The following is a 42,660-nucleotide window of genomic DNA, read 5'->3' on the forward strand; positions in this document are numbered from 1 at the left end:
ACTCGTACCAGACCGTTCAGATTGTTGAGGAAGGGGCGAAATTTCTCGGGATTGCGGCCTGGTTGTCGTTTTGGTGCCATTACGTCAGTGCGGCATCCAAGCCAGCCCGTCTTGATCCCTGATTGGAGCAACCGATGATCACCTGGCCCGCCTGGTTGCGTCTTGGCCTGGTGCTGCCGCTGCTTGGGGTCAATGCCTTTGTCCTCAAGCGGGTTCTGGTGCAATTCGCTCCATTCCCAGGGCTGTTTCTCACCGCGGCTCTGATCGCGTTCCTGTTGGACTTGCCTTGCCGTTGGTTGGCCCGACGCGGCCTGTCACGCTCCGTCGCGATGACGGCGGTGGTGCTGCTCACCCTGGGCCTGTTGGTGCTGGCGGCGGTCACGCTGGTGCCGTTGCTGATCGAACAGCTCAGCCAGTTGATCAGCGCGTCTCCGGCGCTGCTGACCGCGGCGGAGCAGTGGATCAATCAGAGCCAAGCCTGGGCGGTCAGCCATGGGCTTCCTGCGGATTTCGGCGATCCCAGCAGCGATCTGGTGTCGCAGATCAGTCGCGTTGCCACCCAGCTCAGTCGTCGTCTGCTCAGCATCCTTGGGGCCACCGTCGGCACCACGATCAACGTGGTGATCGTGCTGGTGTTAGCGGTGTTCCTGCTGCTGGGCGCTGATTCGATCACCGCCGGTCTGGCCCAGTGGTTGCCGGAGCGCTGGCGGGATCTGGTCACCTCCACCCTGGAAGGCACCTTCCGCGGTTACTTCGCCGGTCAGGTGGTGCTGGCCTTGATCTTGAGTGGTGGACAACTGCTGGTCTTCAGTGCCCTGCAGATTCCGTACGGCGTGCTGTTCGCGGTGCTGATTGGTTTCACCACCCTGATTCCCTACGCCAGCGCGCTCACCATCGTGTTTGTCAGCGCGATCTTGGCGGTGCAGGACCTGGGGACCGCTGTGGAACTCCTGATTGCGGCGATCCTGGTGGGACAGGTGGTGGATCAGGTGATTCAGCCCCGTTTGATGGGCAGCATCGTTGGATTGCAACCGGCTTGGTTGTTGATCGCTTTGCCCATCGGCTCCCGTTTGGGACACATCTTCGGTGTGGGCGATCTGCTCGGACTGTTGTTGGCGGTGCCGGTGGCCAGCTGCATCAAGACGCTGGCCGACGCGGCACGCTCTGATCTCAAGCCGTCGGAATCACACCCTGCTCTTCCAGTGCCTTGAGCACCACCTGCACCGATTCGCTCAGCTCTTGGCTGCCCGTGTCGATCTTCAGCTCCGGTGACTCCGGTGCTTCATAGGGGCTGGAGATACCGGTGAACTCCTTGATGGCTCCGGAGCGGGCTTTCGCATACAGCCCCTTGGGATCGCGGGACTCACAAACATCGAGGTCGGCGGCGCAGAAGATCTCGAGGAAGTCGCCTGTCTCGACGAGCTCACGGGCCTTGTCGCGATCGGCGCGGAAGGGGGAGACGAAGGCGGTGAGCACGATCACACCGGCATCGAGGAACAACTTCGCCACTTCGCCGATGCGGCGGATGTTCTCTTCACGATCGGCATCGGAGAAGCCAAGGTCCTTACAGAGGCCATGGCGCACGTTGTCGCCGTCGAGCACGTAGGTGGCCAGACCGCGCTCAAACAGAGCGGCATTCACGGCGTTGGCCAGGGTGCTTTTGCCAGAACCCGACAATCCGGTGAACCAGAGGATGGCGCTGCGGTGACCACGCTTCTCGGCGCGCGCGGCCCGGTCCACCGAGGCCTCGTGCCAGACGATATTGGTGGCCTTGGGAGTCGCAGCGGTCATCACCACAGGGGGGGCTTGGGCCCGCCATTGTCCCTCAGCCGCCGGCACGTTTCGGCCGATACCCCTCTTTGGCCAGAAGCTCCAGGGTCAGATCCACCTGATCACCCTGCAGTTCAATCAGTCCGTCTTTGGCGGTGCCACCGCTGCCGATCCGGGTTTTCAGCTTCTTCAGCAGGGTCTTGAGACCAGCGCCATCGATCTCGAGGCCACGGATCACGGTCACGGTTTTGCCGCCTTTGCCTCCGCGCGTTGGTTGCACGCGCACCATCTGCTGCGCCTTCGGTGTCGGTTCCGCCGCTGGCCCGCTCGGCCGCTGCAGACTGTCAGCGCTGCTGAATTCCTGCCAGCCGCCCTTGGGCATCCGCCCCGTTGCAAGTCGATTCATTCTCAATGACCAACGCCGCCGCGTCCCCCCGTTGGGCTGATTCCAGCCGCGGCCTGGGCCGTCTGATCGAAACGCTGATCGGCATCAGCCTGTTCCGGCGACCTCTGTTTTTTCAGGCGCGGCAATTGATCATCCGCACGGCAGAACGCAATGGCATCCCCTGGCGTCAACGCCGGGAGGAGTTGCGGCAGGCGGCTGAACCACTTTTGGCCAGCACCACCACCGCTGGCCTGCATCCCCCGGATTACTACCTCGCTCGCTTTCACGCCTATGAGCAAGGCAACCTCTGCTGGCAGGCCGCGGCTGAGGCGGAGCAGGCCACCGATGCCATGGCCCTGAGGGTCTGGCCCGACCAGCAGCTCACCCCCGCTGAAGCCCAGCGAAAATTGCGGGATGCCATCCATGCCGCTGTGGAGCCCCTGCTCGGCGGGGCGTTGCATCGGGTGCTGGACCTCGGCTGTTCGGTGGGTGTCAGCACCCAGGCGCTGGCCCGCTGGTTGAACGGCCGTGCCGCCCAACGCGGTGAGCCCAGCCCTGAACTGATCGGTCTGGATCTTTCCCCCGACATGCTCGCGGTCGCCCGGGTGCGGGACAGCGACGGGCTGGTGTCCGACTGGCGCCATGCCGCCGCGGAAGCCACCGGGCTCGATGCAGGATCCATCGATCTGATCAGTCTTCAGTTCGTCTGCCATGAACTGCCTCAGCAGGCCACCCATGCGGTGCTCGAGGAAGCGGCACGGTTGCTGCGGCCCGGCGGTGTGCTGGTGATGGTGGACCAGGATCCGGCCTCATCCGTGTTGCAGCGTTTGCCGGCCCCGGTGGCCACCCTGCTCAAGAGCACAGAGCCCTATATCGAGCAATATTTCAGCCTCGATATGCCTGCGGCGTTGACTCAGGCGGGTTTTCGAGAATTGAGCATCAGCGCCTGCGATCCACGGCATCGTGTGATCGCCTGCTTACGCTGAGCCGACGCTCCACCGTGGATCCGTGACCAGCACCCTGCCCAACGCCAGTACTCCGGATCCAGCCAGCCTGCAGCCGGCGGTCCGCCCCGGCGCCCATGGTCGCTTCGGTCGCTTCGGTGGTCAGTACGTCCCCGAAACCTTGATGCCGGCTCTTGCGGAGCTGGAACAGGCTGCGGCGGCCGCTTGGAAAGACTCCGCGTTCACCGCTGAACTCAACCGATTACTCAAGAACTACGTCGGTCGTGCGACGCCCCTCTACGAAGCCGAACGGCTCACGGCCCACTACCGCCGTGCCGATGGTGGCCCGCGCATCTGGCTGAAGCGAGAAGACCTCAACCACACCGGTGCGCACAAGATCAACAACGCCCTTGGCCAGGCTTTGCTGGCCCTGCGGATGGGGAAGAAGCGGATCATTGCTGAAACCGGTGCCGGTCAGCACGGCGTGGCGACGGCCACCGTCTGTGCTCGCTTTGGCCTCGACTGCGTGATTTACATGGGCGCGGAGGACATGCGTCGCCAGGCCCTCAATGTGTTCCGGATGCGTCTGCTGGGGGCCACGGTGCAACCGGTCACCGCCGGCACCGCAACCCTCAAGGACGCCACCAGCGAAGCGATCCGGGACTGGGTCACCAACGTGGAATCCACCCACTACATCCTGGGCTCGGTCGCCGGTCCGCATCCCTATCCGATGTTGGTGCGCGATTTCCATGCCGTGATCGGCGAGGAGGCCAAGCAGCAGTGCCAGGAGGCCTTCGGGCGTCTGCCGGACGTGTTGATGGCCTGTGTCGGTGGCGGATCCAACGCAATGGGCCTGTTCCATCCTTTCGTTCAGGACACCTCGGTGCGTCTGATTGGGGTGGAGGCCGCAGGCGATGGTGTTGAAACCGGCCGCCATGCCGCCACCATCACCGAGGGCCGCGCCGGTGTGTTGCATGGTGCGATGAGCTTGCTGCTGCAAGACGGTGATGGTCAGGTGCAGGAAGCGCATTCGATCAGTGCAGGTCTGGACTATCCCGGTGTGGGCCCCGAGCACAGCTACCTGCGGGAGATCGGCCGTGCTGAATATGCCGCCGTCACCGATGAGCAGGCCCTTGATGCCCTGCGTCTGGTCAGTGAGCTCGAAGGGATCATTCCAGCCCTCGAGACCTCCCACGCCTTCGCCTGGTTGGAGCAGCTTTGCCCAACCCTGCCCGAGGGCACGGAGATCGTGATCAATTGCTCCGGTCGTGGTGACAAGGACGTCAACACCGTGGCCGACAAGCTCGGCGACAAGCTCTGAGTTCAGCGCCGTTCAGCTGAGGACCAGTTCCAGGTGGCGGGCCACGCGTTGGACCGCTGCCTTGGCTGTGGCATAGGCCATGCGCATGGGTCCGAGCAGGGCCACCTGACCCACTCCATCGGAGCCACAGCGATAGGGGGCCTGGACCACCGCGCAGTTCTGGAGAGCGCGATGGGGATGTTCTTCGCCGATCCAGACACCGGATTGGCTGATGGTGCGGACCACAGCCCCAGGTTGTTCGTCAATCAATTCCACCAGTGGACGCACGTCGCTGCTGCTTTGAAATTCCGGCTCTGCGATCAGGCGGGAGAGGCCATGCACCACCACCGGTTGCTCCTCGGTTTGTTCATTCAGCTCGAGGGCATGGCGCAATACCCCCCCGGTGTTTTGCAGTTGTGGCGGCAGGCTGTCCCAGTTGATGGCGCCCCCTGCGAGCTGTCGGTCGGTCCAGCGTTCGATGGCGTTGAGTTCTGGTTCGGCACCGAACGGCAGCCGCAGATTGAGATGGCTGGCCCGGCCGCTGTCCTCCACCAGCATCACCAGAAGACGATCACCGCTCCCCACCAGGCGAATCGCTTCGAGCCGTGCGGGGTGTTGTTGGGCCGGTCGGCTGATCAGGGCCATCAAGCCAGTGAAATCCGTCAGCCGTCGCGCCAACTGCGCCAGCAGGTCGTCCAGGGCGGCCCAGCGCAGCGTCAGGCCCGTCAGTTCCCGTTCCAGAAGCTGAACGGAGTGTCCCGGTTCTGGCAACAGGCAGTCGACGTAATGGCGATAGCCCAGCTGACTGGGGACCCGACCGGCGGACGTGTGCGGTTGCATCAGCAGGCCCCGCTGCTCGAGGGCGCCCATGGCGGACCGCACGGTGGCCGAACTGACCGGGATGCCAAACCGTTGCACCAGCGTCCGACTGCCGACTGGCTCAATCGTGTCGACGTAGTGGTGCACCGTGGCCTGGAGCACCTGTCGCTGTCGTGCGGACAGGGGCTTCATCAATAGCGGGGAATCGAGGGATCCACCTGCACACTCCAGGCGTCAAGACCACCGTCAAGGTTCCATACCTCCAGCCCCCAGGACTGTTCCAGCAGCCACAGCCCAAAGTGGTGACTCCGCACACCGGCGTGGCACAGCACAACCACCGCCTGCTCGGCATGGAGTGTGTCAGGGAGCATCGCCAGCCACTCATTGGACCGGCTGAGCGGTAGATGCAGCACGTCATGGGGGAGACGGGCGAGGGCGAGCTCCTGGTCTTCCCGCACATCCACCAGCAGGGGCTGAGGCCGGTCGCTCGCCAGCCAGGCTTGCAGCTCCGGCGCCGTGATCTGTTGTGGATGCGTCCTCGTCATGGCGCCATTCTGCGGTGATGGATAAAGATGAGGCCATCTGACTTTGCTGGCCCATGAAGGCCCGCCCTTTCCTAACGGCGCTGGCCGGCGTTCTGTTGTCCCTGGTTCTGTTGACCAGCGGCTTGCTTTGGGCGATGAACCAACGCAGTCCGTTGCGCTTGGCCGATCAACCGCTGGAGCTGCCCCGAGCCGCCCGTTTTGTGCCCCGTGATGCGGCGTTGTCCCTGCACTGGTTGCTGGACCCCTCCCGTTTGCCGGCTTATGTGCAAGCGGTGGCACCGGCGTCGAATCGCCGCCTGGCCAGAGATGAGGCCCAGCATTGGCGGGATGGTGTGTTCGCTCTGGCGGGCCTGGATTTTCAAACCGAACTGGCCAGTTGGCTGGGGCCACAAATCAGCCTGACCCTCCTGAACACCACCGATCAACCGGGCTGGGTTCTGGCCTTGACCAGCCGGGATGCCGACGGCGCCCGTCGGTTTGTGCAGCGCTTCTGGCAGACCCGCAGTCTCGCTGGTGCTGATCTTCAGATCAGCAGCTACCGCGGGATGGGACTGATCAGTGCCCGGGGGGTCCTGGCCGGACGGCAGTCCCAGTCGATGGCGACCGCCCTGATTGATGACGATCTGCTCCTGCTGGCCTCCGGTCGCGGTGTGCTGGAGCAGGCCTTGGATGTGTCGCAGATTGCCGATCAGCATCAACTTGGCGACGTCGGCTTGCAGGATCAGCTCGCCTTGCTCGGTGAGGGGATGGCCGTCCTGACCGCCTCCCCCCAGGCCATGCATCAGTGGTTGCAATGGCCCGGTGAGCTCACTGAGGATCCTGCGCTCGATGGCTTGATGGTCGCCCTGCGACCCGAGGGTGCCTCGTTGGTCATGGATGGGGCCCTGCGCTACCGCGATCGCTTGGAGGTTGCCTCCTGGCCGCGGCTGGATGACCTCAGTGCCACCGCCGGCGGATCGCCGAGCTGGCTGGCGCAATTGCAGAACCCCCAACGTCTGCTGGACCCCACAGAGCGCCATCCGCTGGCCCGTTGGCTCGGACCGCTGTTGCGGGCGCAGTTGGCGGAGGCCGAGACGCCCGAGTTGTTGGCCGTAGGAGATGCCGGTCCCCTGCTGTGGGAGCAGCAGTCGCGGGGGTGGTTGCTGGCCAGCCGCAGGACGCAACCCACCATTGAGAGCGTGACATCTGCGTTAGAGGCGCAGGGGTTGTCCAGGTCTGAACTGGCCGTCGATGGAGAGGCCTGGCAGGTTTGGACCCGCCTCGTGCGTCAGCGGGGCCGTTCGGAAGGCCTGGAGGCGCAGTTGGCGCTGGCCAGGGTCGAGGGTGCAGATCGCAACTGGTGGGGGGAAACCCTCGCCGCCCTGGGTCAACGCAACGACACGCGTGCTCTGAAGCCCCTCCTGGCCAGCTGGCAGGACCTCATGGTCCAGGCGGACCCGGCCCAGGGTTTGCTGCTGTCCGCGGATCCGGCCCGCACCCTGCTGAGCCAGTGGCGCCCCTGGCAGTTGCTGCAGGTTTTGGTCGGCAACCCCCTGCAGGGCCATGTCGATGGCATGGCCCTGGCGGTCGATCGGGATCGCGTGGATGATCAGCAGACCCTGTTGCCGTTCCATGGCCGACTCGACCTCAGTTGAGTTGGTTCTGGTGCGCCATGGCATCGCCGTGGAGCGGATCTCAGGACGGGACCACCCCGATCGAGCCCTGACCGATCGGGGGCGAGCCCGGACCCGTGCTGTGCTGGAGGCATTGGTCCAACGGGGGGTCTGCATGGACCATCTGATCAGCAGTCCCTACCGCCGCGCCTTGGAGACGGCGCAGATGGCCCGGGAGGTTGGTTTTGCCCCCACCCTGGCCATCGATGGACGGCTGCGGCCCAACAGTGCATCGCTCCCGGACCTCATGGAGGAGCTCGCTGGCCGTGTGGCGCTGGTCGGGCATGAACCGGATCTCAGCGCGATGGCATGCCGATTGCTCGGCATGGCTCCAGGGCAATTGGTTCTGAAAAAAGCCGGAGTGCTCCATCTGCATCGCAGCGATGGCCAGTGGAGGCTGCGGGCCCTGCTTCGGCCGGGGCTTCTCTTGGACACCTCGGCTTAGGTTGCAGGAGAGTGATGTTGGAACGGGGCGTTGGCACAGCAGCAGACGGGTGACCTGCGTCATGCGAAGACGGGGATCGAGCTGAGGCCAGGACTTGACGGTGTCCCGGCGACGCAGTCCGCCATCTGTGACATCGATGGCGACAAGGGTCTGTTGACCTATCGCGGTTATCCCATGCAGGAGCTCGCGGTTAACAGCAGTTTTCTGGAGACCGCCTACCTCCTGATTTGGGGCGAGTTGCCCACCCGGGACCAGCTCACTGCCTTTGAACATGAGGTGCAGATGCACCGCCGCGTCAGCTTCCGGGTGCGGGACATGATGAAGTGCTTCCCGGCCAGTGGTCATCCGATGGATGCCCTGCAATCCAGTGCGGCGGCCCTGGGACTGTTTTATTCGCGACGTGCGATCGACGACCCGAATTACATCTATCAAGCGGTGGTTCGCCTGATCGCCAAGATCCCGACGATGGTGGCGGCGTTTCAGCTGATTCGCAAAGGACAGGATCCGATTCAGCCCCGCGACGATCTGGCCTATTCGGCCAATTTCCTCTACATGCTCACCGAGCGGGAACCGGATCCGTTGGCGGCACGGATCTTTGACCGCTGTCTGATGCTCCATGCCGAGCACAGTCTCAACGCCAGCACCTTCAGTGCCCGCGTCACCGCGAGCACCCTCACCGATCCCTACGCGGTTGTGGCTTCGGCGGTGGGCACCCTGGCAGGGCCTCTACACGGCGGTGCGAACGAGGATGTGCTGGCGATGCTCGAGGAGATTGGCTCGCCCGATCAGGCCGGTGCCTATCTGGATCAGGCGATTGCCGCCAAGCGGAAGGTGATGGGCTTTGGGCACCGTGAATATCGCGTCAAAGATCCACGGGCGGTGATCCTGCAGTCCTTTGTCGAGGAGATGTTTGATCAGTTCGGCCACGACAACCTCTATGACGTGGCCCGCGCCCTCGAGCGGGAAGCGGAAGCACGTCTCGGTCCCAAGGGGATCTACCCCAATGTGGATTTCTATTCCGGGCTCGTGTACCGCAAGCTGGGGATCCCACGGGATCTGTTCACCCCTGTGTTCGCCATCGCCAGGGTTGCGGGCTGGTTGGCGCACTGGCGTGAACAGCTCGGAGCGAACCGGATTTTCCGCCCGTCTCAGATTTATTCGGGCTCTCAACCACGCGTCTGGATGCCCATCGATGGTCGGGTTTCGGCTCCGGCGGCCTAAGTTGCACTGACTTCCGTCGACACCATGGTGAGTCCGGGACTGGACCTGGAATTAAGTTTCAGCCAGGCGCTGCAGGGGTTGGGCCTCTCCGCTGAGGCCGCACGGTTGCTTTGGCTCCCGCTGCCGATGCTGCTGGTGCTGGTGGCTGCGGTGGTTGGCGTTCTGGTCTCTGTCTGGCTTGAGCGCAAAATCTCCGCTGCGGTTCAACAGCGCGTTGGTCCGGAATATGCCGGTGCCCTCGGCATTCTTCAGCCCCTGGCTGACGGCCTCAAACTGCTGGTCAAGGAAGACATCATCCCTGCGCGCGCCGACGGTCTGCTGTTCACGCTCGGTCCCGTCCTGGTGGTGGTTCCGGTGATCGCCTCCTGGCTGATCATTCCCTTCGGCCAAAACCTGCTGATCAGCAATGTCGGCGTGGGCATCTTCCTTTGGATTGCCCTGAGCAGTGTTCAGCCCATCGGTCTGCTGATGGCGGGCTATTCCTCCAACAACAAGTACTCGTTGCTGGGTGGTCTCCGGGCCGCGGCCCAGTCGATCAGCTACGAGATTCCGCTCGCCTTGGCGGTTTTGGCCATCGTGATGATGAGCAATTCCCTGAGCACGGTTGACATCGTGAGTCAACAGAACGGTGCGGGGATTTTGAGTTGGAATATTTGGCGTCAGCCGGTGGGTTTCCTGATTTTCTGGATCTGTGCCCTGGCCGAGTGTGAACGCCTTCCCTTCGACCTCCCGGAAGCGGAGGAAGAACTCGTCGCTGGCTACCAAACCGAGTACGCGGGCATGAAGTTCGCGCTCTTCTACCTGGCCGGTTACATCAACCTGGTGCTGTCAGCCCTGTTGGTGTCAGTGCTCTACCTCGGTGGTTGGGGCTTCCCGATCCCTGTGGAGTGGCTGGCTGGCTGGTTGGGCCAGTCCGTTGATGCTCCACTGGTGCAGGTCATCACCGGCTCCGTTGGCATCGTGATGACGGTCTTGAAGGCTTATCTGCTCGTCTTCGTTGCGATCTTGCTGCGCTGGACCACCCCACGGGTCCGGATCGACCAGCTGCTCGATTTGGGTTGGAAATTTCTGCTTCCGCTGGCCCTGGTCAACCTGCTGATCACCGCCGCCCTCAAGCTGGCGTTCCCCGTCGCCTTCGGCGGCTGAGTTCTCGCGTTCCGCTTCCGCCCCGGCATCATGGGGTGGAGGCCTGATTCCCTCCTCTTCCAGGTTCCAGTCCATGTTCGGTTTCCTCAAACAGGTTGGTGACTACACGCGGGATGCCGTGGATGCGGCCCGCAACCTGGCCCAGGGTTTCGCTGTCACCTTTGACCACATGCAGCGCCGTCCCGTCACGGTGCAGTACCCCTACGAGAAACTGATCCCCTCGGAGCGTTACCGGGGACGGATTCACTACGAGTTCGATAAGTGCATCGCCTGTGAGGTTTGTGTTCGGGTGTGTCCGATCAACCTTCCAGTCGTCGACTGGGTGATGAACAAGGCAACCAAGAAAAAGGAGTTGCGCAACTACTCCATTGACTTCGGCGTCTGCATCTTCTGCGGGAACTGTGTCGAGTACTGCCCGACCAATTGCCTCTCGATGACCGAGGAGTACGAACTGGCGGCCTTTGATCGCCACAGCCTCAACTACGACAACGTTGCCCTGGGACGTTTGCCAACGAGTGTGACCACCGATCCGTCGGTGCAGCCCCTGCGTGAGCTGGCTTATCTTCCGGCCGGTGAGATCGACCCCCACGGCGTTTCCGCCGACAGACCCCGTGCGGGCAAGCTCCCCTCTGAGGTTCTGCAAACCCTCGCTCCGGTCAAGGATGAGGGACAATCCTCCGGTGACACCAAGGAGGGCAAGGCGTGACTATTGCGACAACCACTGAGCTGATCTGCTTCCTGGTGCTGTCCGCAGTCGTGGTGGCTGGAGCCCTGGGTGTTGTTCTTCTGAGCAACATCGTGTACTCCGCCTTTCTGCTGGGCGGCGTGTTTATGGCGGTGGCCGGCCTCTACCTCCTGCTCAACGCCAGCTTTGTGGCGGCGGCTCAGGTTCTGGTGTACGTCGGTGCGATCAATGTGCTGATCCTGTTCGCGATCATGCTCGTGAACAAGCGGGAAGATCTCAAGGCGATCGCCGGATTGGGCGTGCGTCGTGCGGTGTCTGCAGCCGTTTGTCTTGGCCTGTTCAGCCTGCTGGTGCGGGTTGTTGTCACCACACCCTGGGCTCTGCCCGGTCCTCCAGCCGTCGGAGAAGAAGCGACAGCTCGGATTGGTGAGCATCTGTTCACCGATTACCTGCTTCCCTTTGAAGTGGCCTCTGTTCTGCTGCTGATGGCCATGATCGGAGCCATTGTTCTGGCCCGTCGCGATGTGCTGGCCACCGATGTCGTCACCGGAGAGGTGGCCGATCAAGGCCTGATCGAAAAATCTCGAACACCACTGCTCCTCGAGCGTCGCTCGTCTTAATTCCGATCTGAACGATGAACGAGATCCTTGCCACACTTCCTTCGCTACAGGCTTACCTGCTCTTGGCAGCCATGCTGTTCTCGATCGGGGTTTGGGGCCTGATCAACAGCCGGAACGCCGTTCGGGTGCTGATGAGCATCGAGTTGATGCTCAATGGTGTGAATATCAATCTGATGGCGTTCTCCTCCTACGTGGATGGAGACCTGATCCGTGGTCAGGTGTTCGCCGTGTTTGTGATCACGGTCGCGGCGGCGGAAGCTGCCGTTGGTCTTGCGATTCTCCTGTCGCTTTACCGCAACCGCGTTACGGTCGACATGGAACAGTTCAATTTGCTCCGCTGGTAACAGCGACGCGCCCACAGCGATGCGTCTCGATCTGGTCTGGGTGATCTATCGGGCCGACAGTCAGCCTGCTCAACGGGAGGCGCGTCAATGTGCCAAAGAGCTCAAGGCCCTGGGGTCCACCGTTGTCACGGCCATGTCCGGGGCTCGGATCAATCCGTTCCCCGGTTTGTTGGCTGTGGCTGAGAGCCTGCCCGATCTGGCTGTTGTGCTCGGCGGCGATGGCACTGTTCTTGGTGCCGCCCGTCACCTGGCGGTGCATGACATCCCGATCCTGAGCATCAATGTGGGCGGCCACCTTGGCTTTCTCACCCACGACCGTCGGGTGCTGAAGGGGGATGAGATCTGGGAACGCCTCAGCCTTGATCAATACGCGATTGAGCGTCGGATGATGCTCGAGGCCATCGTCGATCGGCGGACGGCTGAGGAGCGTGCCGACTCCGGCCCCTTCCTCTCGGCCCTCGACCTCGAAGACGACGATCTGCACCACTGGGCCCTCAACGATTTCTACCTTCGGGCCTATCGCGACGAGGTGTCTCCCACCTGCACCCTGGAGCTGGAGATCGATGGTGAGGTGGTGGATCAGGTGCGCGGTGACGGCTTGATCCTGGCGACGCCGACGGGCTCCACCGGCTACGCGATGGCCGCCGGTGGTCCCATCCTTCATCCCGGCATCGATGCGATGGTGATCACACCGATCTGTCCGATGAGCCTCTCCAGCCGCACCGTTGTGGTGCCGCCCCGTTCCAGGTTGGTGATCTGGCCCTTGGGAGACGCTGGCCATCAGGTGAAGCTTTGGAAGGATGGCGCCGGAGGCACGGTGCTGGAGCCCGGCGAATGCTGCGTTGTTCAGCAGGCCCGCCACCATGCCCTGATGCTGCAGCTCAATCAGAGCCCTTCGTACTACCGCACGTTGTCCCAGAAGTTGCATTGGGCCGGCAGTCTCACGGCGGCCCAACCGTCGGTGAACTGAAGATGGCACTGGAGATCGAACGTCGCTTTCTGGTCACTGGTGCCGGCTGGCAAGCCCTCGCTGGTCCACCGCAACCCCTGCGTCAGGGCTACCTGGCGGCCAGTGCCGATGGGGTCACCGTGCGAATGCGGATTCGAGCTGCTGATCAGGCCTGGCTCACCCTGAAGGCAGCAGCCGACCGCCAGGGCCTGGTCCGCCATGAGTTTGAGTACGGCATTCCTGTGGAGGATGCGGAGGCGCTGTGGGCTTTGGCACCCCATCGCTTGGAGAAGACCCGTTTCAGCGTCGATTGGCCTGGGGGGGACTGGGTGGTGGATTGCTTCGCCGGTCGCAATGCCCCCTTGGTTTTGGCGGAGGTGGAGCTGGAGACAGCCCATTCAGAACTGGTGTTGCCGCCGTGGTGCGGCCGTGAGCTCACCGGTGAATCGCGTTGGTCCAACGCTCGGCTGGCGGCGGAACCAGTCCAGTCCTGGCCCGAGCCGGAAAGACTAGCCATCTCTTCAGATTTCCTTTAGGTTTGATGGGTTGCTTCCGGCGCCCGTGGTTGGCCTCTACGACTCCGAAGGAATTCTGAGATGTGTCGGGTCGACGAGTGAAGCCTGCGTGGATTACGCCGACCTCTTTGGTCTTCCCATGGACCTGTGTTCGCTTGAAGCCTTACCGGAGCCGATCGCGTCGTCGTTGCGGGTTAAGGGTCGTCGTGTTCTGGAAGGGCGCAGCAGTTGAAGCCATCCCGGCAGATCTTGCCGTTGTCCATGGCCCAATTCAGCAGTGCAACACGGTTCTTGGACCCTGTTTTGGTGAACACATTGCTGACGTGGTTGTCCACGGTCCGCTTGCTGATCGTCAGACGGTCTGCAATTTCCTGATTGGTCAGCCCTTCGGCGACCAACTCAATGATTTCGACCTCTCGGCCGGAGAGCGCCATGTTGAGGGAGTCAGATGATGCAGCCGATGCCATGCCTCAACCCCTCGTTGGTCGAAGTGTAGGTCCTTTCACTGATCTCGATCCTGCATAGTGGGCAGCTGAGACGGATCGGAATTTGACGTCTGCGCTCCAGCGCGCTGTTGAAAGTGGGGCTCAGGCACTCACGGCTGAGGTGATGCCTCCAAGGGGAGCCAATCCTTCCCACGCCTTGGCGATGGCCGAGTGCTTGCGTGGGCGTGTTCATGCCGTGAACGTCACCGATGGCAGCCGTGCCGTGATGCGCATGAGCAGCTTGGTGGTGTGCCGTCTGCTTCTGGATGCAGGGCTGGAGCCTGTCTGGCAGCTGGCTTGCCGGGATCGCAATCGCATTGCCCTTCAGTCTGATCTGCTCGGTGCCCATGCCCTCGGCATCCGCAATCTGCTTTGCCTGACGGGGGACCCTGTCCGTGCCGGGGATCAAGCGGATGCGAGGCCGGTCAATGAGTTCGAATCCGTCAAGTTGTTGCGTCAGGTCAGTGCCTTTAACCGCGGTGACGACCCTGTGAAGGGGATGTTGCCCGATGGCCCGACCGATCTGTTTCAAGGCTGCGCCGCTGATCCCCATTCCCGCAGCTGGAGTGGCTTGCAACGGCGCCTGAATCGAAAGCGTGAGGCCGGGGCCCGTTTCGTTCAAACCCAGATGGTGATGGACCCGCTTGCGCTCGAGCGGTTTCAGACCGAATTGGCGGCTCCGCTGGAGTTGCCGGTTCTGGCGGGCGTCTTTTTGCTCAAGTCAGCCAAAAATGCTCTATTTATCAACCGGATGGTTCCGGGGGCATGCATCCCCGAGGGGTTGATCCAGCGTCTTGCTGAAGCGGACGACCCCGCCGCGGAAGGCATCGCCATCGCCGCAGAACAGGTGAAGCGTTACCTCGGCATTGTCCAGGGAGTGCATCTGATGGCGATCAAGGCTGAAGAACGCATTCCTCAGATCCTTGAGCGTGCCGGTGTCAGCTTGCTGCCTGGGTGAGGTCGGTTCCCAGCAATTCGGCCATGGCTTTTTGCTGCGGAGATGGTTCCACCAGGTCCTGACGGCGGGCGTCGGTGATCAACCAGTCGAGCGCGGCTTCCTGGAGGTCGAAATGGTTGCCATCTTTGCCGACGCAATAGCAACCGAACACCAGCTTCTCCACCAGCTGAACACCGGCGCCGATGCGTGAGTAGTCAAAAATGATCGAGTTATCGATCACGGCGCCTTCGCAGATGTGGCAGCTGGGGCCAATCATGGTTGGGCCAACGATCGTGGCCCCGTCTTCGATCTTGGTCATGCCGCCCACATAGACGGGGCCGGTCACATTGATCTTGTCCCAGTTGGCCGCGACATTCAGGCCGGTGTAGATGCCTGGACGCACCTCTTTGCCGGGGATGCCGACCTGACGAACATCACCCTTGAGCACACTGCGGATGGCCTGCCAATAATCGGGGACTTTGCCGATGTCGACCCATTCGAATTCCATCGGGATCGCGTAAAACGGTGCCCCGATTTCGGCCAGTTTGGGGAACAGATCCGAACCGATGTCAAAGGAGACGCCAGAGGGAATGTGCTCGAAGATTTCCGGCTCGAAGATGTAAATACCGGTATTGATCGTGTCGCTCAGTGCTTCTTCGACGCTTGGCTTTTCCTGGAAGGCGGAAATGCGGTCTTCGTCGTCGGTCACCACGACCCCGTAGCTGCTCACCTGGTCCTTGGGGACCCGTTTGGTGATCAGGCTGGCCAGTGCCCCTTTGGCTTTGTGCTGACGAACCGCATCCGATAGATCCAGATCGATCAGGGCGTCGCCGCAGAGCACGACGAAGGTGTCATCGAAGAAGCCTTGGAAATCCTGAATCTTCTTCAGGCCACCGGCGGATCCAAGTGCTGATCCAATCAGCTCACCGTCTTCAATCCGTCCTTCAAAGCTGTAAGCGATTTCCACGCCGAAGCGCTGGCCATCACGAAAGTAATTTTCGATTTCTTCAGCAAGGTGGGAGACGTTCACCATGACTTCGGTGAAGCCGTGCTCCTTCAGCAATTCCAGCAGAAACTCCATCACTGGTTTCTGCAGGATGGGAATCATCGGCTTCGGGATCACGTGGGTGATCGGCTGAACCCTCGTCCCCTTACCAGCCGCCAGAATCATCGCCTTCATCGGCGTTTCGGGCATCACAGGATGGTGCAGGTTAAACCCGGCTTCAGGCCGCCAGAGCTGGTCGAGCCGGCGTTGGATCTGGCACGTTCAGATCCCCCAGTGATCCCTGCACAACGGTGACGCTCTGAACCAGGCGCTTCAGGCGCAGCGGGGCATGCAGCCAACCGTTTTGCTCCAGTTCCACGCGCCCTTGGGACGAGAGAAACAGCAAAGCCCAGAACACGCCGACGCGATCGGTGTCGAGGTCGGCTGCGGCGACCTCCACCCAGCGGGCCACCAGTTGCTCGAAATCAACCCAATCCAGAGCGTCGTCCCATCCATTGAGAAAGACACCCAGGGCTGCGGTGGTTTCCGGCAACTTTTCCCGGTGGGCCAAGCCGGCAACTTGGGCAATCGCCTCCTGATGGCTGAAGCGTTTGCGGCGTTGCCGTCGCTTGGCGGCGAGTTCATCGGATTCGAGCTGCTCGGCGATGGTCTCCAGCTGCTCAATGAGCTCCCCGAGACTGACGGGGCGGCGCAGCGGGGGTGGCGCCACAGGGCGCCGTTGCAGATGACGTTCTGGCCGTCGCGGCAGATCGATCACGGGGGCGAGCCAGTCGGCTCCATCCAGCTCCCCTTCAAAGGCTTCCTCCAGCTCGGGAGGAGGAGGAAGCATGCTGGCTTCGAGCATTTCTGCTTTCAGGCCCACCAGCACGGAGGCGGCCAGAAATGCCTCACTGCTGTCAGCGAGGTCGCGCTCATAGGTGCCTCCACTGCCAGCAAGCGCCGCTGCCACCTTCCCGGGGACTTCAATGCGTTGGCGCAGTTGATCGAGGAAGCCATCGATCACGGCAATCACATCCACATCCCATGGATCGAGATCACCCCGTTCGGCAGCGTCCTGAAGCAGACGGATGGCGAGGCGAGCGCCGGATTCGGCACCCTGACGGTGTTCCACCCAGCCGTCCCCATGCGTCACTAGGGGCAACCTATCGATCAGAACGCAGGCGCGCCAGGGGGACCCGCTCGATTGACCGCCTCGGATGTCGGGGTCAGCTGTCGTCTTCGGACTCGCTGCTCTCGTGGGTCACGGTCGTGGCTGGCAGGAGGCCAAGTTGGGTTTCCACGGTGGAGCGGTAGCGGTTGAGATCGGTTTCCAGCTCCTGGATTCGAACCTGCTGCGCTTCGAATTCGCCGGCCTGTTTGATCTGCTCGACGGTGTTCAGCATTCCGCTCCAGCTGGCGAAGAGCCAAGCGGCGGTGGCACCAATACCAGCGACCAGCAGCAAGAGTGCCGCCAGGGGCAGGGTGTACTGCAACCCGGGAAAGACGTGAACTGTTGTCGGAGTGGTGTTCACCAAGGTGAAGAACACCATCAGCAACCCGAAGCTGAAGATCAGGGTGAAGTTGACCTGGCGCATGGTGTCTGGAGGCGACGACACGGTGCCTCAGAACTTACGCAAACCGCTCCGCTCTGACGACAGCTTCGATACGTGATTTATGACGCGTTGAGGGTTGGGGCCTGCAGAAGTGCCGGCACCGGGGCCTGACCTCGGATCAGCGGCGCCGTCGGCTGGCTGATGCGCTCCATCGCACCGAGGTTTCGACTGACCAGAGCTTCAATCGAGCTGCTGTAGCTGTCGGTCATCAGCCTGGGATAAAGGCCGATGCCGATGATTGGCACAAGCAGGCAACCAATGATGTACACCTCTCGGGGCTCGGCATCCACCAGATTCGTGTGATCCACCAGTTCGGCCTTCTCCTTGCCGAAAAAGATTTCACGCAGCATCGAAAGCAGATAAATCGGCGTCAGGATCACACCGACGGCTGCCAGGCCGCAGATCACCACACGGAACGGGAGGGTATAGGCCTCGTCGGTGGCGAAGCCGGCGAACACCATCAGCTCACTGACAAAACCACTCATGCCCGGCAGCGCCAGTGAGGCGAGGGCGCAGACGGTCCAGAGCGCAAACATGATTCGCATCTTCTGGCCCACACCACCCATTTCGTCGAGTTGCAGGGTGTGGGTGCGGTCGTAGGTGGCGCCGACCAGGAAGAACAGGCTTGCACCGATCAGGCCATGGCTAATCATTTGCAGCATCGCCCCGCTGGTGCCAAGGGAGCTGAAGCTGCCAATGCCGATCAGGACGAAGCCCATGTGGCTGATCGAGCTGTAGGCGATTTTGCGTTTGAGGTTGCGCTGGGCGAATGAGGTGAGCGCGGCATAGATGATGTTCACCACCCCCAGCACGATCAGCAGAGGCGCGAACTGAGCATGGGCTGCTGGCAGGAGCTCACAGTTGAAGCGCAGCAGGGCGTAGCCACCCATCTTGAGCAGGATCCCGGCCAGAAGCATGTGCACCGGGGCCGTGGCTTCGCCGTGGGCGTCCGGCAGCCAGGTGTGCAGCGGCACAATCGGCAGCTTGACCCCGAAGGCGATCAGGAGGCCGGCATAACAGAGCAACTGGAAGCCGGTGCCAAATTCCTTGGCGGCGAGGGTGGTGTATTCGAAATTGGGTGTCCCACCTCCGAAGAAGCCCATGGCGAGGGCGGCTAGGAGAATGAAGAGGGAGCTACCTGCCGTGTAGAGGATGAATTTGGTGGCGGCGTACTGACGTTTCTTGCCACCCCAGATCGCCAGCAGCAGATAGACCGGCAATAGCTCAAGTTCCCAGGCGAGGAAGAACAGGAGCATGTCCTGCACCGCGAATACGGCGATCTGGCCACCGTCCATGGCCAACAGCAGGAAATAGAACAACCGTGGCTTGAAGCTGACCGGCCAGGCGGCCAGGCAGGCCAGGCTGGTGATGAAGCTGGTCAGCAGGATCAGCGGCATCGACAGGCCGTCGGCTCCCACGGCCCAGGTGAGCCCTAGGTCGGGCAGCCAGCTGACGCGTTCAGACAGCTGCAGACCGCTGATGGATGGGTCGTATCCGTATAGATAGGCCCCGACGGTGATCAAGAACGTGGTCAGAGTGACCACCAGCGCGTACCAACGCACTTGCTTGCCTTCCCCTTGATCCGGGATGAATGGCACCAGAAGGGCGCCGACGATCGGCACCAAAATCGAAAGACTCAGCCACGGCACCGTTGCCGGGATGGGGTCGCTCAGTCCTGCGACGGCAAAATCGATCACGAACACGCCAGAACTGCTCTGGCTTGATCGTAGAAATCAGAAGCCTGATGTCATCACCTCGATAGGCGATGACACACATGACGTGAAGCGTGGATCAGTTGATCGGTCCTCCGATCACACCGAAGAGTGCCACCAGGGCAATCACCCCCGCGAAGACGATCAGGGCATAGAACTGGGCTCGTCCGGTTTCCAGATACTTCAGCCCTTCGCCACTGCCCAGGGTCAGCAGTCCGGTGAGGTTCACCACGCCATCGACAACTTTGGCGTCGACTTCCAGAACTTCCCGAGCCAGTTTGCGGCTGCCGCGAACGAACAATTTTTCATTCAGCACATCCAGATACCACTTGTTGGCCAGGAAGGCGTTGACGGCTGGGAGTTTGGCGGCCACGGCCTCACCAAGGTTGATGCGACGCAGGGCGTAGGCGAGCACCGCCAAGGTGATCCCTGCGGTGGAAATCGCGACCGATGCCCCGGCCAGAGGCAGGAATTCGCCCCAGCTGAAATGCTCGGCCATTTCGGCGGCTTCCTCTGGATTCAACAATCCCGCAAAGCGGCTGTTCCAGGGTGTGCCCAGCAGGCCCACCAGCACCGAAGGAACCGCCAGCACCGCCAGGGGGGCGGCCATCGGCCAGGCGGATTCGTGCACGCTTCCCCCATGGGCATGGTGCTCGGCGGGGTCCTTGCCGGCGGCCGTCAGCAGCTCGGCTTGCATCGCCGAGTCGTTACCTCGGAACTCCCCTTCAAAGGTGAGGAAATAGAGGCGGAACATGTAGAACGCCGTCATGCCGGCGGTCAGGAAACCAACGGCCCAGAGCAGTGGGTAGCTGTTAAAGGCCTGGCCAAGAATTTCATCTTTGCTCCAAAAGCCTGCCAACGGGGGGATGCCGCTGATCGCGATGCAACCGATGAAAAAGGTGATCGCTGTGACGGGCATTTTCTTGCGTAAGCCACCCATCAAGCGCATGTCCTGTGCCAGCACAGGCTCATGGCCAACCACCTCTTCCATGGCGTGGATCACTGATCCGGAGCCCAGGAAGAGCATGGCCTTGAAGAAGGCATGGGTCACCAGGTGAAAGATGCCAGCGACCGGCGCCCCGCAGCCCATGGCCAGCATCATGTAGCCCAGTTGGGACACGGTGCTGTACGCCAGACCCTTCTTGAGGTCCATCTGGGTGAGGGCGATTGAGGCTCCGAGGAAGCAGGTGATCGTGCCGACCACGGCAATCACGGTTTGAACCACCGGGAATTGGCTGTAGAGCGGGTCGAGGCGTGCAACGAGGAAGACACCCGCGGCCACCATCGTGGCGGCATGAATCAGCGCCGAAATCGGGGTTGGTCCCTCCATGGCGTCCGGCAGCCAGACGTGGAGAGGGAACTGGGCTGATTTAGCCATCGGTCCCATGAACACCAGCAGACAGAGCAGCAGCGCAGCCCAGGGGGCGACGCTGCCGCTGGCCAGGCCCTGTTGCAGCCCATCGGCAATGCCCTGGAAATCGAAGCTGCCGGTGGCCCAGAACAGGCCAAGGATGCCGAGGAGCAGGCCGAAGTCACCGACCCGGTTGACCACAAAAGCCTTCTGGGCGGCATGGGCCGCACCATCGCGGTCGTACCAGAACCCCACGAGCAGGTAGGAGCACATCCCCACCAGTTCCCAGAACACGTAGATCTCGAGCAGGTTCGGGCTGATGATCAGCCCGAGCATGGAACTACTGAACAGGGCCAGATAGGTGAAAAAACGCACATAGCCCTTGTCGTGGGCCATGTAGCCGTGGGAATACACCATCACCAGCAGGGCAACGGTGGTCACCAGCGACAGCATCACGGCACCAAGAGGGTCCACCACGTAGCCCATCGGCAGGGTGAAACTGCCCGCGCTGGCCCAGACGAAGAGATGCTCAACGGGCGGGGCACCGCCGAGTTGCTCGGCCAGGATGGTGTAGCTGAGAACGGCTGCGGCGCCGACACAGCTGATGAGCAACAGGGCGACCGGCTTGCGTAGTCGATTGATCGTGCGGTTGAAGCTGATCAGACCAAGGCCGGTGATCAAGGCCCCAATCAGGGGTAAGACCGGAATCAACCAGGCGAGTTCTGCGGCCGAGGGCATCCGCTTGCAACAGATTGGAACTGAGTTTAGGCAGCTCAGCCCAGCAGGTTTTCGAGTGCGGAGTTGCGCATCAAACTCGCCGCTGTTCCGATGAAGCGGTGTGCCCACCAGAACACCCCGACCGCAATGGCGATTCCGAGTTGGGCCGGTCGCAGAAACTCAGACCAGACCAAGGTCTGACGACCGTCGAACACGGCACGGAAGGGAATCACCGAGGTGCTGTCTCGCAGTTCGTTAAAGGCTTCACCGAAACGGGCCTGCAGACGCTGATCCCCATGCCAAACGGCAAAGAGGTGATGGCCGATCAGGCCGATGCAGGTCACGACCATGAAACTGCTGCCGATCCAGAGGGCGTGGGTTAGGCACCACAGGATCTGCCCCACGGCCTGGGGATGACGACTGATGCGAATGATTCCTGTGGCATACAACCGCACCTGAGGCTTCAGCACCGCAGGAATCTCGAGAAGGTTGTAGGTGGCTGGATATAGAAATAGAAAACTGATGGCTGTCCCGATCCAGATCAGGGGAATCACGCCAGGAACTCCCTGGACATTCCAAAGCCGCACCCCGTCGTAGCGATGGGCGAGGAACCAGCCGATCACGATGACCGCCGAGGGAATGCTGGCGGTGGCGAAGATCAATCGCCATGCCCGAGCACCGATGACGGCTTCGGCTCGGCTGCGCAAGGCGGCTCCACCGCTGTGAATCAGTGCGAAGAGCACCAACAGGATGAACATCACCACACTGCTGTGATGCAGCTCAAAGAAATCTGCGGTCGGCATCGTGGAAGCCTCGGGCGGGCGTGATTCTGGCGGGCCGCTGAAGCGGTTCTAGATTTTCCTCACTTCAGTGAGGGGCCTCTCGTTGGCCGAACTGCCGTTCACCCTCGATCAGCTGCGCATCTTGCGCGCCATCGTGAGCGAGGGAAGCTTCAAGAAAGCGGCGGATAGCCTCTACGTGACCCAGCCGGCGGTGAGCCTGCAAATTCAGAACCTCGAGAAACAGCTGGAGGTGTCGCTGTTTGATCGAGGTGGTCGAAAAGCGCAATTAACCGAAGCGGGTCATCTGCTGCTCAGTTACTGCGATCGGATCCTGAGCCAATGCCATGAGGCTTGCCGTGCGCTGGATGATCTCCACAACCTCAAGGGCGGCTCGTTGATCGTGGGTGCCAGCCAGACCACGGGGACTTACCTGATGCCCCGGATGATCGGGCTGTTTCGTCAAAAGTATCCGGATGTGGCGGTGCAGCTTCAGGTGCACAGCACGCGTCGAACCGGCTGGAGCGTGGCCAACGGCCAGGTGGATCTGGCGATCATCGGCGGCGAGTTGCCACCGGAACTCAATGAACTGCTTCAAGTGGTTCCATACGCCAACGATGAACTCGCCCTCGTGCTGCCGACCAAGCACCCGTTGGCGCGTCTGGTTGAGCTGACGAAGGAAGACCTTTACCGCCTGGGCTTCGTGTGCCTGGATGCTCAGTCGACGACGCGAAAGATGGTCGACCAACTCCTGGCCCGCTCTGGATTGGATGTTCAGCGCTTGCGGATCGAAATGGAGCTGAACTCCCTTGAGGCGATTAAAAATGCAGTGCAGGCTGGATTGGGCGCCGCCTTCGTTCCCGTCGTGTCGATTGAGCGTGAGCTTGCTGCGGGCACGATCCACCGCCCCCAGGTGGCCGATCTTCAGGTGCGCCGTCAGCTCAAGCTGATCACCCACCCAGCTCGGTATTGCTCCCGTGCCTCGGCTGCGTTCCGGGAGGACGTCCTCCCGGTGTTCGCCAGTGCTGATAGTCCGATTCGCCGTTCAGCTCCCGCACAGGTGGAACGTGATGCGGAGGCCATCACGGCTCAGAACTGATCCGCTTCGGTGTTGCCGATGGCTTCTTCGGCCGCCACGCCCTTGGTCAGGAAGCGGTTCTGGCTGATGTCGGTCTGATAAACACAGCGCACGACGGGCTTGTCGCGCACCGAGCCGATGTAGGCAAAGGTGTTCATCCGTTGCTTGCACTCCCGCTCTTGTTCGGCGGTGATGGCGCCTTCTTTGCGCAGCACGGACCAATTCTCACGTCGGATCACACAGCCCGGTTGCAGCGTGGGCTGGGTCACAAAGCTGCTGGATGGTTTCAGCGTGGTGTACATCTCAATGTCCATCACAAAGGCGCTGGCTCCCCACTGCTGGCAGAACTCCGGATCGGGAACTGCCATATCAAGCTGCTGCGAGCTGGCGATGTTGCCTTGATCCCCTTGGGTGGTGCTGGTGACGGCACTGCCGATGCCGATGCCCACCACCAGAACACCGGCGAGGACGGCGATGGTCAGGGTGCTGACGTTGAAGCCGCCACCGCCTCCGGGGGGTTGACCAGGCGGTTCATAACGACCGCCTTGTCCATAGTTGCGGCGCTCATATCCACCACGATCGCGATCCCGTCGCGACGACCGGTCGGGTTGGTCGTAGCGGTCAGCGCGGTCGTAGCGAGAACGGGTCACAGCAATTCGGGTGTTCTGGGTAAGCCCATGGAGAAGTTCTGAACCCTCCCATCGGGGTTGTAACTCAGTTCACCCGCCTGAAGAAGCTGGCGGATGTATCCCTCGAGATCGGTGCCGATTCTGCGCAGGGTGTAATCGCTGAGTTCGCCGCCACTGGCCCCATCCACCAGCTGTTTGAAGCGGGCTTGGACTTTGGCAACCGAGGCATCAGACCAGATGAACTCGTTGTCAGGATCGAGATCCATGGTGAGCTCATCGTCGGAAATCACCAGATCGTCGTTCTCGACGCGGGCGGTGAACAGGCGCACATGGCGGGTGGTGCACTTCAGCAGGGTCTCAGCCATGACGCACGGGGGACGTGCGGTGATTTTAGGAAGCCGTTGGCGCGGATCACGGCCGATCAGGAACCGTGCCTTTTAAGGTTGGTTTCATTGTTGAGCCAGCCGCATGCGCGTTGCTATCGCCGGAGCCGGTCTTGCGGGTCTGTCCTGTGCCAAATATCTGGCGGATGCAGGCCATACCCCGATCGTGGTCGAAGCCCGTGATGTGCTGGGTGGCAAGGTCGCAGCCTGGAAAGACGAGGACGGCGACTGGTACGAGACCGGACTTCATATCTTCTTCGGGGCTTACCCGAACATGCTTCAGCTGTTCAAGGAGCTGAACATCGAGGACCGGCTGCAGTGGAAAAGCCACTCGATGATCTTTAACCAGCCGGAAGAGCCCGGCACCTACAGCCGCTTTGACTTCCCTGACCTGCCTGCTCCTGTCAATGGTGTCGCGGCCATCCTCGGCAACAACGACATGCTCACCTGGCCGGAGAAGATTGCCTTCGGTCTCGGTTTGGTCCCCGCCATGCTCCGCGGGCAGGGCTATGTCGAAGAGTGCGACAAATATTCATGGACCGAGTGGCTCCAGATCCACAACATTCCTGAGCGGGTCAACGACGAAGTGTTCATTGCGATGAGCAAGGCGCTGAACTTCATCGATCCCGATGAGATCTCGGCAACGGTGGTGCTCACGTCTCTGAACCGCTTCCTTCAGGAGAAGAACGGCTCGCAGATGGCTTTCCTCGATGGGGCGCCACCGGAGCGTCTCTGTCAGCCTGTGGTGGAGCACATTGAGTCCCTCGGCGGTGAGGTGCATCTCGACTGTCCGCTGCGTGAAATCAAGCTCAATCCCGATGGTTCCGTGGCCGCCTTCCACATCGGTGGTGTGAAGGGCAAGGACAGTTTTGATCTCACGGCCGATGCCTATGTCAGCGCCTTACCGGTGGATCCATTCAAATTGCTGCTCCCGGAGCCCTGGAGGCAGATGGAGGTGTTCAGCAAGCTCGATGGCCTGCGCGGTGTTCCTGTGATCAACATCCACCTTTGGTTCGATCGCAAGCTCACCGACATCGATCACCTGTTGTTCAGCCGTTCTCCCCTGCTCAGCGTCTATGCCGACATGAGCATCACCTGCAAGGAATACGAAGACCCCGATAAATCCATGCTGGAGCTTGTCTTTGCACCAGCGAAGGACTGGATTGGTCGTCCAGACGAGGAGATCATTGAGGCCACCATGGGTGAGTTGAACAAACTCTTTCCGATGCATTTCGGTGGCGACAATCCCGCCACTCTGCTCAAGTCCAAGGTCGTCAAGACGCCCCTGTCGGTCTACAAAACAACACCAGGCTGCCAACAACTTCGCCCGGACCAGACCACACCGATCAAGAACTTCTTCCTGGCCGGTGATTACACGATGCAGCGCTACCTCGCGTCGATGGAAGGTGCTGTGCTCAGCGGCAAGCTCTGTGCGGGGGCTGTGGACCGCAAGCGCGATCAGCTGGCATCATCAACCACTGTCAGCGAGCCGGTGACGGCCTAAGCCATGCCCCTCGCAGCTCTGGATCTCGACACAGCCTTTGAGGCCTGTCGTCGGGAAACCGCCGAGTGGGCCAAGACCTTTTACCTCGGCACCCTCCTGTTGCCGATGGAAAAGCGGCGCGCGATCTGGGCGATCTACGTCTGGTGCCGACGCACCGATGAGCTGATGGATAGCCCGGAAGCTCAGGCGCGTCCCGTCCATGAGCTCGCCGATCGACTTGACCGCTGGGAAGACAAGACGCGCTCCCTGTTCAAGGGGCATGTGGTCGATGACCTGGACGCTGTGATGGTGGACACCTTGGAGCGGTTCCCCCAAGACATCCAGCCCTATCTGGACATGATTGAGGGGCAGCGCATGGACCTCACCTGGACCCGTTATCCCCGCTTTGAGGATCTCAAGCTCTATTGCTATCGGGTGGCCGGCACGGTGGGGTTGATGACCCAGGGGGTCATGGGTGTCGATGAGGCCTACACAACCGCACCATGGAGCGACAGCCCGGACACGTCTGATGCGGCTGTTGCGCTGGGGATTGCCAACCAGTTGACCAACATCCTCCGTGACGTTGGTGAGGACCGAGGTCGTGGTCGTATTTATCTGCCTCTCGAAGATCTCCAGCGCTTCGGCTACTCCGAAGATGATCTGATGGCCGGTCGTCTGAACGAGGCCTGGTACGCCTTGATGGCCTTTCAGCTGGAGCGGGCTCGGGATTGGTTCGCACGCTCTGAGGCAGGGGTGCGTTGGCTCTCCGGTGACGCCCGTTGGCCGGTGTGGACCTCCCTGCGCCTTTATCGGGGCATCCTCGATGCCATTGAGCGGATTGATTACGACGTGTTCAACCGACGTGCCTACGTCGGCAAGGTCAACAAACTGTTGGATCTACCCCGTTCATTTGTGTTGGCGCAGTCACGTTGATGCTCTGATTCTGTCGAGAGCTCATAAAAAAACCGCTGGAGAAATCCAGCGGTTTTGTGATGTCTGAGGCAACAAATGTTCAGACTGCGGTGGTCTGGTTGCCGAGAAGATCCTTGAGTTTGGAGAGCTCACCGGCCCAGCGGGGATCGGGTGCGCCTTCGCCAGGTGCATCACTGTGCACAACTTTGTTCACGGCTTTGCGCGCCACCTGAGGCTGGCCAGCACCCATGGCAGGGGGAGCACCACGCCTGTTGCCGCCGGTGTTTTCACGGCGCTCGGAACGCTCGACGCGCAGGGTGCTGCCGCCGAAGTCTTTTCCATTCAGCTGTTCGATGACAGCATCAGCGACTTTCGAATCGTCAACATTGGCGAAGCCGAAGCCGCGGCAACTACCGGTTTCACGGTCCAGGACAGCTTTAAAACGGATTCCCTCTCCCACACTCTTGAGCAGGCCATCCAGCTCCTGATTGTCGAATGCTTGAGGCAGGTTTCCGATGTACAGGCGGATGCTCATGAAGGAAAGAAAATGCGATCTGTCGGTGTCGGACCGTCATCGTTGACACAACAAGAGTTAATCACAGCATGCTTCGTTTTCACTAAGCCAATGACGTGCTGCCGCTAAGGCATGGCTCGAGTCCTCAATGCGCCCGAAGGCGTATTCCAGGCGCAGGTGATCAATCAGCGCGCCGAGGGCGGGTCCTGGAGCCACGTGGAGTTGCTCCTGCAGGGTGCGTCCATTCAGGGGAGGCCGGGGATGAAACAGGCGATCGTCTGGGTTGCGCCAACGCTCCAGCCAGGTCCGATGCAGGGAGCTCGGGAGCGTGAGGACCAGCGCCGGCAGATCGGCCTCCAGGTCACGATGGAGTTGCAACCGTTCCCGTTCATTGAGGTGCTCCACGGCGCCCTGGCAGAGCCCCAGCCAATGGCGCAGCTGCTCTGTGCGCTGCCGCAGGCGACGACTGCTCCGCAGCTGTGCCATGCCGTCGCTGCTGATCAGGTGGGTCAGCCGCAGCAGGGGCCAGGCCAAGTGGCGTTCTGTTGCGCTGAACTCAGCGCAGGCTGTCGGCTCTGGCAGCGCTGATGCCATGGGATCTGATGACTGCCAGGGGGCCATCAGATCCAGCTCTTGGAGCTGCTGGATCACGGACGCGGCCCAGCTGCCGCTTACCAGTCGCTGCAGTTCCGACAGGATGCGTTCCGGTGCGACCGTCGGCAGCCTGTGGCGATGACGTGCGATCCAGGTGGCGGTCTGCGGATCGATGCTGAGGTTGTGCTCTGCCATCAGCCGCAGGCCGCGCAGCAGCCGCAGCGGGTCATCGACGAGGTTCTGCTCCGCAATTGCGCGGAGATGCCGCTGATGCAGGTCCCCGAGGCCATCGGTTGGGTCCACCAGGGCTCCACGTGGTCGGAGGGGTAGGGCGATGGCGTTGAGCCGGTAGTCGCGCCGTTGCAGATCAGCATCCAGATCGACTCCGTCCCGTCGCGCCAGGTCCACCGTCCAGTCCCCCAGGACGAGCCGAGCCATGTCCCGCGCTTCATCCAGGACGACACAGGTGCCCTTCAGTTTCTTGGCCAGGTGGCGTGTGAGACCCAGGGCATCCCCTGGAACCACCAGATCAAGGTCCGGCGCAGAGGACAGCCGATCCAGGAGGCCATCCCGTACGGCACCGCCCACAAGGGCTGTTCCTGGCGGGAGTTGGTCCAGTGGGAGAGGCCAATCTTCCGGTCGTAAGCGCGACCAAAGCCGCTCAGCGTCGCTTTCGCGCTTCAGAATGGCGTCTGATGCGGCATCGGGAGGCATGTGCATCTGTGTGGATTGCCGCTGGGTCGACCGCTGCCAGGCCTATCACGCGGTCGAACGGCAGCACGGTGTTGCCCATCTCTGTGAGCATCCGGACTTTGAACCGCGGTCACCAAGAATTCACGTCTCGGTGATGGACTTGGCCGATCGTGGTGTGGGCGTTGAATGGGATGTCCGCGCCTGCCAGAGCTTCGATGCGGATCCCGGTCGCTGGCAGCGCCTTCGACCGGGCCAGCAGCTGCCGACATGACTGACTCTCCACTCCTTCTGGCCCTGCACAGCTGTTCGGAGAGCTTCGGCGTGGCGGTCAGCGAGGGCCACAGCCGCCTTGAGGTCGCCACCTTTGCCGATGGACGCGGCCTGTCCAACACGTTGATCACACGCGTTGAGTCCGTGCTGCCGCGGGAGCGTTGGCGGGATCTGGCCGGTTTGGCCGTCGCCACCGGGCCCGGCGGTTTCACCGGGACGCGACTGTCGGTGGTCTTGGCACGCACCCTGGCCCAGCAGCTGAGCTGCCCCCTGTTGGGTGTCAGCAGCTACGCGCTGATGGCCTGTCGTCTGCAGCCGTGTCTGCCTGCTGCACAACAGCTGGAGCCATTTTGGATTTGCCGCGAGTTGCCCCGTCGGGGAACGGTCGCCGGTCAGTACCAGCTCACGGATGGCTCGGTGGTCGAGCTGCAGGCCCCGCACCTGCTCCCATCGGGGCAGACGGTCGCTCCGTCACTGGATGCAAGCGATGATGTGGCCCCTGATGTCGAGCGGTTGCTCACGCTGCTCAAGACCATGCACGCAGCCGGAGAACCGATGCCTTGGCAGAGCGTTCTGCCGTTGTATCCCACCTCCCCGGTCGGCCCTGTCTGATGGCCGGACTCCGTGCTGGCGTGGTGTTGAGCGGTGGCCTCTTGATTTGGCTGCTGGCTGATGGGCCCTTGGCTCCCTATCGCCGTGCTCTGCTCGATCGCAGTGCCCCCGATCTGGTGTTCGTGCTCGGCGGGGATGTGGATCGCGAACGCATGGGCGCACGGCTCGCGAAACAACTCGAGCTGCCCCTGGTGGTGAGTGGCGGCAGCAATGTGGAGTACGCCACCTGGTTGCTCGAGACGGAGGATCTCCAGCCGGATCAGGTGACCCTCGATTACCGAGCCCGCGACACCCTTGGCAATTTCACCTCACTGATCGATGAACTCGCCAGTCGCGAGGTTCGACACGTGTTGCTGGTCACCAGTGAGGATCATCTGGCCCGGTCAATGGCTGTTGGTCAGGTGGTAGCGGGAAGCCGTGGGATTCATCTCACCGGAGTGCCCGTTGCCTGTGCGCCCTCCTGCCGCGAGGAAGGCTGGCTCAAGCAGGCCGGCGATTGGCTGAGGGCTGTGACCTGGGTGCTGACCGGTCGTGATCTCAGGGATGCTGCATCCCCTGCTCCAGCAGAGCATTGATCCGGCGCTGCAGTTCAGCGGTGGTGGCATCGAGTTCGGCCCGCCGCCGACCGGTTGGGGCTGGGATCGGTTCACCGATGCGCAGTTGAATCGGGACCAGCCGTGGCCAGCTCTGACCGCTGCCGAGAGCGCGATGGCTGTTGACGATCGCCACTGGCAGCAGAGGGGCACCGCTGCGGGCGGCCAGCAAGGCGGCGCCGGGCAGGGGGGCATTCACCCGTCCATCGGCCTGGCGGGTGCCATCGATGAACACGCCGGTGGCCCAGCCTTCATTCAGTCGGGCCGTGGCGGTGCGAATGGCTTCCCGATCACTGGCTCCACGACGCACGGGGTAGGCGCCACAGGCTCTGATGATGTGCCCAAGCACGGGAATCTCGAACAGTTCGGCCTTGGCCATGAAGGCCACGGGTCGCCCTAAGGCATGGCCGAGCAGGGGTGGATCCAGGTGGGAGCCATGGTTGGCGACAACCACCAGAGGACCCTCCATCGGGACATGCTCATTGCCTCGGGTCGATCCGCGGAAGAGACCACGGAACAGGGGAAACACCAGCAGGTTGCTGACCAGTCGATAGGTCAGGCTCGGTTTCGGCGCCACGAGTGCCCCTGGATCGGAAGGACTGCTCACAGGCCGAGGTCACCGGCACCGGAGATCTGGGCTGTGGTGATGTCGGTCATGGAGCGCTTCGCCAGACCACTGAGCACATTGCCGGGGCCGATCTCAACGAGGGTATCGATGTGGTTTTTGGTGAGGGCTGCCATCGTTTCGCGCCAGCGCACCCCGGTGGTCATCTGGGCCCGGAGACGCTCCTTGAGCACATCCGCCTTCACGGTGGCGATGGGTTCACTGTTGCTCAACACGGGGATGCGGGCATCACGGAAGCTGGTGTCGTTGAGGGTCTCAGCGAATTGATCGGCGGCTTCGCCCATGAATGGAGAGTGGAACGCTCCGGACACCGCCAGTGGAATGGCGCGCTTGCACGTCAGTGCGCTGCTGACGGCCTCGACCGCTGCTGGCTGGCCGGACAACACCACCTGGGCGTCGCTGTTGTCGTTGGCAATGCTGACGCCATCGGTGTTGGCGACCAGCTCCTCGAGTTGATCGCGATCGAAGCCGATCACGGCGGTCATCGCTCCGCTGCCAGCGGCTGCCATCAGCTCTGACCGGGTTTTCATCAGCCGTAGACCGGTTTCCATGTCGAAGACCCCGGCGGCATAGAGCGCCACGAGCTCGCCCAGGCTGTGGCCGGCAACGAGGGAGGCTTCCCTCCCCTGTTTCAACAGGTTGTCCACCAACAACGACTCCACCACGAACAAGGCCGGTTGGGTGTTGCGCGTGTCGTTGAGGTTTTGCAGCGGATCGTCGCTTTGGTCAGATCCCTCGCCACGACAGATCGCCAGCAGATCACGGCCGAGCAGGTCGGACGCCAGGGAAAAGCGATCGTTGGCGCCCGAAAGCGTCATCACCTGATCGGCCATTCCCACTTTCTGAGATCCCTGACCGGGAAAAACCCAGGCGATCGCCATCGGTTTGCTGCGCAGACAATTTCCGGAGATTACGCGGGTCCGCTCCAGCGCAACAGCGCCGCCCCCCAACTGAGCCCAGCTCCGAAGCCACTGCTGGCCAGGCGGTGCCCAGCTTGGATCCGTCCGTCGCGGACGGCCTCATCCAACATCAGGGGAATGGTGGCTGCCGAGGTGTTGCCATAGGAGGCCAGGTTGCTGAGCACCTTGGCCTGCGGAATCTTGAAGCGATCAGCGACCGCATCAAGGATGCGTTGGTTGGCCTGGTGGAGCAGCAGCCAATCGAGCTGTTCGGGCTCGGTCCCGGTCTTGCTGAGCAGGGTTTGCAAGATCGCCGGCACTTCGCGAACAGCGAATTTGTAGACCTCCTGGCCGTTCATCTGGATCGTTTGAAATCCGCCGATCTGATGGCTGGCTCCATCGATCAATGCTTGGTGCTCCTCCCGTTGCGGAAGCTGCAGGACGCCGCCACGGCTCCCGTCGGAGCGGAGCACAAACCCTTCGAGGTCATCGCGGCCGTCGTCGCAGGCTTCGAGCACGAGTGCACCGGCGCCATCGCCAAACAACACACAGGAGCGGCGGTCATCCCAATCAACCCAGCGGCTGAGTTGATCGGCGCCAACCACCAGGACCCGGCGCATCGCCCCCGTACGCAAATACTGGGCAGCGGTGACCACCGAGAACAGAAAGCCACTGCAAGCTGCGGTGAGATCGAAGGCTGCAGCTTGGTTGGCCCCAAGGGCGGCCTGCAGGCGAGGGGCGGACCCGAACAGATCGTCTGGGGTGGATGTGGCGAGAAGAATCAGATCGAGACTCTCGGCGGACCAGCCCGCCATGGCCAATGCCTGACGGGAGGCCTCCGCACTTAAGGCAGCGAGCGATTCGTCCGGACCCACGACCCGCCGGGCCGCGATCCCCGTTCGGCTTTGAATCCAGCTGTCACTGGTCTCAACCCGTTGGCTCAGCTCGTCGTTGCTGATGGACCGGGAGGGTGTGGCGCTGCCGCAACCCCGCAGCAGCACGCCGGCCGTCCTCGGGAGCTGCTCGGCCAAGAGAGAAAACGCCAGAAGTGGCGTCAGTCAATCACAGTTGGCCTGCAGAGCTGCAAGATCGTCCATCACACCATGGCTTGCTGCGGAGTGGGCGATCCGCAGGGCGCTCACCACTGAGAGGGCCTTGCTGCTTCCGTGGCCAATGACGCAGATGCCGTTGACGCCGAGCAACAGGGCTCCACCATGCTCAGCGTGGTCCAGGCGCTTTTTGATCCGCTTGAGGTTGCTGCGCAGGAAGGCAGAGCCGACCTTGCCGCGGCGGCCGCGGGGGAGTTCGGCGCGAAGCACGCCAAGCAGCACGCTGCCCACGGATTCGAGGAATTTGAGCAGAACGTTGCCGGTGAAGCCATCGCAGACGACCACATCGAACTCACCGGACAGCACATCACGGCCTTCGCAGTTCCCCGCGAAATGCAGGCGCTTCTCTTCGCTCAACAGAGCATGGGTGCGCAGGGCCAGATCATTGCCTTTGCACTCCTCTTCGCCGATGTTGAGCAGCCCGACGCGCGGTTGAGCGACCTGCAGAACATCGCGGCTGTAGATGTTGCCGAGCAGGGCGAACTGATGCAGATACGTCGGTTTGCAGTCCATGTTGGCGCCGACATCGAGCACCAGGACCGGCTGGCTGGGGTCCTTGGTCGGAAACAGGGCACCGATGGCCGGGCGGTCGATGCCCTTGAGGCGGCCCAATCGGAAGATCGCCGAGGCCATCACGGCGCCGGAATTTCCAGCTGAATACACGGCGAGGGCTTGCCCCGTTTTGATCAGATCCATCGCCACGTTGATGCTGGCATCGCGCTTGCGACGCACGGCCGTGGCCTCCTCGTCCATGGTGATGGAGGGGCCACTGGTGACGAGATCGAGATGGCCGGCCGCGACGGCGTCGTCCAACGCTTCGCAGAGACCCATCTCCGTCGCCGCAGACTTCACCCGGTCTGGTTCACCGACGAAGCGAATCTTCAGTGGCAGACGGTTGATCGCCTGGAGGCATCCCTCCAGGATCGGACCGGGAGCATGGTCGCCGCCCATGCCGTCGACCGCGACCCACAGGCGATCGGATTCGCGGATTTCATCCGGTTCGGTGTTGCCCTGCAGGCGACGCAGGGGGTCGAACACCAGGGGCTGCAGCACACTGCTGGCCACGTTGCCCGCCATCGATCCGGCCACCGTGGCCGAATTGGTGGCGCTGTCGACCAGGGTGGTGACGGCAGCATTACGCCGATACCAAATCACCAGGCGACGAATCGCCCGGGGTCGGTTGGTTTTGCTCCATGGCCCAATGGCCGGGGAGGAATCAGGATCCTTCGGAGGCAACGGAGTCGACGATGCGCTGGAACAGGTAACCGGTGCCACGAGCCGTGAGGATCAGCTCGGGGTTGGCGGGGTCGTCTTCCAGTTTGGAGCGAAGACGGGAGATATGAACATCCACGACGCGGGTATCCACATGTCGCTCGGGGGTGTAACCCCAAACCTCCTTGAGGATCTCGCCGCGGTTAAACGGTTCACCGGAGCGGCTCACCAGGAGTTCCAGCAGGCTGAATTCCATGCCGGTGAGTCGGATGCGCTCATCGCCGCGGAAGACCTGGCGTTTGTTGGTGTCGATCCGGAGGTCGGACACCTGGATGACGCCGGAATTGGGGATTCCGGCGACTTGCTCCTTCTCAACCCGACGCAGCACGCAACGGATGCGTGCTTCGAGTTCCTTCGGGCTGAAGGGTTTGACCACATAGTCATCGGCTCCGAGCTCGAGGCCGGTGATCCGGTCGGCCACATCGCCGAGGGCGGTCAGCATCACGATCGGAACGTCCGATTCCTTGCGCAGTTCTTGGCAGACGCCATAGCCGTCCAACTTCGGCATCATCACGTCGAGAACCACCAGATCCGGCATGCAGTTCTGGAACAGCTCCAGCGCCTCGGTGCCATCGCAAGCGGTGACAACGTTGTAGCCGATCATCGACAGGCGGGTTTCGAGGATCCTGCGGATGGAGGCCTCGTCATCGACCACGAGAATGGTTTCTTTGGGTGGGGCCGTGGCCGTCATGAAGCCTCAGGCTCTAGAGACATGGGACACAAATAAGGGGCTGCCACCCCCTTTTGTTCATCCAAAGGCAACTTTCTTCATAGTTCGCAGTGCCGAAATCCACCGCCGTTTTTGTTTGCCAGGTCTGTGGGGCCAAGGCTCGACAGTTCTTTGGACGGTGTCCGGAGTGCGGAAGTTGGAACTCCCTCGTTGAGCAAGCTCAACCCCGTTCCGATGGTCGACGACGGCGCACGGGTGCGGATCCGGAGACCGCTCCATCCCCCCGTCGGTCCACGTCGATGGCGAGCTTGGACGACCAACCAGTCCAGCGTTTGCCCACCGGTTCCTCTGAATTTGATCGGGTTCTCGGCGGCGGGTTGGTGCCGGGCTCGATGGTGCTGGTGGGTGGTGATCCAGGCATCGGCAAGAGCACCTTGCTCCTGCAGAGCGCATCGGCGATGGCCCGGGGGTGTTCGGTGCTGTACGTGAGCGCCGAGGAATCAGCTCAACAGGTGAAGATGCGTTGGCAGCGGTTGCGAGCCGGCGCCGAAGATCTGCAATTACTCGCCGAGACCGATCTCGACCTCGTGCTCCAGGAGCTAGAGGCCCTGCGCCCCGATGTGGCGATTATCGACAGCATTCAGGCTCTGCATGACGGTGATCTCACCAGTGCGCCCGGTTCCGTCGGGCAGGTTCGGGAGTGCGCCGCAGCACTGCAGCGTCTGGCCAAACGTCAGACCACGGCGCTGTTGCTGGTGGGCCATGTGACCAAGGAGGGAATGCTGGCCGGGCCCAAGGTGCTGGAACATCTGGTGGATGCCGTGCTCACGTTTGAGGGCGATCGCTTTGCCAGTCATCGCCTGTTGCGTGCGGTCAAAAATCGCTTCGGTGCCACCCATGAGCTCGGTCTGTTCGACATGCAGGCCCAGGGGCTGGCGGAGGTGGGCAACCCCAGTGAGTTGTTCCTCAGTGAGGCCCGCGCGTCGGGCGTGGCCACGATCGTGGCCTGTGAGGGCACTCGGTCGTTGGTGGTTGATCTTCAGGCGCTGGTGAATGCCACGAGCTATGCCAGTCCGCGCCGGACAGCAACCGGCATCGGCACCAATCGGCTGCATCAGATTCTCGCGGTGCTGGAAAAGCACATGGGGCTGCCCCTGTCCCGCTTTGATTGCTATCTCGCGGTGGCCGGTGGCCTGGAGGTGGAGGAGCCGGCGGCCGACCTCGGGGTGGCGGCAGCCGTTGTCGCCAGTTTTCGTGATCTGACCTTGCCCGCGGGCACGGTGCTGATCGGTGAACTCGGTCTGGGCGGCCAGCTGCGCCCTGTCGGTCAGCTGGAATTAAGGCTGCAGGAAGCAGCCCGCCTGGGCTTCAGGCGGGCTGTGGTTCCCCATGGCAGTGGCCTGGGCTCCCTGGCCGCTGGCCTTGATCTGGCCTTGCTGGAGGCCGCCAACGTGAGCGAAGCGCTGGTGCTGGCTCTGGGTGACGGGGTTTAGAAGTAGACGTCGACGTTGCTGCGGCCGGAGGATTTCAACCAGTTCTCGATATCCAGGTAGCCACCGGGGTTGAGCCGCACCGCCTGGGTCCAGACATCGGCGGCTTTGTCGAGCCAGAGATCGGCTTCATCTTGGCGGCCATCCTCCTCAGCGATGCGGCCGCGTTTCTCGTAGATCAGGCCCATGTTCTTGAGGCAGGACGGCTGCTTGGGGTTTTCCTCGAGGGCCTGCTGGTAGGTCTCGATCGCCCGGTCTTCCTCGCCGTTCGACATGTAGATGATCGCCATGTTCTTCAAGGTTTCCCCGCGATCGGTGGGGTTGTCTTCGAGTTTCAGCGCTTCTTCGTAGTTCTCGAGGGCTTCCGCGTAGTCACCGTCGTTTTGGGCTGAAAGACCATCGCGGTAATACACATAGGCCTCCTTCGAGCGGGCATTGATCGGAAGCAGCTTCACGATCAGATCCGCCATCACCGTGAAACTTTTATCGATGAAGTTGTCGTTGCGGTTGCTGCGGGGCACGGCTGGCCGGCGGAAGGCCCCCATCCTGACGGCAACCACAACCGACTTAGCCTGATCGGAGTGCAGACAGGCCTGTGAGTTCAACCCGCCAGACCGTCGTGCTCGACGTGGAAGGGATGAAATGCGGTGGCTGCGTCAAGGCAGTGGAACGCACCCTGCTGGAGCAACCGGGGGTTCAACGGGCTGATGTGAACCTGGTGACACGGTCCGCCTGGTTGGATCTGGCGGCTGGGGAAGCCGATGTTCAGCAGGTGCTCTCAGCGCTTGCCGACCGGGGCTTCCCCGCCGAGGAACGGGCTTTGGAAGCCAGCGCCAACGGTCGCCTCGCGCAGTCACAGCAGGCGATTGGCTGGTGGCGGCGCTGGCGTCAGCTGATGGTGGCGCTGGTGTTGCTGGTGCTGTCCGTGCTCGGACATCTCAGCGAGATGGGGAAGCTCTCGCTTCCTTACCTGGGGACCCTGGGCTTCCATGCCGCCCTGGCCACCATTGCCCTCGCGGGCCCCGGACGCCCGATTCTCAGCAACGGGTTCAAGTCGGCACGGGTGGGTGCTCCCAGCATGGACACCTTGGTGGGTCTGGGGGTGACCAGTGCCTATCTCGCCAGCGTTGTGGCGTTGATCTGGCCCCAGGTCGGTTGGCCCTGTTTTTTCAATGAGCCCGTCATGCTGCTGGGTTTCGTGCTGCTCGGACGGTTCCTGGAGGAACGAGCGCGGTTTCGAACGGGACAGGCCCTTGAGCAGTTGGCCCGGTTGCAGCCCGATCAGGCACGCCTGATCCTTCCCGATGGCGAAATTCGTGAGGTCCGTGTCGGTGCGTTGCGCCCGGGAGAAGTGGTGCAGCTGCTGGCCGGTGACCGGATTCCTGTGGATGGTGTGGTCCGGCTGGGGGCGTCCGCGGTGGATGTCTCCAGCCTCACCGGTGAACCGTTGCCCCTGGAGGCGGTTCCCGGCACCGAACTATCGTCGGGAAGCCTCAACCTGGAAGGCACCTTGGAGCTGGAGGTGCGGCGGGTCGGAGCGGACACGGCGCTGGCCAGAATCATTCGCCTGGTGGAGCAAGCGCAGGCTCGGCGGGCCCCGATTCAGGGTCTGGCGGACCGGGTGGCCGGTCGTTTCTGCTACGGCGTCGTCGCTCTGGCAACGGCCACGTTTCTGTTCTGGTGGTTGATCGGAACCGAGCTCTGGCCACAGGTGTTGCATGTCCCGTCAGCGGCGATGGCATCAATGGACCATGCGGCGATGGGCCATGCCCATCACGCTGGCCTTGGCAGCGGTGCGGCCACGCCGATGGGCTTAGCGCTGCAGCTGTCGATCGCGGTGCTGGTGGTGGCTTGTCCCTGTGCCCTGGGACTGGCCACGCCCACGGTGATCACCGTCGGCACTGGCTTGGCCGCCAAACGCGGCTGGTTGTTCCGCGGTGGTGATGCGATCGAGACGGCGGCCAACCTGGATCAGGTGGTCTTCGACAAGACGGGAACGCTCACCCTTGGTCGCCCTCTGGTGACGCAGGTGTTGTGTGAGGGCGATGCGGATCATCTGTTGCGTCTGGCGGCCAGCCTTGAACAGAACAGTCGTCATCCCCTGGCCCATGCCCTGCTGCAGGAGGCCCAGCGGCGTGATCTGGCGTTGTTGAACCCATCAACGGTGCGGACGGTGTCCGGCTCAGGCCTGGTCGGTGCCTTGGATGGCTTGGCGACCACGATTCGGGTTGGTCGTCCGGAGTGGCTTCAGGCGGAGGGGTTGCCTTGGTCAGAGGATCGTTTTGATTTGGACCAGGCGCGTGCGAGCGGTGCCACCTGGGTGGCGGTCGCCGAAGGCGATGCCGTTCTCGGTGTCGTGTTGATCGAGGACAGCCTCCGTCCCGATGCCGCGACGGCGCTCGACCGCTTGCGGGCGGATCGGCTGAATCTGAGCATCTTCAGTGGCGACCGGCGCCCTGCGGTGGAACATCTGGGCCAACGCCTGAAGTTTTCCCCGGATCAGCTTGGCTTTCAGATGCTCCCAGAGGACAAACAGGCGCGGTTAGAGCAGTTGCGCCGCGATGGTCTAGTGGCGATGGTCGGGGATGGAATCAATGATGCGCCCGCTTTGGCCGCGGCGGATCTCGGGGTCGCCGTCGGCACCGGCACGCAAATCGCCCAGGACACCGCCGACCTGGTTCTGCTCGGTGATCGGCTGGAAAATCTTCCGGAGGCCTTGATGCTCGCCCGCCGCACGATGGCGAAGGTTCGGCAGAACCTGTTCTGGGCCTTTGGCTACAACCTGATTGTGTTGCCGATCGCCGCTGGGGCCTTGCTCCCAGGGCAGGGTGTGTTGCTTTCGCCTCCGCTGGCGGCCCTGTTGATGGCCCTGAGTTCGATCACGGTGGTGGTGAACGCCCTGGCGTTGCGGGTGGCATGAAGCGAGGACGTCTGATTGTTTTGGATGGGCTGGATGGCTGTGGCAAGACCACCCAGCGCTCGGCCCTGGCGGCCTGGCTACCCACCAGTGGTCTGATGCCTGAGGGGGCCGGCTTGATCTGCACCCGTGAGCCCGGTGGTACCGAGTTCGGTCAGGCGCTTCGCGAGCTCCTGCTGCATGCCCAGGGGGATCAGGCCCCGGTCCCAACGGCGGAACTGTTGCTCTATGCCGCTGATCGGGCGCAGCATCTTGCGACCACGATCCGGCCGGCGTTGGAGCGTGGGGATTGGGTGCTGAGCGACCGTTTCAGTGGATCGACCCTGGCCTATCAGGGGTATGGCCGAGGACTTGATTTGGCCTTGATCCATCAGCTCGAGGAGATCGCCACCGCTGGCTTGGTGCCGGATCTCACCCTCTGGTTGCGGCTGTCCGCTGAGCAGAGCATCGAACGCCGTCGGGGTGAACGTGATGATCGAATCGAGGCCGAAGGTCGTGCGTTCCTGCGCCGGGTCGCGGAGGGCTTTGCTGCCGTTGCTACCGAGCGCCGCTGGTGCGTTGTGGAGGCGAACCAACCGCCTGAGGCCGTGACGTTGGCCTTGCAGCAGGCCTTGACGATGACGCTGACGTGATGGTCGCTGATGCACAGGCACCGTTGCCGCTGTTCGCTGATTTGATCGGCCAACCCCTGGCTGTGAACCTCTTGGAGGCAGCGCTCCGCACGCAGAGACTGGCTCCGGCCTATCTGTTCGCTGGCCCGGACGGTGTGGGGCGACGGCTGGCTGCCCGCCGTTTTTTGGAAGGCGTGTTGAGCGATGGCGCCGCTTCAGATCGGCAACGTCGGCGCTTGGAGGCGGGGAATCACCCCGATTTGCTTTGGGTTGAGCCCACCTTTCAGCACCAGGGGCGACTGTTGACCCGTGCCGAGGCCGATGAGGCCGGGATCAGCCGCCGTACGCCCCCGCAGTTGCGGCTTGAGCAGATCCGAGCGGTCAGTCGTTTTCTGGGACGGCAACCGGTGGAGGCGCCACGGGGCATGGTCGTGATTGAAGCGGCCGATGCGATGCCGGAAGCGGCGGCCAATGCCCTGCTGAAAACCTTGGAGGAACCAGGCCAGGGCATGCTGATTTTGTTGTCCGCTGCCCCGGAGCAGCTGCTCAGCACGATTCGGTCCCGCTGTCAGTTGATTCGTTTTCTGCGGTTGGATGCTGCAGACCTGCAAAGCGTGCTGACCCGATGCGATGCCACAGCCGAGGATTCCGAGGAGCTGCTGGCGATGGCCTCCGGTTCACCCGGTGCGCTGATGGCCCATCGTCAGCAGTTGCAGGAGTTGCCGTCGGAGCTGCTGGCGCGCCTGACTGAGCGGCCGGGCTCTGCGCGGGATGCTTTGGCCTTGGCGCGCGATCTGACGGAAGCGCTTGATGGTGAGCAGCAACTCTGGCTGCTGGATTGGTGGCAGCACATGCTCTGGCGCCGTGGGAACGGTGCCACCTCATTGCGACGGCTCGAGACCCTGCGGCGACACCTGTTGGGATTTGTTCAGCCCCGGTTGGCCTGGGAAGTGGCCCTCTTAGACCTGGTGAACTGAGCCCCGAATCAAGTGCGATCAGGCACTGGCCCGGTTGCGCTCCTCTCGAGCCATCGACACGACGTCCTGAAGACCGTCGAGCTGGCCACCGGTGGGGAGTTCCAGGCAATAGCCCGCTCCGTAGACGGTCTTGATGAAACGGGGTTTGCGGGGATCAGGCTCCAGCTTTGTTCTCAGGTGGCGAACATGGACTCTGATCGTCTCGATGTCGTCATCGGGCTCATAGCCCCAGACCTCTTTGAGGATCAGAGACGGGGCGACGGTCTGACCGTGGCGTTGCAGCAGGCAATGCAGCAGTTCGAATTCGAGATGGGTGAGGCGAACAGGGCTGTCGAACCAGATGGCCTCGAAGCGTTCGGGAACCAGGGTTAGCGGTCCGTAGCTGAGGATTTCGTGGTGGTTGCTGGTGCCGACCGGGGCACGGTCGCTGCGACGGAGGAGGGCCTTGACCCTGGCCTGAAGCTCCTCGAGGTCAAACGGTTTGGTGAGGTAATCGTCCGCACCGGAGTTGAATCCGCTCACCTTGTCCTTGGTGCCACCAAGGGCGGTCAGCATCAGAATCGGAATGCCGGCGGTGCGGTCATCACGGCGCAGGCGCTGGCAGAGGGTCAAACCATCGACCTTCGGCAGCATCAGATCGAGAAGGATCAGATCTGGGGTGTATTGCAATGCCAATGCTTGGCCTTTGATGCCGTCTTCGGCGCGTTGCACATCGAAGCCGCTGTGCTCGAGATGGCCACTGACCAGGTCGCGCATGTCCCGGTCGTCTTCGATCAGCAGGATGCAGGGCTTCATCGCTTCAGCGGTGGTACAGCTTGTGGGGTAAGCGCGGCTTGTTGTGAACAACGCTGCGCTGATTCTCTCAAGCTTTTCGAGTCTCTGCAGATTTTCCTTTTTCTTCTGCTGTTGGATATTTGGCTCAGACGTCCTGCGTTGCAAGCGTTCTCGCGACGCGACAGCGGGCTGCGCGTTTGAATCTGTTCAGGAAGTCTTCCGCTTCGAGCAACTGGACGTCATGAAATTCTCTGGTTGTCAATAAAAAAGGCCACAGCGAGTGCTGTGACCTTTTGCTTGAAACTCCCCGGGCGGGATTCGAACCTGCGACCAATCGATTAACAGTCGACCGCTCTACCGCTGAGCTACCGAGGAATGGGACCCGAAGAGCTTACAGGTCGAGCCTTCCGTCTCGCAAGAGTTGCTGCACCTGTTCACGGCTTCGCCAAGGTTCGATCCGACCGTTGCGCATCCGTGCCGCACCATCCGCATAGTCGAGCTCCTCAAGGCGATGGGTGATCCACAGAGCGGTGAGCGGTGTCCGGCGATGGCGGCAGAGATGCTCCACCGCTTTGAGCACAGTGTTCTGGCTGGTGGGGTCCAGCAGGGCCGTGGGCTCATCCAGTAACAACAGATCGGCATCGCTGGCGAGTGCGCCGGCGATGGCGAGGCGTTGCTTTTGCCCTCCACTGAGGGTGTGGATGGGTCGCGAGTTCATCCCCGCCAGTCCCAGCTGGCTCAGCAAGCCATCGATGCGTTCTTGTCGTTCGCTGATGCCCTGGCCAGGACGCATGCTGAGCAGGAGGTCACTGCCGCAGCTGGGCAGCAAAAGCTGGTGGTCGGGGTTTTGAAACACCAGTGCCGCCCGATGCGTGGTCGAGACCTGGCCGGAATCAGGTTCCAGAAGTCCCGCCAGCAGGCGAAACAGGGTGCTCTTGCCGCTGCCATTGCTGCCCACCAGCATCCACAGCCCCGGCCTGGGGATGCGCAGTGAGCAGGAGTCGAGTGCCAGTTGACCGTTGGGCCAGCGGAAGCTGACCCGGTCGAGGAGCGCCGACGCGTCGGCGGTCTCAGGAATCAAATGAGAAGCCCGGGCGCTTGCTTCCACCTGCTCCCGCAGTCTTCTCATAAAGCTGAACGGCGAGAACTTCACTGATCAGCATCGTCACCTTCTTGTCTTCCATTTTTTCGCAGGTCAGTTCCAGCATGCGGGGCTGACCTTGCTCCAGGGCCTGACGAATCTGCTGGTAGAGCGACTCCGCATCTGCTTGCTCCTTGCGCTGCACCGAGATCGGGACAGGGCTCATGCGCAGAGCCAATTCGATGACGTACACGGAAAGTTTCTCGTCGGATCGACATCTTCGCGAAGAAAGCGCTCCCGCCGATGTTCACGGGTGCGCATTTCTACTCATCGTGCGTCGGCAGGTGCGGACAGCCGCCCCACAGCCGCTTTCACCCCCTAAGCTCCGGTTGTAACGCTTCATGAAGCGCTTTTCTCATGACGATCGCTGTAGGACGCGCGCCTCAGCGGGGATGGTTCGACGTCCTCGATGACTGGCTCAAGCGCGACCGCTTCGTTTTTGTCGGCTGGTCCGGCATCCTTCTCCTTCCAACGGCCTATCTGGCCATCGGTGGC

47 protein-coding genes, 1 tRNA gene and 1 pseudogene are annotated in these 42,660 nt (G+C 62.2%); 24 read left to right on the forward strand and 25 right to left on the reverse strand.

The genetic code is table 11. From position 1 onward, the window contains the following. Nucleotides 1–134: 134 nt before the first annotated feature. On the forward strand, nucleotides 135–1,211 hold the full coding sequence (locus ACGVKB_RS04660; RefSeq protein ID WP_392350114.1) for an AI-2E family transporter: 1,077 nt from the start codon (nucleotides 135–137) through the stop codon (nucleotides 1,209–1,211). On the opposite strand, the gene cysC is transcribed toward ACGVKB_RS04660, so the two are convergent. Both cysC and ACGVKB_RS04670 read right to left on the reverse strand, forming a co-directional pair. After that, nucleotides 1,171–1,791 carry an adenylyl-sulfate kinase gene (gene cysC, locus ACGVKB_RS04665; protein WP_392350115.1) on the reverse strand — a complete coding sequence of 207 codons (621 nt, stop codon included), beginning with the start codon at nucleotides 1,789–1,791 and terminating at the stop codon, nucleotides 1,171–1,173. The genes ACGVKB_RS04660 and cysC overlap by 41 nt on opposite strands. Nucleotides 1,792–1,825: 34 nt before the next feature. Then, nucleotides 1,826–2,152: a translation initiation factor gene (locus tag ACGVKB_RS04670; protein WP_392350155.1), complete on the reverse strand. Its 327-nt coding sequence runs from the start codon at nucleotides 2,150–2,152 to the stop codon at nucleotides 1,826–1,828. 29 nt (nucleotides 2,153–2,181) lie between these two features. Here ACGVKB_RS04670 and ACGVKB_RS04675 point away from each other — a divergent pair, with 29 nt between their 5' ends. Together ACGVKB_RS04675 and trpB are read left to right on the forward strand one after the other, a co-directional pair. Beyond that, nucleotides 2,182–3,141 carry a class I SAM-dependent methyltransferase gene (locus tag ACGVKB_RS04675; protein ID WP_392350116.1) on the forward strand — a complete coding sequence of 320 codons (960 nt, stop codon included), beginning with the start codon at nucleotides 2,182–2,184 and terminating at the stop codon, nucleotides 3,139–3,141. Nucleotides 3,142–3,163: 22 nt separating this feature from the next. After that, nucleotides 3,164–4,420, forward strand: a complete 1,257-nt coding sequence (trpB, locus tag ACGVKB_RS04680; RefSeq protein ID WP_392350117.1) for a tryptophan synthase subunit beta — start codon at nucleotides 3,164–3,166, stop codon at nucleotides 4,418–4,420. Between the two features lie 12 nt (nucleotides 4,421–4,432). On the opposite strand, the gene ACGVKB_RS04685 is transcribed toward trpB, so the two are convergent. Both ACGVKB_RS04685 and ACGVKB_RS04690 read right to left on the reverse strand, forming a co-directional pair. After that, entirely contained in the window at nucleotides 4,433–5,410 is a 978-nt protein-coding gene (locus ACGVKB_RS04685) for an HrcA family transcriptional regulator (protein WP_392350118.1), read from the reverse strand. Continuing rightward, the gene (locus ACGVKB_RS04690; protein ID WP_392350119.1) at nucleotides 5,410–5,763 is read right to left on the reverse strand and encodes a rhodanese-like domain-containing protein; all 354 of its coding nucleotides are present in this window, start codon (nucleotides 5,761–5,763) and stop codon (nucleotides 5,410–5,412) included. Before ACGVKB_RS04690 ends, ACGVKB_RS04685 begins: the two co-directional genes overlap by 1 nt. Before the next feature lie 53 nt (nucleotides 5,764–5,816). Here ACGVKB_RS04690 and ACGVKB_RS04695 point away from each other — a divergent pair, with 53 nt between their 5' ends. The 9 genes from ACGVKB_RS04695 to ACGVKB_RS04735 all read left to right on the forward strand — a co-directional run bounded on the left by ACGVKB_RS04695 (nucleotide 5,817) and on the right by ACGVKB_RS04735 (nucleotide 13,361). Then, the gene (locus tag ACGVKB_RS04695) at nucleotides 5,817–7,397 is read left to right on the forward strand and encodes a DUF3352 domain-containing protein (RefSeq protein WP_392350120.1); all 1,581 of its coding nucleotides are present in this window, start codon (nucleotides 5,817–5,819) and stop codon (nucleotides 7,395–7,397) included. Further along, on the forward strand, nucleotides 7,375–7,860 hold the full coding sequence (locus ACGVKB_RS04700; protein ID WP_392350121.1) for a SixA phosphatase family protein: 486 nt from the start codon (nucleotides 7,375–7,377) through the stop codon (nucleotides 7,858–7,860). Before ACGVKB_RS04695 ends, ACGVKB_RS04700 begins: the two co-directional genes overlap by 23 nt. A gap of 30 nt (nucleotides 7,861–7,890) precedes the next feature. Beyond that, complete coding sequence (locus ACGVKB_RS04705; RefSeq protein ID WP_392350122.1) at nucleotides 7,891–9,081, forward strand: citrate synthase; 1,191 nt, start codon at nucleotides 7,891–7,893, stop codon at nucleotides 9,079–9,081. Between the two features lie 27 nt (nucleotides 9,082–9,108). Continuing rightward, nucleotides 9,109–10,227, forward strand: a complete 1,119-nt coding sequence (gene nuoH / locus ACGVKB_RS04710; protein ID WP_392350156.1) for an NADH-quinone oxidoreductase subunit NuoH — start codon at nucleotides 9,109–9,111, stop codon at nucleotides 10,225–10,227. A gap of 73 nt (nucleotides 10,228–10,300) precedes the next feature. After that, entirely contained in the window at nucleotides 10,301–10,933 is a 633-nt protein-coding gene (ndhI, locus tag ACGVKB_RS04715) for an NAD(P)H-quinone oxidoreductase subunit I (protein WP_392350123.1), read from the forward strand. Then, nucleotides 10,930–11,532 (forward strand): NADH-quinone oxidoreductase subunit J, encoded by a 603-nt coding sequence (locus ACGVKB_RS04720; RefSeq protein WP_392350124.1) that lies wholly within the window; start codon nucleotides 10,930–10,932, stop codon nucleotides 11,530–11,532. The genes ndhI and ACGVKB_RS04720 overlap by 4 nt, the downstream gene beginning before the upstream one ends. 14 nt (nucleotides 11,533–11,546) lie before the next feature. Further along, on the forward strand, nucleotides 11,547–11,876 hold the full coding sequence (gene nuoK, locus ACGVKB_RS04725) for an NADH-quinone oxidoreductase subunit NuoK (RefSeq protein WP_392350125.1): 330 nt from the start codon (nucleotides 11,547–11,549) through the stop codon (nucleotides 11,874–11,876). 19 nt (nucleotides 11,877–11,895) lie between these two features. After that, entirely contained in the window at nucleotides 11,896–12,846 is a 951-nt protein-coding gene (locus ACGVKB_RS04730; protein ID WP_392350126.1) for an NAD(+) kinase, read from the forward strand. Between the two features lie 2 nt (nucleotides 12,847–12,848). Beyond that, a complete protein-coding gene (locus ACGVKB_RS04735) occupies nucleotides 12,849–13,361 on the forward strand; it encodes a CYTH domain-containing protein (protein WP_392350127.1) in 513 nt (170 codons plus the stop codon). 173 nt (nucleotides 13,362–13,534) lie between these two features. On the opposite strand, the gene ACGVKB_RS04740 is transcribed toward ACGVKB_RS04735, so the two are convergent. Continuing rightward, entirely contained in the window at nucleotides 13,535–13,807 is a 273-nt protein-coding gene (locus tag ACGVKB_RS04740; protein ID WP_392350128.1) for a LuxR C-terminal-related transcriptional regulator, read from the reverse strand. A gap of 82 nt (nucleotides 13,808–13,889) precedes the next feature. On the opposite strand from ACGVKB_RS04740, the gene ACGVKB_RS04745 reads away from it, so the two are divergent. After that, nucleotides 13,890–14,783 (forward strand): methylenetetrahydrofolate reductase, encoded by an 894-nt coding sequence (locus ACGVKB_RS04745; protein ID WP_392350129.1) that lies wholly within the window; start codon nucleotides 13,890–13,892, stop codon nucleotides 14,781–14,783. On the opposite strand, the gene ACGVKB_RS04750 is transcribed toward ACGVKB_RS04745, so the two are convergent. The 6 genes from ACGVKB_RS04750 to ACGVKB_RS04775 all read right to left on the reverse strand — a co-directional run bounded on the left by ACGVKB_RS04750 (nucleotide 14,764) and on the right by ACGVKB_RS04775 (nucleotide 21,943). Continuing rightward, on the reverse strand, nucleotides 14,764–15,942 hold the full coding sequence (locus tag ACGVKB_RS04750; RefSeq protein ID WP_392350157.1) for a sugar phosphate nucleotidyltransferase: 1,179 nt from the start codon (nucleotides 15,940–15,942) through the stop codon (nucleotides 14,764–14,766). The genes ACGVKB_RS04745 and ACGVKB_RS04750 overlap by 20 nt on opposite strands. Before the next feature lie 43 nt (nucleotides 15,943–15,985). Next, the gene (locus ACGVKB_RS04755; protein ID WP_392350130.1) at nucleotides 15,986–16,879 is read right to left on the reverse strand and encodes a segregation/condensation protein A; all 894 of its coding nucleotides are present in this window, start codon (nucleotides 16,877–16,879) and stop codon (nucleotides 15,986–15,988) included. 94 nt (nucleotides 16,880–16,973) lie between these two features. Further along, a complete protein-coding gene (locus tag ACGVKB_RS04760) occupies nucleotides 16,974–17,342 on the reverse strand; it encodes a lipopolysaccharide assembly protein LapA domain-containing protein (RefSeq protein ID WP_392350158.1) in 369 nt (122 codons plus the stop codon). Between the two features lie 77 nt (nucleotides 17,343–17,419). Next, a complete protein-coding gene (locus ACGVKB_RS04765; protein ID WP_392350159.1) occupies nucleotides 17,420–19,057 on the reverse strand; it encodes an NAD(P)H-quinone oxidoreductase subunit 4 in 1,638 nt (545 codons plus the stop codon). A gap of 94 nt (nucleotides 19,058–19,151) precedes the next feature. After that, complete coding sequence (locus ACGVKB_RS04770) at nucleotides 19,152–21,161, reverse strand: NAD(P)H-quinone oxidoreductase subunit 5 (RefSeq protein WP_392350131.1); 2,010 nt, start codon at nucleotides 21,159–21,161, stop codon at nucleotides 19,152–19,154. A 35-nt stretch (nucleotides 21,162–21,196) separates the two neighbouring features. Continuing rightward, nucleotides 21,197–21,943: an NnrU family protein gene (locus tag ACGVKB_RS04775; protein WP_392350132.1), complete on the reverse strand. Its 747-nt coding sequence runs from the start codon at nucleotides 21,941–21,943 to the stop codon at nucleotides 21,197–21,199. An 82-nt stretch (nucleotides 21,944–22,025) separates the two neighbouring features. Between ACGVKB_RS04775 and ACGVKB_RS04780 the strand changes: the two genes are divergently transcribed. Next, nucleotides 22,026–23,018, forward strand: coding sequence for a LysR family transcriptional regulator (locus ACGVKB_RS04780; protein ID WP_392350133.1), 993 nt, complete (start codon nucleotides 22,026–22,028; stop codon nucleotides 23,016–23,018). Here the strand turns inward: ACGVKB_RS04780 and ACGVKB_RS04785 are convergent. Together ACGVKB_RS04785 and ACGVKB_RS04790 are read right to left on the reverse strand one after the other, a co-directional pair. Continuing rightward, nucleotides 23,009–23,647, reverse strand: coding sequence for a DUF3172 domain-containing protein (locus ACGVKB_RS04785; RefSeq protein ID WP_392350134.1), 639 nt, complete (start codon nucleotides 23,645–23,647; stop codon nucleotides 23,009–23,011). The genes ACGVKB_RS04780 and ACGVKB_RS04785 overlap by 10 nt on opposite strands. After that, entirely contained in the window at nucleotides 23,644–23,991 is a 348-nt protein-coding gene (locus ACGVKB_RS04790) for an NAD(P)H-quinone oxidoreductase subunit M (protein WP_392350135.1), read from the reverse strand. The genes ACGVKB_RS04785 and ACGVKB_RS04790 overlap by 4 nt, the downstream gene beginning before the upstream one ends. A gap of 103 nt (nucleotides 23,992–24,094) precedes the next feature. On the opposite strand from ACGVKB_RS04790, the gene pds reads away from it, so the two are divergent. Both pds and ACGVKB_RS04800 read left to right on the forward strand, forming a co-directional pair. After that, complete coding sequence (gene pds / locus ACGVKB_RS04795) at nucleotides 24,095–25,513, forward strand: 15-cis-phytoene desaturase (protein ID WP_392350136.1); 1,419 nt, start codon at nucleotides 24,095–24,097, stop codon at nucleotides 25,511–25,513. 3 nt (nucleotides 25,514–25,516) lie between these two features. Beyond that, entirely contained in the window at nucleotides 25,517–26,425 is a 909-nt protein-coding gene (locus ACGVKB_RS04800) for a phytoene synthase (RefSeq protein WP_392350137.1), read from the forward strand. Between the two features lie 79 nt (nucleotides 26,426–26,504). Here ACGVKB_RS04800 and ACGVKB_RS04805 read toward each other — a convergent pair whose 3' ends face one another. Together ACGVKB_RS04805 and ACGVKB_RS04810 are read right to left on the reverse strand one after the other, a co-directional pair. Beyond that, entirely contained in the window at nucleotides 26,505–26,939 is a 435-nt protein-coding gene (locus ACGVKB_RS04805) for an RNA recognition motif domain-containing protein (RefSeq protein ID WP_392350138.1), read from the reverse strand. Between the two features lie 57 nt (nucleotides 26,940–26,996). Beyond that, nucleotides 26,997–28,232 (reverse strand): CCA tRNA nucleotidyltransferase, encoded by a 1,236-nt coding sequence (locus ACGVKB_RS04810; protein WP_392350139.1) that lies wholly within the window; start codon nucleotides 28,230–28,232, stop codon nucleotides 26,997–26,999. Here ACGVKB_RS04810 and ACGVKB_RS04815 point away from each other — a divergent pair. The 3 genes from ACGVKB_RS04815 to ACGVKB_RS04825 are packed head-to-tail and all read left to right on the forward strand — an operon-like array spanning nucleotide 28,225 to nucleotide 29,662. Next, the gene (locus ACGVKB_RS04815; protein WP_392350140.1) at nucleotides 28,225–28,476 is read left to right on the forward strand and encodes a Ycf34 family protein; all 252 of its coding nucleotides are present in this window, start codon (nucleotides 28,225–28,227) and stop codon (nucleotides 28,474–28,476) included. The two genes, ACGVKB_RS04810 and ACGVKB_RS04815, sit on opposite strands and share 8 nt — an antisense overlap. After that, nucleotides 28,473–29,087, forward strand: coding sequence for a tRNA (adenosine(37)-N6)-threonylcarbamoyltransferase complex dimerization subunit type 1 TsaB (gene tsaB, locus ACGVKB_RS04820; protein ID WP_392350141.1), 615 nt, complete (start codon nucleotides 28,473–28,475; stop codon nucleotides 29,085–29,087). Before ACGVKB_RS04815 ends, tsaB begins: the two co-directional genes overlap by 4 nt. Then, the gene (locus ACGVKB_RS04825) at nucleotides 29,087–29,662 is read left to right on the forward strand and encodes a YdcF family protein (protein ID WP_392350142.1); all 576 of its coding nucleotides are present in this window, start codon (nucleotides 29,087–29,089) and stop codon (nucleotides 29,660–29,662) included. Before tsaB ends, ACGVKB_RS04825 begins: the two co-directional genes overlap by 1 nt. Here ACGVKB_RS04825 and ACGVKB_RS04830 read toward each other — a convergent pair. From ACGVKB_RS04830 to rpaB, 5 genes are read right to left on the reverse strand one after another with little or no spacing between them, the layout of a single operon-like run. Beyond that, nucleotides 29,625–30,257 (reverse strand): lysophospholipid acyltransferase family protein, encoded by a 633-nt coding sequence (locus ACGVKB_RS04830; protein WP_392350143.1) that lies wholly within the window; start codon nucleotides 30,255–30,257, stop codon nucleotides 29,625–29,627. The genes ACGVKB_RS04825 and ACGVKB_RS04830 overlap by 38 nt on opposite strands. Nucleotides 30,258–30,283: 26 nt before the next feature. After that, the gene (fabD, locus tag ACGVKB_RS04835; protein ID WP_392350144.1) at nucleotides 30,284–31,186 is read right to left on the reverse strand and encodes an ACP S-malonyltransferase; all 903 of its coding nucleotides are present in this window, start codon (nucleotides 31,184–31,186) and stop codon (nucleotides 30,284–30,286) included. A 29-nt stretch (nucleotides 31,187–31,215) separates the two neighbouring features. Continuing rightward, complete coding sequence (locus tag ACGVKB_RS04840; protein WP_392350145.1) at nucleotides 31,216–32,235, reverse strand: beta-ketoacyl-ACP synthase III; 1,020 nt, start codon at nucleotides 32,233–32,235, stop codon at nucleotides 31,216–31,218. A gap of 27 nt (nucleotides 32,236–32,262) precedes the next feature. Beyond that, nucleotides 32,263–33,549, reverse strand: coding sequence for a phosphate acyltransferase PlsX (gene plsX / locus ACGVKB_RS04845; protein WP_392350146.1), 1,287 nt, complete (start codon nucleotides 33,547–33,549; stop codon nucleotides 32,263–32,265). Continuing rightward, nucleotides 33,530–34,276: a response regulator transcription factor RpaB gene (gene rpaB / locus ACGVKB_RS04850; RefSeq protein ID WP_392350147.1), complete on the reverse strand. Its 747-nt coding sequence runs from the start codon at nucleotides 34,274–34,276 to the stop codon at nucleotides 33,530–33,532. Before rpaB ends, plsX begins: the two co-directional genes overlap by 20 nt. An 89-nt stretch (nucleotides 34,277–34,365) precedes the next feature. Here rpaB and radA point away from each other — a divergent pair, with 89 nt between their 5' ends. Then, a complete protein-coding gene (gene radA, locus ACGVKB_RS04855; RefSeq protein WP_392350148.1) occupies nucleotides 34,366–35,748 on the forward strand; it encodes a DNA repair protein RadA in 1,383 nt (460 codons plus the stop codon). On the opposite strand, the gene ACGVKB_RS04860 is transcribed toward radA, so the two are convergent. After that, a complete protein-coding gene (locus ACGVKB_RS04860) occupies nucleotides 35,745–36,215 on the reverse strand; it encodes a photosystem I assembly protein Ycf3 (RefSeq protein ID WP_392350160.1) in 471 nt (156 codons plus the stop codon). The genes radA and ACGVKB_RS04860 overlap by 4 nt on opposite strands. Nucleotides 36,216–36,340: 125 nt before the next feature. On the opposite strand from ACGVKB_RS04860, the gene ACGVKB_RS04865 reads away from it, so the two are divergent. From ACGVKB_RS04865 to ACGVKB_RS04875, 3 genes are read left to right on the forward strand one after another with little or no spacing between them, the layout of a single operon-like run. Further along, nucleotides 36,341–38,665 carry a heavy metal translocating P-type ATPase gene (locus tag ACGVKB_RS04865; protein WP_392350149.1) on the forward strand — a complete coding sequence of 775 codons (2,325 nt, stop codon included), beginning with the start codon at nucleotides 36,341–36,343 and terminating at the stop codon, nucleotides 38,663–38,665. Then, on the forward strand, nucleotides 38,662–39,294 hold the full coding sequence (gene tmk / locus ACGVKB_RS04870) for a dTMP kinase (protein ID WP_392350150.1): 633 nt from the start codon (nucleotides 38,662–38,664) through the stop codon (nucleotides 39,292–39,294). The genes ACGVKB_RS04865 and tmk overlap by 4 nt, the downstream gene beginning before the upstream one ends. After that, nucleotides 39,294–40,250, forward strand: a complete 957-nt coding sequence (locus ACGVKB_RS04875; protein ID WP_392350151.1) for a DNA polymerase III subunit delta' — start codon at nucleotides 39,294–39,296, stop codon at nucleotides 40,248–40,250. Before tmk ends, ACGVKB_RS04875 begins: the two co-directional genes overlap by 1 nt. A gap of 18 nt (nucleotides 40,251–40,268) precedes the next feature. Here ACGVKB_RS04875 and ACGVKB_RS04880 read toward each other — a convergent pair whose 3' ends face one another. From ACGVKB_RS04880 to ACGVKB_RS04895, 4 genes are all read right to left on the reverse strand, one after another. Further along, entirely contained in the window at nucleotides 40,269–41,045 is a 777-nt protein-coding gene (locus ACGVKB_RS04880) for a response regulator transcription factor (RefSeq protein WP_392350152.1), read from the reverse strand. A gap of 282 nt (nucleotides 41,046–41,327) precedes the next feature. Beyond that, nucleotides 41,328–41,399 (reverse strand) — tRNA-Asn (locus tag ACGVKB_RS04885). Nucleotides 41,400–41,415: 16 nt separating this feature from the next. Next, nucleotides 41,416–42,153 (reverse strand): ABC transporter ATP-binding protein, encoded by a 738-nt coding sequence (locus tag ACGVKB_RS04890; protein ID WP_392350153.1) that lies wholly within the window; start codon nucleotides 42,151–42,153, stop codon nucleotides 41,416–41,418. Further along, a complete protein-coding gene (locus tag ACGVKB_RS04895) occupies nucleotides 42,095–42,358 on the reverse strand; it encodes a hypothetical protein (RefSeq protein ID WP_392350154.1) in 264 nt (87 codons plus the stop codon). The genes ACGVKB_RS04890 and ACGVKB_RS04895 overlap by 59 nt, the downstream gene beginning before the upstream one ends. 164 nt (nucleotides 42,359–42,522) lie before the next feature. Between ACGVKB_RS04895 and ACGVKB_RS04900 the strand changes: the two are divergent. Further along, nucleotides 42,523–42,660, forward strand: a pseudogene (locus ACGVKB_RS04900) (photosystem II D2 protein (photosystem q(a) protein)); the annotation flags it as partial.

The organism is Parasynechococcus sp. (assembly GCF_042954325.1).
GTDB lineage: Bacteria > Cyanobacteriota > Cyanobacteriia > PCC-6307 > Cyanobiaceae > Parasynechococcus.

Bases quoted from the DNA above. Each gene is read 5' to 3' on its own strand.
- nuoK (WP_392350125.1), top strand. From the start codon at position 11,547: ATGAACGAGATCCTTGCCACACTTCCTTCGCTACAGGCTTACCTGCTC.
- ACGVKB_RS04825 (WP_392350142.1), top strand. From the start codon at position 29,087: ATGGCCGGACTCCGTGCTGGCGTGGTGTTGAGCGGTGGCCTCTTGATT.
- ACGVKB_RS04790 (WP_392350135.1), bottom strand. From the start codon at position 23,991: ATGGCTGAGACCCTGCTGAAGTGCACCACCCGCCATGTGCGCCTGTTC.
- ACGVKB_RS04860 (WP_392350160.1), bottom strand. From the start codon at position 36,215: ATGGCGGATCTGATCGTGAAGCTGCTTCCGATCAATGCCCGCTCGAAG.
- ACGVKB_RS04775 (WP_392350132.1), bottom strand. From the start codon at position 21,943: ATGCCGACCGCAGATTTCTTTGAGCTGCATCACAGCAGTGTGGTGATG.
- tsaB (WP_392350141.1), top strand. From the start codon at position 28,473: ATGACTGACTCTCCACTCCTTCTGGCCCTGCACAGCTGTTCGGAGAGC.
- ACGVKB_RS04760 (WP_392350158.1), bottom strand. From the start codon at position 17,342: ATGCGCCAGGTCAACTTCACCCTGATCTTCAGCTTCGGGTTGCTGATG.
- ndhI (WP_392350123.1), top strand. From the start codon at position 10,301: ATGTTCGGTTTCCTCAAACAGGTTGGTGACTACACGCGGGATGCCGTG.
- ACGVKB_RS04810 (WP_392350139.1), bottom strand. From the start codon at position 28,232: ATGCACATGCCTCCCGATGCCGCATCAGACGCCATTCTGAAGCGCGAA.
- ACGVKB_RS04675 (WP_392350116.1), top strand. From the start codon at position 2,182: ATGACCAACGCCGCCGCGTCCCCCCGTTGGGCTGATTCCAGCCGCGGC.
- ACGVKB_RS04690 (WP_392350119.1), bottom strand. From the start codon at position 5,763: ATGACGAGGACGCATCCACAACAGATCACGGCGCCGGAGCTGCAAGCC.
- ACGVKB_RS04750 (WP_392350157.1), bottom strand. From the start codon at position 15,942: ATGAAGGCGATGATTCTGGCGGCTGGTAAGGGGACGAGGGTTCAGCCG.
- ACGVKB_RS04735 (WP_392350127.1), top strand. From the start codon at position 12,849: ATGGCACTGGAGATCGAACGTCGCTTTCTGGTCACTGGTGCCGGCTGG.
- ACGVKB_RS04890 (WP_392350153.1), bottom strand. From the start codon at position 42,153: ATGAGAAGACTGCGGGAGCAGGTGGAAGCAAGCGCCCGGGCTTCTCAT.
- ACGVKB_RS04740 (WP_392350128.1), bottom strand. From the start codon at position 13,807: ATGGCATCGGCTGCATCATCTGACTCCCTCAACATGGCGCTCTCCGGC.
- ACGVKB_RS04875 (WP_392350151.1), top strand. From the start codon at position 39,294: ATGGTCGCTGATGCACAGGCACCGTTGCCGCTGTTCGCTGATTTGATC.
- ACGVKB_RS04800 (WP_392350137.1), top strand. From the start codon at position 25,517: ATGCCCCTCGCAGCTCTGGATCTCGACACAGCCTTTGAGGCCTGTCGT.
- ACGVKB_RS04880 (WP_392350152.1), bottom strand. From the start codon at position 41,045: ATGAAGCCCTGCATCCTGCTGATCGAAGACGACCGGGACATGCGCGAC.
- ACGVKB_RS04660 (WP_392350114.1), top strand. From the start codon at position 135: ATGATCACCTGGCCCGCCTGGTTGCGTCTTGGCCTGGTGCTGCCGCTG.
- cysC (WP_392350115.1), bottom strand. From the start codon at position 1,791: ATGACCGCTGCGACTCCCAAGGCCACCAATATCGTCTGGCACGAGGCC.
- ACGVKB_RS04695 (WP_392350120.1), top strand. From the start codon at position 5,817: ATGAAGGCCCGCCCTTTCCTAACGGCGCTGGCCGGCGTTCTGTTGTCC.
- ACGVKB_RS04670 (WP_392350155.1), bottom strand. From the start codon at position 2,152: ATGCCCAAGGGCGGCTGGCAGGAATTCAGCAGCGCTGACAGTCTGCAG.
- fabD (WP_392350144.1), bottom strand. From the start codon at position 31,186: ATGGCGATCGCCTGGGTTTTTCCCGGTCAGGGATCTCAGAAAGTGGGA.
- ACGVKB_RS04770 (WP_392350131.1), bottom strand. From the start codon at position 21,161: ATGCCCTCGGCCGCAGAACTCGCCTGGTTGATTCCGGTCTTACCCCTG.
- tmk (WP_392350150.1), top strand. From the start codon at position 38,662: ATGAAGCGAGGACGTCTGATTGTTTTGGATGGGCTGGATGGCTGTGGC.
- ACGVKB_RS04685 (WP_392350118.1), bottom strand. From the start codon at position 5,410: ATGAAGCCCCTGTCCGCACGACAGCGACAGGTGCTCCAGGCCACGGTG.
- pds (WP_392350136.1), top strand. From the start codon at position 24,095: ATGCGCGTTGCTATCGCCGGAGCCGGTCTTGCGGGTCTGTCCTGTGCC.
- ACGVKB_RS04730 (WP_392350126.1), top strand. From the start codon at position 11,896: ATGCGTCTCGATCTGGTCTGGGTGATCTATCGGGCCGACAGTCAGCCT.
- ACGVKB_RS04815 (WP_392350140.1), top strand. From the start codon at position 28,225: ATGTGCATCTGTGTGGATTGCCGCTGGGTCGACCGCTGCCAGGCCTAT.
- ACGVKB_RS04700 (WP_392350121.1), top strand. From the start codon at position 7,375: ATGGCCGACTCGACCTCAGTTGAGTTGGTTCTGGTGCGCCATGGCATC.
- ACGVKB_RS04805 (WP_392350138.1), bottom strand. From the start codon at position 26,939: ATGAGCATCCGCCTGTACATCGGAAACCTGCCTCAAGCATTCGACAAT.
- rpaB (WP_392350147.1), bottom strand. From the start codon at position 34,276: ATGACGGCCACGGCCCCACCCAAAGAAACCATTCTCGTGGTCGATGAC.